This window comes from Psychrobacillus sp. AK 1817 (assembly GCF_008807035.1).
In the GTDB taxonomy this organism is placed as follows: Bacteria; Bacillota; Bacilli; order Bacillales_A; family Planococcaceae; genus Psychrobacillus; species Psychrobacillus faecigallinarum.
Map to the genome: position 1 here is coordinate 2,479,873 of NZ_CP031739.1, position 57,671 is coordinate 2,537,543.

Annotated in this window: 61 protein-coding genes (2 of these 61 only partly in view); 50 read left to right on the forward strand and 11 right to left on the reverse strand. The window is 36.0% G+C overall.

The features are described 5' to 3' along the window. Nucleotides 1-481, reverse strand: partial view of a chromosomal replication initiator protein DnaA gene (dnaA, locus tag D0S48_RS12310; RefSeq protein WP_370455696.1) — the 5' portion only. The gene continues 869 nt to the left of window position 1, outside the view; 481 of the gene's 1,350 nt are visible here — the first part of the coding sequence; it begins with the start codon at nt 479-481; its stop codon lies off the left edge, out of view. Between the two features lie 561 nt (nt 482-1,042). Here dnaA and rpmH point away from each other — a divergent pair. From rpmH to D0S48_RS12365, 11 genes are all read left to right on the forward strand, one after another. Then, on the forward strand, nt 1,043-1,177 hold the full coding sequence (gene rpmH, locus D0S48_RS12315; RefSeq protein WP_144540295.1) for a 50S ribosomal protein L34: 135 nt from the start codon (nt 1,043-1,045) through the stop codon (nt 1,175-1,177). A gap of 70 nt (nt 1,178-1,247) precedes the next feature. Further along, entirely contained in the window at nt 1,248-1,592 is a 345-nt protein-coding gene (gene rnpA / locus D0S48_RS12320; RefSeq protein ID WP_144540293.1) for a ribonuclease P protein component, read from the forward strand. Nucleotides 1,593-1,658: 66 nt separating this feature from the next. Then, a complete protein-coding gene (gene yidC, locus D0S48_RS12325; protein WP_144540291.1) occupies nt 1,659-2,435 on the forward strand; it encodes a membrane protein insertase YidC in 777 nt (258 codons plus the stop codon). Continuing rightward, nucleotides 2,432-3,190, forward strand: coding sequence for an RNA-binding cell elongation regulator Jag/EloR (gene jag / locus D0S48_RS12330; protein WP_144540289.1), 759 nt, complete (start codon nt 2,432-2,434; stop codon nt 3,188-3,190). The genes yidC and jag overlap by 4 nt, the downstream gene beginning before the upstream one ends. Before the next feature lie 430 nt (nt 3,191-3,620). Then, entirely contained in the window at nt 3,621-5,006 is a 1,386-nt protein-coding gene (mnmE, locus tag D0S48_RS12335) for a tRNA uridine-5-carboxymethylaminomethyl(34) synthesis GTPase MnmE (protein ID WP_144540287.1), read from the forward strand. A 22-nt stretch (nt 5,007-5,028) separates the two neighbouring features. Continuing rightward, nucleotides 5,029-6,918, forward strand: coding sequence for a tRNA uridine-5-carboxymethylaminomethyl(34) synthesis enzyme MnmG (gene mnmG, locus D0S48_RS12340; RefSeq protein WP_151111901.1), 1,890 nt, complete (start codon nt 5,029-5,031; stop codon nt 6,916-6,918). A 23-nt stretch (nt 6,919-6,941) separates the two neighbouring features. Then, nucleotides 6,942-7,658 carry a 16S rRNA (guanine(527)-N(7))-methyltransferase RsmG gene (gene rsmG, locus D0S48_RS12345; protein ID WP_151111902.1) on the forward strand — a complete coding sequence of 239 codons (717 nt, stop codon included), beginning with the start codon at nt 6,942-6,944 and terminating at the stop codon, nt 7,656-7,658. Between the two features lie 87 nt (nt 7,659-7,745). Next, nucleotides 7,746-8,618, forward strand: coding sequence for a nucleoid occlusion protein (gene noc / locus D0S48_RS12350; RefSeq protein ID WP_144540281.1), 873 nt, complete (start codon nt 7,746-7,748; stop codon nt 8,616-8,618). Nucleotides 8,619-8,766: 148 nt separating this feature from the next. After that, nucleotides 8,767-9,528, forward strand: coding sequence for a ParA family protein (locus tag D0S48_RS12355; RefSeq protein ID WP_144540333.1), 762 nt, complete (start codon nt 8,767-8,769; stop codon nt 9,526-9,528). Beyond that, nucleotides 9,521-10,363, forward strand: coding sequence for a ParB/RepB/Spo0J family partition protein (locus D0S48_RS12360; RefSeq protein ID WP_151111904.1), 843 nt, complete (start codon nt 9,521-9,523; stop codon nt 10,361-10,363). The genes D0S48_RS12355 and D0S48_RS12360 overlap by 8 nt, the downstream gene beginning before the upstream one ends. A gap of 65 nt (nt 10,364-10,428) precedes the next feature. Next, nucleotides 10,429-11,127: a DUF554 domain-containing protein gene (locus tag D0S48_RS12365; protein ID WP_144540277.1), complete on the forward strand. Its 699-nt coding sequence runs from the start codon at nt 10,429-10,431 to the stop codon at nt 11,125-11,127. On the opposite strand, the gene yyaC is transcribed toward D0S48_RS12365, so the two are convergent. Beyond that, nucleotides 11,089-11,682 (reverse strand): spore protease YyaC, encoded by a 594-nt coding sequence (yyaC, locus tag D0S48_RS12370; RefSeq protein WP_144540275.1) that lies wholly within the window; start codon nt 11,680-11,682, stop codon nt 11,089-11,091. The two genes, D0S48_RS12365 and yyaC, sit on opposite strands and share 39 nt — an antisense overlap. A 79-nt stretch (nt 11,683-11,761) precedes the next feature. Between yyaC and D0S48_RS12375 the strand changes: the two genes are divergently transcribed. The 3 genes from D0S48_RS12375 (at nt 11,762) to ychF (ending at nt 14,012) form a co-directional block, all read left to right on the forward strand. Then, nucleotides 11,762-12,616: a mechanosensitive ion channel family protein gene (locus D0S48_RS12375; protein ID WP_144540273.1), complete on the forward strand. Its 855-nt coding sequence runs from the start codon at nt 11,762-11,764 to the stop codon at nt 12,614-12,616. 9 nt (nt 12,617-12,625) lie between these two features. Beyond that, nucleotides 12,626-12,826 (forward strand): DUF951 domain-containing protein, encoded by a 201-nt coding sequence (locus D0S48_RS12380; RefSeq protein ID WP_144540271.1) that lies wholly within the window; start codon nt 12,626-12,628, stop codon nt 12,824-12,826. A gap of 85 nt (nt 12,827-12,911) precedes the next feature. Beyond that, nucleotides 12,912-14,012 carry a redox-regulated ATPase YchF gene (gene ychF, locus D0S48_RS12385; protein ID WP_144540269.1) on the forward strand — a complete coding sequence of 367 codons (1,101 nt, stop codon included), beginning with the start codon at nt 12,912-12,914 and terminating at the stop codon, nt 14,010-14,012. Nucleotides 14,013-14,066: 54 nt separating this feature from the next. On the opposite strand, the gene D0S48_RS12390 is transcribed toward ychF, so the two are convergent. Then, nucleotides 14,067-14,624, reverse strand: coding sequence for a DUF3267 domain-containing protein (locus D0S48_RS12390; protein ID WP_225216057.1), 558 nt, complete (start codon nt 14,622-14,624; stop codon nt 14,067-14,069). A 168-nt stretch (nt 14,625-14,792) separates the two neighbouring features. Here D0S48_RS12390 and rpsF point away from each other — a divergent pair, with 168 nt between their 5' ends. The 19 genes from rpsF (at nt 14,793) to D0S48_RS12485 (ending at nt 34,365) form a co-directional block, all read left to right on the forward strand. Further along, complete coding sequence (gene rpsF, locus D0S48_RS12395) at nt 14,793-15,083, forward strand: 30S ribosomal protein S6 (RefSeq protein ID WP_144540267.1); 291 nt, start codon at nt 14,793-14,795, stop codon at nt 15,081-15,083. Nucleotides 15,084-15,124: 41 nt separating this feature from the next. Beyond that, nucleotides 15,125-15,625 (forward strand): single-stranded DNA-binding protein, encoded by a 501-nt coding sequence (gene ssb / locus D0S48_RS12400; protein ID WP_144540265.1) that lies wholly within the window; start codon nt 15,125-15,127, stop codon nt 15,623-15,625. Between the two features lie 46 nt (nt 15,626-15,671). After that, the gene (gene rpsR, locus D0S48_RS12405) at nt 15,672-15,908 is read left to right on the forward strand and encodes a 30S ribosomal protein S18 (RefSeq protein ID WP_142540806.1); all 237 of its coding nucleotides are present in this window, start codon (nt 15,672-15,674) and stop codon (nt 15,906-15,908) included. Nucleotides 15,909-16,262: 354 nt separating this feature from the next. Next, nucleotides 16,263-17,204: a YybS family protein gene (locus tag D0S48_RS12410; protein ID WP_144540263.1), complete on the forward strand. Its 942-nt coding sequence runs from the start codon at nt 16,263-16,265 to the stop codon at nt 17,202-17,204. 12 nt (nt 17,205-17,216) lie between these two features. After that, the gene (locus tag D0S48_RS12415; protein WP_151111906.1) at nt 17,217-19,193 is read left to right on the forward strand and encodes a DHH family phosphoesterase; all 1,977 of its coding nucleotides are present in this window, start codon (nt 17,217-17,219) and stop codon (nt 19,191-19,193) included. Beyond that, nucleotides 19,190-19,639 carry a 50S ribosomal protein L9 gene (gene rplI / locus D0S48_RS12420; RefSeq protein ID WP_144540261.1) on the forward strand — a complete coding sequence of 150 codons (450 nt, stop codon included), beginning with the start codon at nt 19,190-19,192 and terminating at the stop codon, nt 19,637-19,639. The genes D0S48_RS12415 and rplI overlap by 4 nt, the downstream gene beginning before the upstream one ends. Nucleotides 19,640-19,651: 12 nt before the next feature. After that, nucleotides 19,652-21,007 carry a replicative DNA helicase gene (gene dnaB / locus D0S48_RS12425; RefSeq protein ID WP_144540259.1) on the forward strand — a complete coding sequence of 452 codons (1,356 nt, stop codon included), beginning with the start codon at nt 19,652-19,654 and terminating at the stop codon, nt 21,005-21,007. 138 nt (nt 21,008-21,145) lie between these two features. Continuing rightward, on the forward strand, nt 21,146-22,432 hold the full coding sequence (locus tag D0S48_RS12430) for an adenylosuccinate synthase (protein ID WP_151111908.1): 1,287 nt from the start codon (nt 21,146-21,148) through the stop codon (nt 22,430-22,432). A gap of 345 nt (nt 22,433-22,777) precedes the next feature. Further along, nucleotides 22,778-24,253, forward strand: coding sequence for a M23 family metallopeptidase (locus D0S48_RS12435; protein ID WP_151111910.1), 1,476 nt, complete (start codon nt 22,778-22,780; stop codon nt 24,251-24,253). Between the two features lie 385 nt (nt 24,254-24,638). Further along, nucleotides 24,639-25,343, forward strand: coding sequence for a response regulator YycF (gene yycF, locus D0S48_RS12440; protein WP_144540253.1), 705 nt, complete (start codon nt 24,639-24,641; stop codon nt 25,341-25,343). 4 nt (nt 25,344-25,347) lie between these two features. Continuing rightward, nucleotides 25,348-27,165 (forward strand): cell wall metabolism sensor histidine kinase WalK, encoded by a 1,818-nt coding sequence (walK, locus tag D0S48_RS12445; RefSeq protein ID WP_144540251.1) that lies wholly within the window; start codon nt 25,348-25,350, stop codon nt 27,163-27,165. Beyond that, nucleotides 27,162-28,514, forward strand: a complete 1,353-nt coding sequence (locus D0S48_RS12450) for a YycH family regulatory protein (RefSeq protein ID WP_186318237.1) — start codon at nt 27,162-27,164, stop codon at nt 28,512-28,514. Before walK ends, D0S48_RS12450 begins: the two co-directional genes overlap by 4 nt. Further along, nucleotides 28,492-29,307, forward strand: a complete 816-nt coding sequence (locus D0S48_RS12455; RefSeq protein WP_370455698.1) for a two-component system regulatory protein YycI — start codon at nt 28,492-28,494, stop codon at nt 29,305-29,307. The genes D0S48_RS12450 and D0S48_RS12455 overlap by 23 nt, the downstream gene beginning before the upstream one ends. Nucleotides 29,308-29,319: 12 nt before the next feature. Next, on the forward strand, nt 29,320-30,108 hold the full coding sequence (locus D0S48_RS12460) for an MBL fold metallo-hydrolase (protein ID WP_144540245.1): 789 nt from the start codon (nt 29,320-29,322) through the stop codon (nt 30,106-30,108). A 494-nt stretch (nt 30,109-30,602) separates the two neighbouring features. Continuing rightward, nucleotides 30,603-31,823 (forward strand): S1C family serine protease, encoded by a 1,221-nt coding sequence (locus D0S48_RS12465; protein ID WP_151111912.1) that lies wholly within the window; start codon nt 30,603-30,605, stop codon nt 31,821-31,823. Nucleotides 31,824-31,990: 167 nt separating this feature from the next. Continuing rightward, nucleotides 31,991-32,176 carry a CxxH/CxxC protein gene (locus D0S48_RS12470; RefSeq protein WP_151111914.1) on the forward strand — a complete coding sequence of 62 codons (186 nt, stop codon included), beginning with the start codon at nt 31,991-31,993 and terminating at the stop codon, nt 32,174-32,176. 69 nt (nt 32,177-32,245) lie between these two features. Next, nucleotides 32,246-32,725 (forward strand): 23S rRNA (pseudouridine(1915)-N(3))-methyltransferase RlmH, encoded by a 480-nt coding sequence (gene rlmH / locus D0S48_RS12475; RefSeq protein ID WP_144540239.1) that lies wholly within the window; start codon nt 32,246-32,248, stop codon nt 32,723-32,725. Nucleotides 32,726-33,024: 299 nt separating this feature from the next. Next, nucleotides 33,025-33,873 carry an MBL fold metallo-hydrolase gene (locus D0S48_RS12480; RefSeq protein WP_151111916.1) on the forward strand — a complete coding sequence of 283 codons (849 nt, stop codon included), beginning with the start codon at nt 33,025-33,027 and terminating at the stop codon, nt 33,871-33,873. A gap of 159 nt (nt 33,874-34,032) precedes the next feature. Next, entirely contained in the window at nt 34,033-34,365 is a 333-nt protein-coding gene (locus D0S48_RS12485; protein ID WP_151111917.1) for a nitrite reductase, read from the forward strand. A gap of 150 nt (nt 34,366-34,515) precedes the next feature. Here the strand turns inward: D0S48_RS12485 and D0S48_RS12490 are convergent, their stop codons facing one another. Then, nucleotides 34,516-35,250, reverse strand: coding sequence for a glucose 1-dehydrogenase (locus tag D0S48_RS12490; protein ID WP_151111919.1), 735 nt, complete (start codon nt 35,248-35,250; stop codon nt 34,516-34,518). A gap of 112 nt (nt 35,251-35,362) precedes the next feature. Next, the gene (locus tag D0S48_RS12495; protein WP_151111921.1) at nt 35,363-35,992 is read right to left on the reverse strand and encodes a TetR/AcrR family transcriptional regulator; all 630 of its coding nucleotides are present in this window, start codon (nt 35,990-35,992) and stop codon (nt 35,363-35,365) included. Nucleotides 35,993-36,199: 207 nt separating this feature from the next. On the opposite strand from D0S48_RS12495, the gene D0S48_RS12500 reads away from it, so the two are divergent. The 4 genes from D0S48_RS12500 (at nt 36,200) to D0S48_RS12515 (ending at nt 39,077) form a co-directional block, all read left to right on the forward strand. After that, entirely contained in the window at nt 36,200-36,640 is a 441-nt protein-coding gene (locus D0S48_RS12500) for a cell wall hydrolase (RefSeq protein ID WP_151111923.1), read from the forward strand. A gap of 286 nt (nt 36,641-36,926) precedes the next feature. Further along, nucleotides 36,927-37,418, forward strand: coding sequence for an RNA polymerase sigma factor (locus D0S48_RS12505; RefSeq protein WP_151111925.1), 492 nt, complete (start codon nt 36,927-36,929; stop codon nt 37,416-37,418). Further along, nucleotides 37,405-38,061, forward strand: a complete 657-nt coding sequence (locus D0S48_RS12510) for a zf-HC2 domain-containing protein (protein ID WP_151111927.1) — start codon at nt 37,405-37,407, stop codon at nt 38,059-38,061. The genes D0S48_RS12505 and D0S48_RS12510 overlap by 14 nt, the downstream gene beginning before the upstream one ends. A gap of 245 nt (nt 38,062-38,306) precedes the next feature. After that, nucleotides 38,307-39,077, forward strand: a complete 771-nt coding sequence (locus tag D0S48_RS12515) for an isocitrate lyase/PEP mutase family protein (protein ID WP_151111929.1) — start codon at nt 38,307-38,309, stop codon at nt 39,075-39,077. 131 nt (nt 39,078-39,208) lie between these two features. On the opposite strand, the gene D0S48_RS12520 is transcribed toward D0S48_RS12515, so the two are convergent. After that, entirely contained in the window at nt 39,209-39,637 is a 429-nt protein-coding gene (locus D0S48_RS12520) for a MarR family winged helix-turn-helix transcriptional regulator (RefSeq protein WP_151111931.1), read from the reverse strand. A 121-nt stretch (nt 39,638-39,758) separates the two neighbouring features. On the opposite strand from D0S48_RS12520, the gene D0S48_RS12525 reads away from it, so the two are divergent. Beyond that, nucleotides 39,759-40,346, forward strand: coding sequence for an NAD(P)H-dependent oxidoreductase (locus tag D0S48_RS12525; protein ID WP_151111934.1), 588 nt, complete (start codon nt 39,759-39,761; stop codon nt 40,344-40,346). Between the two features lie 116 nt (nt 40,347-40,462). On the opposite strand, the gene D0S48_RS12530 is transcribed toward D0S48_RS12525, so the two are convergent. Beyond that, entirely contained in the window at nt 40,463-40,657 is a 195-nt protein-coding gene (locus D0S48_RS12530) for a hypothetical protein (RefSeq protein ID WP_191697347.1), read from the reverse strand. Nucleotides 40,658-41,095: 438 nt separating this feature from the next. Further along, complete coding sequence (locus D0S48_RS12540; protein WP_151111938.1) at nt 41,096-41,635, reverse strand: ECF transporter S component; 540 nt, start codon at nt 41,633-41,635, stop codon at nt 41,096-41,098. A 267-nt stretch (nt 41,636-41,902) separates the two neighbouring features. On the opposite strand from D0S48_RS12540, the gene D0S48_RS12545 reads away from it, so the two are divergent. From D0S48_RS12545 to D0S48_RS12560, 4 genes are all read left to right on the forward strand, one after another. Next, nucleotides 41,903-42,709 carry an SDR family NAD(P)-dependent oxidoreductase gene (locus D0S48_RS12545; protein WP_151111940.1) on the forward strand — a complete coding sequence of 269 codons (807 nt, stop codon included), beginning with the start codon at nt 41,903-41,905 and terminating at the stop codon, nt 42,707-42,709. 886 nt (nt 42,710-43,595) lie between these two features. Further along, entirely contained in the window at nt 43,596-44,093 is a 498-nt protein-coding gene (locus tag D0S48_RS12550; protein ID WP_151111942.1) for an RNA polymerase sigma factor SigV, read from the forward strand. Beyond that, nucleotides 44,093-44,965, forward strand: a complete 873-nt coding sequence (locus tag D0S48_RS12555) for an anti-sigma-V factor RsiV (RefSeq protein ID WP_342578710.1) — start codon at nt 44,093-44,095, stop codon at nt 44,963-44,965. The genes D0S48_RS12550 and D0S48_RS12555 overlap by 1 nt, the downstream gene beginning before the upstream one ends. Before the next feature lie 145 nt (nt 44,966-45,110). Beyond that, nucleotides 45,111-46,670 (forward strand): polysaccharide deacetylase family protein, encoded by a 1,560-nt coding sequence (locus D0S48_RS12560; RefSeq protein WP_151111946.1) that lies wholly within the window; start codon nt 45,111-45,113, stop codon nt 46,668-46,670. Nucleotides 46,671-46,799: 129 nt separating this feature from the next. Here D0S48_RS12560 and D0S48_RS12565 read toward each other — a convergent pair whose 3' ends face one another. Beyond that, entirely contained in the window at nt 46,800-47,390 is a 591-nt protein-coding gene (locus D0S48_RS12565) for a hypothetical protein (RefSeq protein ID WP_151113811.1), read from the reverse strand. Nucleotides 47,391-47,598: 208 nt separating this feature from the next. After that, entirely contained in the window at nt 47,599-48,798 is a 1,200-nt protein-coding gene (locus tag D0S48_RS12570; RefSeq protein ID WP_151111948.1) for a hypothetical protein, read from the reverse strand. A 185-nt stretch (nt 48,799-48,983) separates the two neighbouring features. Between D0S48_RS12570 and ahpC the strand changes: the two genes are divergently transcribed. The 3 genes from ahpC (at nt 48,984) to D0S48_RS12585 (ending at nt 53,395) form a co-directional block, all read left to right on the forward strand. Further along, complete coding sequence (gene ahpC, locus D0S48_RS12575; RefSeq protein WP_144540167.1) at nt 48,984-49,547, forward strand: alkyl hydroperoxide reductase subunit C; 564 nt, start codon at nt 48,984-48,986, stop codon at nt 49,545-49,547. 263 nt (nt 49,548-49,810) lie between these two features. Next, nucleotides 49,811-51,373 (forward strand): alkyl hydroperoxide reductase subunit F, encoded by a 1,563-nt coding sequence (gene ahpF, locus D0S48_RS12580; RefSeq protein WP_151111950.1) that lies wholly within the window; start codon nt 49,811-49,813, stop codon nt 51,371-51,373. A gap of 462 nt (nt 51,374-51,835) precedes the next feature. Next, nucleotides 51,836-53,395: a malate:quinone oxidoreductase gene (locus tag D0S48_RS12585; RefSeq protein WP_144540163.1), complete on the forward strand. Its 1,560-nt coding sequence runs from the start codon at nt 51,836-51,838 to the stop codon at nt 53,393-53,395. 139 nt (nt 53,396-53,534) lie between these two features. Here D0S48_RS12585 and D0S48_RS12590 read toward each other — a convergent pair whose 3' ends face one another. Then, complete coding sequence (locus D0S48_RS12590; protein WP_151111952.1) at nt 53,535-54,950, reverse strand: glycoside hydrolase family 18 protein; 1,416 nt, start codon at nt 54,948-54,950, stop codon at nt 53,535-53,537. A gap of 388 nt (nt 54,951-55,338) precedes the next feature. Here D0S48_RS12590 and D0S48_RS12595 point away from each other — a divergent pair, with 388 nt between their 5' ends. The 5 genes from D0S48_RS12595 to splB form a co-directional block, all read left to right on the forward strand. Then, nucleotides 55,339-55,563 (forward strand): DUF2829 domain-containing protein, encoded by a 225-nt coding sequence (locus tag D0S48_RS12595; RefSeq protein ID WP_151111954.1) that lies wholly within the window; start codon nt 55,339-55,341, stop codon nt 55,561-55,563. A 51-nt stretch (nt 55,564-55,614) separates the two neighbouring features. Beyond that, nucleotides 55,615-56,370, forward strand: coding sequence for a 3-oxoacyl-ACP reductase (locus tag D0S48_RS12600; protein ID WP_151111956.1), 756 nt, complete (start codon nt 55,615-55,617; stop codon nt 56,368-56,370). Nucleotides 56,371-56,502: 132 nt separating this feature from the next. Next, nucleotides 56,503-57,012: a QueT transporter family protein gene (locus D0S48_RS12605; protein WP_225321616.1), complete on the forward strand. Its 510-nt coding sequence runs from the start codon at nt 56,503-56,505 to the stop codon at nt 57,010-57,012. A gap of 108 nt (nt 57,013-57,120) precedes the next feature. Beyond that, nucleotides 57,121-57,342, forward strand: coding sequence for a transcriptional regulator SplA domain-containing protein (locus D0S48_RS12610; protein ID WP_144540155.1), 222 nt, complete (start codon nt 57,121-57,123; stop codon nt 57,340-57,342). 14 nt (nt 57,343-57,356) lie between these two features. Next, nucleotides 57,357-57,671 carry the beginning of a spore photoproduct lyase gene (gene splB / locus D0S48_RS12615; protein ID WP_151111958.1) on the forward strand. It continues 714 nt past the right edge of the window, so 315 of the gene's 1,029 nt are visible here — the first part of the coding sequence; its start codon is at nt 57,357-57,359; its stop codon lies beyond the right edge, outside the window.

The following is a 57,671-nucleotide window of genomic DNA, read 5'->3' on the forward strand; positions in this document are numbered from 1 at the left end:
GGGTTTTTCCTAATCCTACCCCTCCATATATAAAAAGAGGATTATATGCTTTTGCTGGTGCCTCTGCGACTGCCAAAGAAGCTGCATGGGCAAAACGGTTGCCGGAACCAATGACAAAGGTATCAAAGGTGTTCTTGGAGTTAAGCATCCCAGGTGAAAAGTCAGGTTGATTGTCTGGAGGTACCGGTGTTTTTGGCTTTGGTACATCAAAATCTTCAAAGTCTTGTCCTTTTGGAACTACAAAAGAAATAAGTAGTTCATTGCCAGTCAACTCTGTAAGAATACCAGCAATTAGGTGAACATAATGATTCTCTAGCCAATCCCTTGCAAAGGAATTTGGCGCAGCTATGGTCACAGTCTCTCCTTTGTAAGAAAGCATCTTAGTAGATTTTAACCACGTTTCAAAGCTTGGTTTGGATGTTTTCTTTTCAACTTCAGAGAGAACCTTAGCCCAAAGTTCTTCTAAGTGTTCCAATAACATAAACTCCTTTTCTATAGATTAATAAGAGATAATTTCTCTCTTACTTATTTACGAGCATTATTTTTTCCAATAAAGAAAATGAATAATTTTACTTTATATTTATATGTATAATTTAGGTTATATACACAAATCCACGGCCTGTGGATAAACTTTATAAACGTATGGGGAAAAACTTGTCCACAGATTACTAACAGTTGTGGATAATAAAAAATCGCATATTTCGTTTGAAAAAGTAAAACACAGATATCGTATCAAAAAAACGTAGTGATTACAAGATATTTTAAAGTTATCCACAATATTAAAATAATTAACAGTGAGAGTTGTCCACAGTATAGGAGTATGTTAAAAACATGTTCATAAGCTATGTGGATAATTTTTCTGTCGAAAATTGTTATTCACAGGAGTTTGGGAAAAAGCTATAAAGAATGTGGATAAGAATAAGAGAGAGGTTAGACTTGCGGTGTCTAAATAAATATTGACAAATATAGTATAGTTTTTATATAATATCGGAGACTGTCTAAGGAACATTTTAAAGATGATCACTCAGGAGGTGTCATATAGATGAAACGTACATTCCAACCAAATAGCCGTAAAAGAGCAAAAAATCACGGTTTCCGCGCACGTATGAGTACTAAGAACGGTCGCCGCGTAATAGCAGCACGTCGTGCAAAAGGAAGAAAAGTATTATCAGCATAATCATAAGTCCACTGACCAATTCAGTGGTCTTTTTTTTCTTTCAAAACGATTAGTTGGAGCAGGTGAATGGATGAATAAGAAACAACGTATTAAAAAAAATGCTGAATTCCAGCAAATTTTTAAAAAAGGCAAATCATTTGCGAACAGACAATTTGTTGTTTATAAGCTAGAAAACGAACATGACTTTTTTCGTATAGGGTTATCTGTCAGTAAAAAAGTTGGTAACGCCGTAGTTCGTAATCGTATTAAACGGTATATTCGCCAATCTTTTTTAGAGCTGAATGATTCAGTAGATACAAGCAAAGACTATATTATTATCGCCCGAAACTCGGCGGCCACATTAGATTTTCATGAAACGAAAAAGAGTCTGGAGCATGTTTTGAAAGTAGCAAAGGTTATAAAAAAGAAAAGCTAATGAAGTCTTTTCATTGAAGTGTTAAGATAGTGAAAGATAGAATGTATATTAATAGGGGGAAGAAGGTTGAAAAGAAAATTACCTTTACTATTATTATTAATAGTAATGACTGCTTTACTAGCGGGTTGTACGGAATTCAATGAGCCGATCTATAATACTTCGGAAGGCTTCTGGAATGAATACATCGTTTGGCCATTAGTGTCAGCCATAACGTTTTTTAAAGGAATTTTAGGAACGTATGGTTTGGGGATTATTGCTGTTACGATTATTATTCGATTAGTAATCTTACCATTAATGATCAAGCAAACAAAAAACTCTAAAGCAATGCAAGAGATACAGCCAGAGATGCTTAAGCTGAAAGAAAAATACAGTTCAAAAGATGCTGTAACACAACAAAAGTTCCAACAGGAAATGATGGCTTTATACAAAGATAGAAAGATTAACCCTGCTGCAGGATGTCTACCAGTCTTTATACAAATGCCAATCTTAATCGGTTTCTACCACGCAATTAGCCGAATGAATAATACTCCTGAGATTAATTTGGGAGATTTCTTGGGCTTTGCTTTAGCAGAACCGAGTATTATTCTTGCAGTATTAGCTGGTATTATGCAATTAATAGTGTTAAGAACTGGTCCAGCGATGGACAACCCTCAAATGAAGATCATGATGTATATAATGCCATTTATGATTATGGGATTTGGTATCGTATTACCAGCCGCATTAACATTGTATTGGGTAATCGGTAATATTATTTCTATAATCCAAAATTTATTCATTTATAAACCTTGGAACAAAGAAAAGAAAGTACCTGTTAAAGCAAAAACGGGAGGGGCCAAAAAATGAAGCAGATTACACAGACTGCACCTACGAAAGAGGAAGCTATAAACGTTGCACTAAAAAAACTTGAAGTATCGAGAGAAGATGTGTCAATTACCGTAGTGGAAGAAGGTAAAAAGGGCTTTTTAGGATTTGGAGCAAAGCCTGCAGTTGTTGAAGTAACTGTTTTAATAAAAGAAGAGCCTTCTAAGGAAGTTATTATTGAGGAACATGTAAAAGAGTCAATAACTGAAAAGACATTTCCGGATGAATCCTCTGTAAAAGAAGACATAAAGGAAATGATAGAATCCAGTGAGACACCAAGTAACGAAGAAGCGGTAGCAGAAACTATCCAATATATCAAAACTATCGCTAAGGAAATGGAAATAGAGGATTTAGTCATTACAGAAAAAAGAGAAGGCAAATTTATTTATCTCCACTTAAATAGTGAGAAAGCAGCATTGTTAATAGGGAAACGAGGTCAAACATTAAATGCTTTAGAAAAACTATCCCAATTAGTTGCTAACAAATTTTCTCAATCATTTATCCTTATAAAGCTAGATGTTGGTAATTACCGTGAAAGAAGACAAGAATCTTTAGAACAATTAGCTGAGCGTATGGCAGATAAAGCAGTACGTACAGGGCAACCAGTTGAATTTGAGCCTATGTCCTCATCGGAGAGAAAGATTATTCATAATGCTTTATCTTCGAGAGTAGATATAGAAACTTACTCAGTGGGAACTGAGCCAAACAGATATTTAGTTATAGAATCAATAAAATAAGCAAAACGGGTTTTAGCTTAATTACAAGCTGAAATCCGTTTTCTTCTTTTGAGTGCACGCTTTGTTCTTAAATACAACTCGGCAAAAGCTCTATACTATAAAGTCAAACTTTTATTTAAAGCGTAAAGGAAACCATTATGGAGGGATGTTTTATTGGATTTCATAGAGCGTCTATAATTTTTGTTAAAAATGTATACAGTGAAGCGTAAACTCAAGCGTGTTGGGCAAAATATATTTTTAATAAGAAAAATAATATAATTTCCTGGAGTTAGCAAATAATTACTTGGAAGCGTGCTATTTTTGTTCACATAATTAAAAGTAACTATGCTTCTGATTTAGGCTAAAATATGTTATTGTTATATGTTAGATAGTCATGTTCGTTTTAGTTATTCACATGTGGATAACTAAATGTGCAAGGAGGTGTACGTTGATGGAATTTGATACAATAGCTGCAATTTCTACTCCATTAGGAGAAGGAGCAATAGCTATAGTTAGACTTAGTGGGACAGAGGCGATTTCAATAGCAAATAAGGTTTTCCGTTCGCCAAATGGAAAAAACTTAGCAGAGCAGCCCTCACATACCATTCATTATGGACACTTAGTCGATCCAAAGACCAATGATGTAGTAGAAGAAGTCATGATCTCTCTTATGAAAGGTCCAAAGACGTTTACGAGAGAAGACGTAGTAGAGATAAATTGTCACGGTGGACTAGTTACAGTTAATAGAGTCCTCCAGTTAATACTTATAAATGGTGCACGGCTTGCGGAACCTGGTGAGTTTACAAAACGTGCTTTTTTAAATGGACGAATAGATCTGTCACAAGCTGAAGCAGTAATGGATTTAATAAGGGCGAAAACGGACAAAGCGATGAATGTGGCTTTGGGTCAAATGGACGGTCGTTTATCAAGGCTTATTAAGACATTAAGACAAGCCCTCCTTGAGACTTTAGCTCAAGTTGAGGTGAACATTGATTATCCAGAATATGACGATGTTGAAGAGATGACGCTTCCTATGATGATTGAAAAAGGAACCTGGGTGAAGGAAGAGATTGAAAAGCTATTAATTACTTCTTCCCAAGGGAAAATCCTAAGAGAAGGTCTTTCCACTGCTATTGTTGGAAGACCGAATGTAGGAAAATCATCTCTTTTAAATAGTTTAATTCAAGAAAATAAGGCAATTGTTACAGAAATAGCAGGAACTACAAGAGATATTATAGAAGAATATGTAAATGTACGTGGAGTCCCTTTGAAGTTGGTTGACACAGCGGGTATTCGAGAAACAGAGGATATAGTGGAACGGATTGGTGTAGAAAAATCACGCCAAGTTTTGAAAGAAGCGGATTTAATATTGCTTGTTTTAAATAACGCTGAACATCTATCCGACGAGGATAAAAGAATATTCGAGACTATTAAAGGAATGGATTATATTGTCATTATTAATAAGACAGATCTTCCTAACAAACTAAATTATGATGAAGTGAAGCAACTGGCAGGTGACAAGCGAGTAGTAACTACTTCTTTATTAAAAGAAGAGGGAATTGATGAGCTAGAAGAGTCAATATCCTCCTTGTTCTTTGAAGGAAATATTGAAGTATCGGACATCACCTATGTATCTAACGCTCGCCATATTGCTTTGTTGAATTTAGCTAAATCCACGATTACCGATGCTATAGAAGCAGCACATAATCATGTGCCGGTAGACATGATACAAATAGATGTCACTAGAACATGGGAAATATTAGGAGAGATAATTGGGGATACAGTTGAAGAAAGTTTGATTGACCAATTATTTGCTCAATTTTGTTTAGGAAAATAAAAAACGAGAGGAAGTTACGAACATGCCAAACTTTGAAGCAGGCAAGTTCGATGTGATTGTTGTTGGAGCAGGGCATGCCGGTGTTGAAGCCGCTTTAGCCGCTGCCAAAATGGGTGCAAAAACGCTTGTTTTAACAATAAATCTTGATATGATTGCATTTATGCCATGTAATCCATCCATCGGAGGCCCTGCAAAAGGAATTGTTGTGCGTGAAATTGACGCATTAGGCGGCGCCATGGGTAAAGTGATAGATAGAACTCACATTCAAATGAGAATGTTGAATACAGGAAAGGGGCCAGCTGTTCGTGCACTTAGAGCACAAGCAGATAAGGTTCTATACCAAAATGAGATGAAAAGATTGCTTGAGGAACAAGATAATCTTACAGTCCATCAAGCAGTTGTCGAAGAGCTTCTAGTAGAAGATGAAAAAATTGTTGGTCTAATTACACAAGTTGGAGCAGTTTATCGTTCTGAAACTGTTGTAATTACTACGGGGACGTTTTTACGCGGTGAAATTATTATTGGGGATCTTAAATATTCTAGCGGACCAAATAACCAACAGCCGTCCATTAAACTAGCAGATAGCATTCGTGATTTAGGCTTTGATCTAGTACGTTTTAAAACGGGAACTCCACCGCGTGTAAATAGTAAAACAATAGATTATAGTAAAACAGAGATTCAGCCAGGAGATGATGTTCCTAGAGCATTCAGCTTTGAAACTACTGAATTTATTATGGATCAATTACCATGTTGGTTAACTTATACGAGCTCAGAAACACATCAAATTATTAACGATAACTTACATTTGTCTCCAATGTATTCTGGTATGATTAAAGGAACAGGTCCAAGATACTGTCCTTCCATTGAAGATAAAATTGTAAGATTTAATGATAAACCACGTCATCAAATTTTCCTTGAGCCTGAGGGACGAAACACGAGAGAAGTTTATGTGCAAGGTCTTTCAACAAGTCTTCCAGAGCACGTGCAGCGTAGACTTTTGGCTTCAATCCCAGGGTTAGAACATGCAGAAATGATGCGCGCAGGTTATGCAATTGAATATGATGCAATGGTACCAACGCAGCTATGGCCTACATTAGAAACGAAAAAAGTGAAAAACTTATATACAGCTGGACAAATTAATGGAACTTCCGGATATGAAGAAGCAGCAGCGCAAGGTTTAATGGCAGGAATTAACGCTGCGCTTAGAGTATTTAATAAGGAAGAGAGAGTACTTAGCCGCTCGGATGCCTATATTGGAGTTCTTATAGATGATTTAGTTACAAAAGGTACTAATGAGCCTTATCGTTTATTGACTTCAAGAGCGGAATATCGCTTATTGTTACGCCATGACAATGCAGATTTAAGATTGTTAGAAATTGGATATAATATTGGCTTAGTGCCAGAAGAGCGGTATAATAAATTCTTAGAGAAAAAGAAAAGAATTGAAGAAGAACTTAAACGTTTACGTTCGATTATTATAAAACCAAATGAGGATACTCAAGAGGTTATTCGTAATGCTGGTGGAAGTGAGCTAAAAGATGGTATTCGAGCTTCCGATTTACTAAAAAGAACAGAAATGAATTATGACTTAGTTGCACAGCTTGTTCCCCTAGAAGTAGAGCTTAACGAAGAAGAAAAGGAACAAATTGAAATACAAGTTAAATACGAAGGTTATATAGAAAAATCTCTTCAACAAGTAGAAAAGCTTAAAAAAATGGAGAATAAAAAAATCCCTGATCAAATTGATTACAATGCAATCTCCGGACTAGCAACTGAAGCAAAACAAAAGTTAATGCAAGTTAGACCACTATCAATTGCACAAGCATCTCGTATTTCAGGAGTAAACCCAGCGGATATTTCTATTCTACTTATTTACATTGAGCAAGGTAAAATAGCTAAAATTACTGGATAGTCTTAAACAATGAGGAGAACAACATGAACGAAGAACAATTTAAAAAAGCCCTCTCTGAAAAGGGATTTGAGCTAACGGAAGTACAGTTAGGACAATTTAGAAAATACTTTGAATTACTTGTGGAATGGAACGAGAAAATGAATTTAACAGCTATTACAGATGAACCATCTGTATATTTAAAACATTTTTTTGATTCTATAAGTGCTTCTTTTTATGAGGATTTTAATGGTTCCTTTACTGTATGTGATGTTGGAGCAGGGGCAGGGTTTCCAAGTATTCCATTGAAAATTTGTTTTCCAAATCTTAAAGTGACAATTGTTGATTCCTTAAATAAGAGAATTCAATTTTTAACTCATTTAAGCAAGGAATTAAATTTAAAGGATGTACATTTTGTTCATGCTCGTGCTGAGGAATTTGGACAAAATAAGGATTATAGAGAGCAATATGATCTTGTTACTGCTAGAGCGGTAGCAAGACTCTCTGTACTTTCAGAGCTATGTATTCCACTTGTAAAAGTTGGAGGAAAATTTATAGCAATGAAAGCTGCAAGTGCATTAGATGAATTAAATGATGCACAAAGAGCTATTAATATATTAGGCTCTGAAAAAAGTGCGGAGTATTCTTTTCTATTACCGATAGAAAATAGTGAGAGAACGTTATATGTCTTTTCTAAAATTAAAAGCACACCGAAAAGATACCCTCGAAAACCAGGTATACCAAATAAGACTCCTATTATTTAATGAGGAACGTTCCACGTGAAACATTATTAAATTATTTTCTTTATCGAGAACATAAGTAAAGAGTATCTAAAAGGTGGTGCTAGTTAGATGAAAAGTCCTTTCTCACGTTTTTTCGGAGGTTCTGAAAAGCAAGGACAAGATCCAGTCGTTGAGGCTACGCAGACTAATAACGAAGAAGTAGTACATGTAGCCATAGAGAAGATAGTTCCTAATAGGTTTCAACCTAGGACTGTTTTTGATGATGCAAAAATAGAAGAGCTGGCACGTACAATTCATACACACGGAGTAATTCAACCTATTGTCATTCGAAAAATGGAAGATAATAAGTATGAAATAATAGCAGGTGAACGCCGTTTCCGTGCGATGTCCAAGTTGAAATGGACAGAGGTACCTGCCATTGTACGTAATTTAAGTGATAAAGAGACAGCATCTATTGCATTGATTGAAAACCTTCAAAGAGAAGAACTGACTGCAATAGAAGAAGCTGTGGCATATCAGAAACTATTAAAGCTACATGAGTTAACGCAAGAGGCGCTAGCTCAAAGGTTAGGCAAGGGTCAATCTACCGTTGCCAATAAATTGCGCTTGCTAAAATTACCTAAAGAGATCCAACAAGCAATAATGGATAAAAGGTTATCTGAAAGACATGCTAGGTCCCTCATGCAAGTGAAGGATGAAGAAGTACAAATCAAGTTAATGAACGAATCTATTGAACAGCAATGGAACGTGAAGCAACTAGAAGAAAAAGTGAATGAAATTGTTAATCCTCCTGTAAAAGAGGAAAAGAATGCTTCAAAGCCTAAAAGAAAAGCGATTAGTAAAGACGTGCGTATTGCTTTAAATACAATTAAGCAATCACTTAGTATGGTGACTAAAAGCGGAATCAATTTAAAAACAGAAGAAGAAGACACGGAAGATTTTTATCAAATTACAGTAAGAATTCCTAAGAAGAAATCATAAATAGAAATTATACTATATTTATTTTTATATTAAACTCTCACTATTTTGTGAGAGTTTTTCTTTTAATACAATAATAACATTCATTTTTCTGTAAAATTTGATAGAATGGTAGAGAGTTGTTTTTATTTTTATGAAAGTAGGTGCAAGAGTGGGAAGAATTATTGCAATAGCCAACCAAAAAGGTGGTGTAGGTAAGACTACTACATCAGTGAACCTCAGTGCCTGCCTTGCATACTTGGGCAAGAAGGTTTTGTTGGTGGACATTGATCCTCAAGGAAATGCTTCTAGTGGAGTTGGAGTTAATAAAGGCGATGTAAATCAATGTATTTATGATGTGTTAATAGATGATGTAAGTGTGAAAGATACTATTTTAGAAACGAAAGTAGAGAATTTACATATAGTTCCTGCTACCATTTCTTTAGCTGGTGCAGAAATAGAACTAGTATCTACCATTTCCAGAGAAGTACGATTAAAAAAAGCGCTTCAGGAAGTACAAGCTGACTATGATTTTATTATTATAGATTGTCCTCCTTCACTTGGTCTATTAACAATTAATTCGCTTACTGCTGCTGATGCTATTATTATTCCAGTACAGTGTGAATTTTACGCATTAGAAGGATTAAGTCAGTTATTAAGTACCATTAGATTGGTTCAAAAACATTTAAACAAAACTCTAGCAATTGATGGAGTATTATTAACAATGTTTGATGCAAGAACTAATTTAGGTATACAAGTTATTGAAGAAGTTAAAAAATATTTTCAAGATAAAGTTTATAAATCTATTATTCCAAGAAATGTTCGTTTAAGTGAAGCGCCAAGTCATGGGGAGCCAATTATTATTTATGATCCAAAGTCAAGAGGGGCAGAAGTGTATTTAGAACTTGCGAAGGAAGTGATTCGTCATGGCTAAAGGGCTAGGAAAGGGAATTAACGCTCTTTTTCCCGGAGAAGATACTAAACCAGAAGAAAAGGTAGAGCAGATCACTATAGCTGATATTAGACCGAACCCATATCAACCTAGAAAAATATTTGATGATGAAGCATTAATAGAGTTATCTGAATCTATTAAAGAACATGGTGTCCTGCAACCTATTATAGTTAGAAAAAAGGGTTCTAAGTTTGAGATAGTGGTTGGTGAACGTAGATTTAGAGCCTCAAAGAAAGTTCATTTAGAAGAAATTCCGGCTGTTATTAGAGACTTTAACGATCAACAAATGATGGAGCTTGCGATTCTAGAAAACCTACAAAGAGAAGATTTGACTCCGATAGAAGAAGCAGAGGCTTATCAAAATCTAATGGAAAACCTAGGATTAACCCAAGAACAATTAGCCTTTAGACTAGGGAAAAGTAGACCGCACATCGCAAATCATATTCGTTTACTTTCTTTACCTGAAATAGTTAGAAATGCGGTTTCCGAAGGTAAGCTTTCCATGGGACATGGTAAAGCATTATTAGGTTTAAAAAAGAAAAAAAATATACCTTTAATTATGCAAAAGACTATTAAAGAGAATCTCAATGTAAGGCAGCTAGAAGCGTTAGTCCAAAGATTAAATGAAAATGTTCCACGTGAAACAAAAAAGGTAGAAAAGGATATTTTTACTTTGGAAAAGGAATCTGAACTAAGAGATTTTTTTGGAACAGCAGTAAAGATTACGAAGAATGAAGAAAAAGAAAAGGGTAAAATAGAAATTGAATTTTACTCTAAAGATGATTTAGAAAGAATTTTGAAACTGCTTGAGGATTAAAAATGACCTATTTCTGGGGCAACCTGGAGATAGGTTATATTTTTAGGATGAAAAGAGGATAAGTAATGGTATTATTCGGGGCATTGATCAATGCATTACTAATTATAATTGGTTCACTAATTGGTCGACTTTTAAAGGGAATTCCAGAAAATATGAAACAGACCGTTATGTATGCTATTGGTATAGTTGTTATAGTAATGGGTGTTCAAATGGGATTGGAAAGTAGTAATTTCGTCATTATCATTATCTGTATCGTCCTTGGAGCAGTAGTTGGAGAATGGATTGACATAGATAAGTGGATTAACAGGCTCGGCCAAATGATAGAACTAAAATTTGGTTCTAAAAAACAGGATGGAAGTATTGCCCAAGGATTTGTTACAAGTACTTTAATCTTTGTTATCGGAGCTATGGGAGTTTTAGGCGCTTTAAATAGTGGTCTGCAAAATGATCATGATTTGTTAGTAAGTAAAGGAATCATAGATGGTTTTACCGCAGTTATTCTTTCTGCAACTTTAGGAATAGGAGTTATACTGTCATCAATTCCCGTTGTAGTATATCAAGGAGCAATCGCGTTGTTAGCTACTCAAATAACAAGATTAGTACCAGAAGCTGCACTTGAAATGTTTCTTCAGGAAATGACAGCTGCTGGTGGAATTATGATTATAGGAATTGGGACGAATTTATTAGGACTGACTAAAATTAGAGTCGCAAATCTATTGCCTTGTTTAGTTTTTGTTGGTATTGTAGTTGCTATTATTTTTTAAATTATATCTATGCCAAGCAAGGAGGAGGGAACGAGAAATTACTTTTCCCATCTCAAAAGTAAGGTTTAGACGTGTGCTTTGCAATACATTATATTCCATGAAACCACCTATGTTAACAATTGCTTTAATAGAAATTTCTCCAATGGGAGGTAAGTCTTTTTTTACAGCTTTACCTGGATAAAGAGGTCCGGGGTGGATAATTATTTCACCGATGTTATTCGCATTTCCTAAGCAGGCATCAATTGCAACGATAAAAGGCTTATCCGGTGAGTTATAAAGGGTATTGGTAGTTTCCTCTAAATTCAATGCATGAAGGGGATTATCCAATGTCCCTACAATTTCAAAAGGAAAAGAAACGAGCTGAGTTAAAAAAGACCCGGTCATTGGCCCCAAGGCATCTCCAGTAGAGCGATCTGTACCAATACAACAAAAAACAAGATTTGTATGATCAAAAGGAATATATTCTAAAAAGTAATTGCTTAATCGCCAAATAACGCCAGTTTCTTTATAATAGATAGTGGAGACTTGAGGGATCGAGTTGAGTTGAGAAGTCATATATATATAAACTCGCTTTCTTTTTTTAAATTAGTATATGCCTTGAAGAAAATATTTATTCAATGAGGTGGAGATTACAATGACTGCAATGTATCAACGAGTAGAAGCATACATACTAGATGAGAAAAATTGGATAGATTTAGGGCTAATATGTATTAAAATATTTTTTATTCTAATTCTTGCAACAGTCGTTATTAGAATTGGTAAAACGGTTATTAATAGAGTTTTTACAGTAAGACAAAGAAGCCCTTTAAGATATTCAGAAAGAAGACAAAATACACTAATAAAATTATTAGAAAATATTTTAACTTATGCAGTATATTTCACAGCAATTCTAGCAATTTTATCTACTTTTCATATTGATGTAAGGGGGTTAATTGCAGGAGCGGGAGTGATAGGCTTAGCGATAGGATTTGGCGCACAAAGCTTAGTAAAGGATGTTATTACTGGTTTTTTCATTGTATTTGAGGATCAGTTTGCCGTAGGAGATGAGGTACAAATCGGAACCTCCAGAGGTATAGTAGAAGAAATAGGTTTAAGGACAACTAAAGTCAAAAGCCCAATTGGGGAGCTTTTTATCATACCGAATGGGACAATATCTAACGTAGTTAACTATTCCGTTTTCAATACCATTGTTCTGATTGATATAAAGGTATCTTATGAATCAGATATTCAGGCAGTAGAGAAAATGTTGAGGGGTTTTTTGGGAAGTTTAAATACTAAGTATGAAGAGCTTGTGAAAGTTCCAGAGATATTAGGGGTGCAGGAAATATCATCAGATGATTTAGTGCTTAGAATTGGAGTAGAGACCATCCCAATAATGCAGGATGACATTGCAAGAAAAATTAGAAGAGACCTTAAGGAATTTTTAGAGCAATCTGGTGTAGATATTCCATATCCAATTGTCGTACGCAATGCAAAAAATGATGAGTAGGTGAGGTTAATGGAGAGAAAACAATTTCAATTGAATGACATTGTGGAGATGAAGAAACAACATCCATGTGGAACTAATCGCTGGAAGGTCATTCGATTAGGTGCAGACATTCGTATAAAATGTGAAGGATGCCAGCATAGCGTTATGATTCCGCGTGTAGAGTTTGAAAAGAAAATGAAAAAAGTGCTAGTTAAAGCAGAAGCAGAGTAAAGATAGACTTTTACCTTTAAAATAACTATAATAGACAGGTTAAAAGGAATCCGGTTAGTAAGAAAATTGAAGGGTTGTGACATATATGGCATTAACAGCAGGGATTGTCGGTTTACCAAATGTAGGGAAATCTACATTATTTAATGCAATAACAAAAGCAGGGGCTTTAGCTGCAAATTATCCGTTTGCGACAATTGATCCAAATGTGGGGATCGTTGAAGTACCAGATGCTCGTTTAGATAAATTAACAGAGTTAGTAGTTCCAAAGAAAACAGTACCGACTGCATTTGAATTTACAGATATTGCAGGTATTGTAGCAGGGGCTAGTAAAGGAGAAGGACTTGGAAACAAGTTTTTAGCACATATCCGTGAAGTAGATGCAATTTGTCAAGTTGTTCGTTGTTTTCAAGACGACAATATTACGCATGTTGCGGGCAAAGTAGATCCAATCTCTGACATAGAGGTTATTAATTTGGAATTAATCTTAGCGGATTTAGAAAGTGTGGATAAACGCTTATCTCGAGTAGCTAAGATGGCGAAACAAAAAGATAAAGAAGCAATGGTTGAAGAGCCAATTTTAACTCGTTTAAAAGAAGCATTTGAAGAAGGTAAGTCTGGTCGCTCAGTAGATTTTTCAGAGGATGAGTTGCGAGTTGTAAAAGGCCTTCACTTATTAACGATAAAACCAATGCTTTATGTAGCAAATGTATCTGAGGATGACATTATGGAATCAGAAGATAATGAGTATGTACAAAAAGTACGTGCATTTGCAGCAGAAGAGGGAGCTCAAGTTATCGTAGTATGTGCGAAAATTGAGGAAGAGATGGCAGCTTTAGAGGACGATGAGAAACAAATGTTCTTAGAAGAGCTAGGTATTCAAGAGTCTGGTTTAGATCAGCTTATTAAAGCTTCTTATTCTTTACTTGGACTGGCTACTTACTTTACAGCAGGAGTCCAAGAGGTACGTGCTTGGACATTCCGTAAGGGTATGAAGGCACCACAATGTGCTGGAGTAATTCACTCTGACTTTGAAAAAGGCTTCATTCGTGCAGAAACAGTTGCATACGATGATTTGGTTGACGCTGGTTCAATGTCCGCTGCTAAAGAAGCAGGGAAGGTTCGTTTAGAGGGTAAAGAGTATATTGTACAAGATGGGGACGTAATGTTATTCCGTTTCAACGTTTAAGTTGTATTGTATAAGCTTAATAGCAACTAAATTCTAAAGTAAAAACCGGTCTGCTTATGCGGACCGGTTTTCTTCTATAACGTATAGGATTGGTAGAGCAGGATCATCTTTAATAAGAATATCATTAGGATATTTTCTCAATTTTCTATACATAGCAAAGTCGCCAGCAGCACCGGCTACTAACCATGCACCTAAAAGCACAAGGAGAGGAGATTCAATACCATAACCAAATAACATAGGGATAATTCCTGTTGTCCAAAAGGGAAGTAAGAGAGCTTTTTTCATCGATTTATTAGGAATGGGAATAGAGGTAGTTGCATAGGCAACCCCTAATTTAAGATTGACACCATAATCCATCTTGTTCCAGGGTACCTTTCCAAAGGCCCAAAACCCGATTAAATGGAATGCTTCATGTAACACAATTAACAGGAGATATCCTATAAGAAATAAGAAGATTCCTAAGAGACTAAAATTAATCTCAAATTCTTTATAAACTAAAATATATATTATTAAGCCTAATAAGGAAAAGACTATGGTCATCCATAAACTTTGCCAAGCTACCTTTTTAATATCAATCTCTATTATTGTTAGAATAGAATCTTTTTTCTCCAATACAATTCCCCCTTTTATACAAATATACATTAATAAATAAAATAAGAACAATCTCTCCTTGAAAAAAATAACAGCTTGTGGTACAATAAGTTGATGTGAGTAATATCATTACTTGCTCCTTGTCGGCTGGTGACAGTTCGACCAAAGACCATAGGGAGGTGTAAATAGATGAGAAAGTACGAATTAATGTACATTATCCAACCAGCAATCGAAGAAGATGCAAAGAAGGCTTTAGTTGAGCGTTTCAATGAAATCTTAACTTCAAATGGTGCTGAGATCATCGAAGCTAAAGAGTGGGGTAAACGCCGCTTAGCTTACGAAATCAATGACTTACGTGAAGGTTTCTACCAAATCGTTAAAGTAAACGCTGATTCTAGAGCAATCGATGAATACATTCGTTTAGCTAACATCAATGAAGACATTATCCGTCACATTGCTGTTCGTATCGACGATAAATAAGAAAATCGACTATCATGCTGAACGAGGGAGGTTATTAACTGATGATTAACCGTGTCGTATTAGTTGGAAGACTAACAAAAGATCCGGAACTTCGATATACGCCAAGTGGTGTTGCAATGGCTAGATTTACACTTGCTGTAAATCGTACATTCTCTAACCAACAAGGCGAAAGAGAAGCTGATTTTATCAACTGTGTCGTTTGGAGAAAACAAGCGGAAAACACAGCCAATTTCTTGAAAAAAGGAAGCTTGGCAGGTGTAGAAGGGCGTATTCAAACGGGTAGTTATGAAGGACAAGATGGGAAACGTGTTTATACGACAGACGTTGTCGCAGACAGCGTTCAGTTCTTAGAACCACGCGGTAGCTCTGGTGATCGTGGCCAAGGTGGACAATCATATGGCGGCGGACAACAACAGAACTCTTATCCGACATATCAGCAAAACCAACCAATGAATCAGCAAAACTATACACGTGTAGATGAAGATCCATTTGGAAATAGTAGTGGTCCGATTGAAGTATCTGATGACGACCTACCATTCTAAAATCTTATTGCACGTTTTACTTTAATCGAAAAGGAGGCAACCTATTATGGCACCACGTCGCGGAGGCAAAAGACGCCGTAAAGTTTGTTACTTCACTGCTAACAACATCACACACATCGATTATAAAGATGTAGATTTGTTGAAAAAATTCGTGTCAGAACGTGGGAAAATTCTTCCACGTCGTGTGACAGGAACTAGCGCGAAGTACCAACGTAAGTTAACACGAGCTATCAAAGTATCTCGTATCATGGCTTTACTTCCATTCTCTTCTGAAGAGAGATAAGTATATAAATCGAAGACCGGGAAACCGGTCTTTTTTTGTTCTCTTTTTTAAAGGATAGGAACTATCATTTAACCTTTTGGATTTAATAATTTATTGTCTATACCCTATTAATGTATTGTTACTGGTTTTAACACCTTGAGACAAATTTAGCGGAACAGATTAAACAATTGTGAACAATGGGTGATGGCTTAAGGAAAGCAACCATACGTGATTCATAAACTATAAGAGAATAGGTATGTAGTATAAGAAACTATCTTTATATGGAGTCACATAGGCTTTTCATATCATGTAATTTTAGTTGTACTTGAAAATCTGTTACAATGGATAGATGATTATAATAAAGGAAGGTCGATCATGCAAAAGAATCAGTCAAGCTATTTAACGTTTGGATCTTTAATGATTGCACTATTTGCTATTCTCATAGCAATGTCTGTGTATGTTCCGATTCTAACAATTATCACATCCTTAATAGCACCCTTACCGTTAGCTTGGTATAGTGCAAAATTTGAAAGAAAAGAATCGCTACTTGTTATGGTTGTAGCAATATTTATATCTTTTATTATTGGAGGTATAGTAGGTTTAACACTTGGATTAGTTGTAGGGCCAGTTGGTTTTATAATAGGAGATTCTTTACGAAAAAAGCAGTCCAAGCTATACATGCTAATGGCTGCAGGAATATTCGTACTACTCATGACTGCTGTGCAATACATAATTTCTATTTTAGTTTTAAATATGAATCTGATAGAGCAATTTTTAGAGGGTACTAAAATATACTACGAGCAAGCGGGAAAAATACTGGAGACAGCTGGCCAAAAACCAAAGAACTACGATGAGATGGTTAAACAAATTATAATAGCATTCGAAGCAATGTTGCCAACGCTCTTTATTTTAATGGCGTTTTTCCAGGCATTTGTTTATGTATCTATTCTTTTACCCATCCTAAAGAAGTTAAAAGTACCAGTTCCAAAATTTCCTAAATATATGTATTTTAAATTACCAAAAGCAGTGTTGTGGTATTATTTAGTTGTAGCAATCATCTCCTTAGTCACTACATTTGAGGTAGGGACCTTTAGCTATATGCTAATCATAAATGCGACCTTCCTTTTAAGAGCATTACTGTTGTTACAAGGGATTTCGATTATTCAATATTATTTTCATGTACAGGGTTGGCCAAAGTGGAGTGCTATTTTAGCCACTTTTTTAGCAATTCCCCTAAATTCATTTGTAATAATCCTAGGTGTTTTAGATTTAGGATTTAATTTGCGAGCATATTTAAAAGACAGATTTAAGAAATAAGGAGCTGATCCAGTGGCGTCTTTTTTTAGAAAACGACCAATACGATATCCACTAATATTGTTTATGCTTCTCAGTGGAGTTGCATCTTATTTGCTTCTGTCTAACAACCTTTTAGTTGGATTACTATTTGCTCTCTTGGTTGTGGGAGTTTTTATATACGCTTGGGTAATTGAAAAGCGTGTTTATGAAGAGACAGAAAGGCATATAGAGACTCTTTCTTACCGTATGAAAAAGGTAGGGGAAGAGGCATTGCTTGAAATGCCAATAGGAATTATTTTGATAAATGACCAGCATATAATCGAATGGGCAAATCCCTATATGACTCAAAAGTTACCATTTGATACGATTATAGGGGAGGAGTTACTTTCCATATCTTCTGACTTTCAGCAGCTACTCAAGCAGGATGATTCAAAGGAAATGGTCATTTCTCTAGATGAACATGACTATAAGGTATTTTACAAGGCAGAGGAAAAGCTTCTATATTTCTTTGATATCACTGAGCAAGTTGAAATGGAATCACTTTACTATGGAGATCGAACTGTGATTGGTGTATTATTTATCGATAATTATGATGAGATATCGCAAGGCATGGACGATCAAACAAGAGGCCAATTAAACAGTATTGTTACTTCTACTGTAAATAATTGGGGAGCTAAACATGGGATATACGTTAAAAGAATATCGTCTGATCGTTTTTTAGCAGTTTTCAATGAATCCATTTTGTTGGAAGTGGAAAAAAGCAAATTCTCCATTTTGGATGATATCAGGGAAACTACCTCTAAGTTTGGATTCTCTTTAACACTTAGCGTTGGGGTGGGTGCAGGATCTACCTCTCTTGTAGAATTAGGAGAGCTTGCACAATCGAGTCTAGATTTAGTGCTTGGCCGTGGAGGTGACCAGGTTGCTATTAAGCACCCTAATGGAAAAGTGAAGTTCTATGGAGGCAAAACTAATCCAGTAGAGAAACGTACACGTGTTAGAGCAAGGGTGATCTCACATGCAATGAGAGATTTGATACAGGACAGCGATCAGGTACTCGTAATGGGTCATAAGTTCCCGGATATGGATGCGATTGGCTCAGCCGTAGGTGTAAGAAAGATGGTTGAGATGAACAAGATAGATGGCTACGTCGTGATTGATTTTAACGAGTTGGATAAAAGTGTACTTCGTCTAATGGACGAAATTAAAGAAAAACCTGATTTATATAAACGTTTTATTAGCCCTGAAGAGGCTATCAATAAAATGACTGAAAAGACTTTATTAGTTGTAGTAGATACCCATAAACCAAGTATGGTTATTGATGAAAAATTACTTCAAAAAGCTGAAAAAGTTGTAGTAATCGATCATCATCGTCGTGGAGAAGAGTTTATAACGAATACCATGCTTGTCTATATGGAGCCATATGCATCATCTACTTCAGAGTTGGTCACTGAGCTAATCGAATACCAACCGAAAAACGAAAAAATCACTATGCTAGAGGCTACATCTATGCTAGCAGGTATAATTGTTGATACGAAAAGTTTCACGCTTCGTACAGGGGCTAGAACGTTTGAGGCGGCCTCTTATCTTAGAACCCATGGAGCAGATACCATTTTGGTCCAACGCCTCTTAAAAGAGGATTTAGACACGTATATCGAACGCTCCAAAATTGTGCAGAACGTTGAATTCTTTAGAGAAGGAATTGCTATAGCACATGGAGATGAAGACACTAACTATAGCCAAGTGCTGCTTGCCCAGACTGCAGATATACTTTTAGCAATGAATAACGTATCAGCTTCCTTTGTAATAGGTCATAGAAGTGATTCTTCCGTAGCAATAAGTGCAAGGTCACTTGGTGAAGTAAATGTTCAAATAGTGATGGAAAAATTAAATGGTGGAGGGCATCTAACTAATGCCGCTACCCAACTAACAGATATAACAGTTCCAGAGGCTATTAATCAATTAAAACTAGCTATAATGGAAACAATCGAAGGAGGAAACGCAGAATGAAAGTAGTATTTTTAAAAGATGTTAAAGGTAAAGGTAAAAAAGGCGAGATTAAGAATGTAGCAGATGGTTATGCACACAATTTTTTGATCAAAAATAAACTTGCTGTGGAAGCAAATACAGCTGCAATTAGCGCTTTGGAGGGACAAAAGAAAAAGTCTGAAAAAGAAGCAGCAGAAGAATTAGCCGAAGCAAAAAAATTAAAAGAAAAGTTAGAACAGCTAACAGTTGAACTAAAAGCAAAATCAGGTAATGATGGCAGACTATTTGGTTCTGTTACTACTAAACAGGTTGCTGCACAATTAGATAAAGTTCATGGGATTAAAATAGATAAACGTAAAATGGAATTAGATGATGCAATTCGTGCTTTAGGATACACAAATGTACCTGTTAAGTTACACCACGAGGTAGTAGCAACATTAAAGGTGCATGTATCTGAAGAAGCGTAAGGAGAGAATTTTATGAGCGATCCATTATTGGACCGTGTCCCCCCACATAATCAAGAAGCTGAACAATCGGTCCTTGGAGCAATATTTTTAGAACCACAAGCTTTAATAACTGCAGCAGAGATCGTTATGCCAGAAGATTTTTATCGGGTAGCTCATCAAAAAATATTCCAAACGATGCTTCGCCTGAGTGATCAAGGGAAAGCAATTGATGTAGTAACGGTCACAGAAGAATTATCTTCTAAGAAGGAACTTGAAGATGTAGGAGGCATTTCCTACATCAGTGAAATAGCAAATGCTGTTCCTACTGCCGCTAATATAGGCCACTATGCAAAAATTGTGGAGGAAAAGTCAATTCTTCGCCGTCTTATACGAGTGGCTACGACCATAGTAGAAGATGGGTTTACGCGAGAAGACGAGGTAGAGGCGCTTTTATCCGAAGCAGAAAGAAAAATGATGGAGGTTGCCAATCGAAAGAATGCTGGTGACTTTAAACATATTAAAGATGTATTGGTAGAAACCTATGACAATATTGAAAAACTGCATACTAGAAAAGGTGACGTAACTGGTATTCCTACTGGTTTCCGTGATTTAGATCGTATTACGGCAGGGTTTCAACGTAACGATCTTATCATTGTAGCGGCACGTCCTTCTGTAGGAAAAACAGCTTTCGCGTTGAATGTAGCCCAAAACGTGGCTACGAAAACTGACGAGAACGTTGCAATCTTTAGTTTGGAGATGGGTGCTGAACAGCTTGTAATGCGTATGCTTTGTGCAGAGGGCAATATTGATGCTCAGGTGCTTAGAACAGGGGCCCTTACTACAGAGGATTGGCGCAAACTTACGATGGCGATGGGTAGTCTATCAAATGCTGGGATCTATATAGATGATACACCTGGTATAAGAGTAAATGAAATAAGAGCAAAGTGTAGACGACTGAAGCAGGAATCAGGTTTGGGAATGATTTTAATTGATTATTTGCAGCTTATTCAAGGAAGTGGCGGAAGCCAGGCGAATCGTCAACAAGAGGTTTCTGAAATCTCTCGTTCCTTAAAGGGTCTTGCTCGTGAGCTAAAAGTTCCTGTTATTGCCTTGTCTCAGCTGTCCCGTGGTGTAGAGCAACGACAAGATAAGAGACCAATGATGTCCGATTTACGTGAATCTGGATCGATTGAGCAAGATGCGGATATCGTTTCTTTCTTATATCGTGAGGATTATTACGATAAGGAAACAGAAAACCAGAACATGATTGAGATTATAATTGCTAAACAACGTAATGGTCCAACTGGAACCGTCACTTTAGCATTCGTGAAGGAATTCAATAAATTTGTTAATATTGATTGGAGCCAACACCAAGCTCCACCAGCATAAAGCAAACACGAACGAATTGATGAAGTAATTGTCAATTCGTTCGTGTTTTTTCGTTAAATTGGTTGACTATGGTAAAGATGATTGGTACAATAACACTGATTTTTAAACAGGACATGATGTCTGACGGAGGTGTTGGCAATGCCATCAGTAGTTGTAGTAGGAACCCAATGGGGAGACGAAGGAAAAGGCAAAATTACTGACTTTTTATCGGAACACTCAGAAGTAATCGCACGTTACCAAGGTGGAAATAATGCAGGTCATACAATTATTTTCGGAGGAGAGACTTATAAGTTACATTTAATTCCTTCCGGTATTTTTTATAAGGATAAAATCTCGGTGATCGGGAATGGAATGGTAGTCGATCCACGAGCGTTGGTAAAAGAATTAAAAGGATTGCATGATCGAGGAGTAACTACTGAAAATTTACGTATTTCTAATCGTGCCCATGTGATACTTCCTTATCATATAAAACAAGATGAAGTAGAGGAAGCACGTAGAGGTGCTAACAAAATAGGTACAACTGGTAAAGGTATTGGCCCTGCATATATGGACAAAGCTGCCAGAGTAGGGATTCGTATAGCAGACCTTCTGGACTATGGAGTGTTTAAAGAAAAGCTAGAACGTAATTTAGAAGAAAAAAATAGAATGTTTGAGAAATTCTATGAAACAAAAGGCTTTACTGTAGAAGAAATATTAGAAGAGTTTTATAGCTATGGACAAGAGATTGAAAAGTATGTAACCGATACTTCCAAAGTATTGAATGATGCACTCGACGAAGGCAGACGAGTACTTTTTGAAGGAGCACAAGGAGTCATGCTTGATATTGATCAAGGAACTTATCCTTTTGTTACTTCTTCTAATCCTGTTGCTGGTGGAGTAACAATTGGAGCAGGTGTGGGGCCAACAAAAATTTCTCATGTGGTAGGAGTTTGTAAAGCTTATACATCTCGTGTAGGAGATGGACCGTTCCCCACAGAGCTTTTTGATGAAGTGGGCAACCAAATAAGAGAAGTAGGAAAAGAATATGGAACGACAACAGGAAGACCACGCCGTATCGGTTGGTTTGACACAGTTGTAATCCGCCATGCTCAAAGGGTAAGTGGTTTAACGGATTTAACGGTAAATTCAATTGATGTACTAACCGGATTAGAAACCGTGAAAATCTGCACAGCCTATAAATTTAAGGATGAGCTTATTACGGAATATCCAGCAAATTTACGAATTCTTTCGGAATGCGAGCCAGTCTATGAGGAAATGCCAGGCTGGAATGAGGATATTACAAAATGTAAGACACTTGATGAACTTCCAGAAACAGCAAGACATTACCTAGAACGCATTTCTCAGTTAACAGGAGTTCCTATTTCTATCTTCTCTGTAGGACCAGATCGCACACAAACGAATATTATTTCTAGTGTTTGGAAATAAGTTTCTAAAAAAAACCGTCAAAAAGAAAATTTTGACGGTTTTTTTGTTGATTTTTGTAAGAATTTTTATTTATAAATCTATTAATGTGACAAATATAACAAAGATTCCAGTAGTATTATGTATGAGAAAGAAATTAATGGAGAAAAAGTAAAGAATATTAGAAAAAGAAACTAGAAAAAAGATTAATATTACCAATATAAAAGAAAAAATAGAAAATAATGGGTGTTAAAATACAATTTCTTTACAAGATTAAATATTGCTACACTTCCCTATTTCAAATATGTTAAATTAAAATAGTGTAAAAATGGAATAAAGGTTTTTAAATAGTTTGGAAGGAGCTTTATCATGTTTTGGAATAGAAAGAATGAGGAGCAGAAGAATAAATCACTTGCTGTTCTTTCAAACAGAAAATCAAATGTGGTTAAAAAAGCTACTATAACGGTTTTACTAACATCATCACTAACCTTTAATATGGCATTTGCCAATGAAGGAAACGACAAAGCACTAAAAGAAATTTATCATATATACTCAGAAGGTCAGTACATAGGAGCACTTTCCGATAAAAAAGAAATGGAAAATTTATTGGAACAAAAAGTTCAAGAGAGTAGCTCACAGTATGGCGCTCTTCCTTTAAAAGCAGGATCTAACTTGAAGGTAGTAGCCGAACAAGTATTTACTCCCTCGACGGATGACGAAACAACACTTCAAAAACTCAACGAGATAGTTAAAGTAGAAGCAACAGCATTTGCTTTGTCAGTCAATGACGAGATGGCGGTCTACGTCAAAGACATTGAAGCCTACCATGAAGCGATAAAAAAATTAAAGCTGCAGTTTATCACGGAAGAAGAGTTAGCTATACTGGAAGCTAAAAAAAGTGTTAGTGAAAATTTACCCGAATTACAAGTAAATGAAACACGAATCGCAGATATAATTTTAAAACAGGAAGTCTCAGGTGTAACTGCTAATGTAGCACCAGAAAAGATTGTTTCTGCTGATGAAGCTGTGAAGTTGCTTTTAGAAGGCACACTAGAACAGGAATCGTATAAAGTTCAATCTGGTGATGTGTTAGGTACTATCGCTAATAAACACAATTTAACCTCAGCAGAACTTTTAGCTATTAACCCTGAACTTACAGATTCAAGTGTATTACAGATTGGTCAAGAGATTAATGTCACAGTATTAAAGCCACTTATAAATATAGAAGTAGTTTATGAGAAAAAAGTAGAGGAAGTAATTCCTCATACAAAACAAGTCAAAGAAACAGATGAAATGTATAAAGGCGATACAAAGGTAAAGCAAGAGGGTTCCGATGGGAAAAGAGTAGCTACTTATTTGGTTCGTGAGGAAAACGGTGTACAAGTTGACCAGTCCGTTACGGAAGAAACTGTACTCGAACAACCAAAAGACAGTATCGTACTTAAAGGTACAAAGGTTATCCCTTCTCGAGGGTCAGGAGAATTTGCGTGGCCAGCCGAAGGGGGATACATTTCTAGCAAAATGGGATATCGTTGGGGTCGAAAGCATGAAGGTATAGACATTGCTCGTCCTAATGGATTTAACATAAAGGCTGCTGATAACGGAATTGTGGAAGCAGCTGGCTGGGATGGAACGTACGGAAATCGTGTAATTATTAATCATCAAAATGGCTACAAAACAACCTATGCACATCTTTCCTCTATTAGCGTGAGCGTTGGAGATGTGTTGCCACAAGGTTCAAAACTTGGCGTAATGGGAAGTACAGGACGCTCTACTGGAACTCACTTGCACTTTGAAGTGGAGAAGAATGGAGTAACGATTGATCCATTATCTATGTTAAACTAAATAATAAGTTAGAGACAGTCGCTAGCCGGCTGTCTTTTTATATATGATATCCTTCTAGATTTGTGCCAAGGGTAAATGAGGAATAACATTGGGCGCTGGGAGGCAATCCTTCACATTTTCTCTTTACTTCTTAGGAAAGGCACATAGACACTTACATTTCTCTATCTGGCTTTGCTAGACGGTAGTTAGAAGGAAATTTATTTCATAAAAATTTCCTGGGAAATATTTCGACAAAGCTCGACTTCTCATATACTACATCCTTCCTAGGATCTTTTCTTTAAGGATGCATGGAGAGAAAAAGAATGATAGAGTAATGATATATTAATTGTTTAAAATAATGTATTTGATTAAAATATAGCAGAAAAGGGCGAAAGGGGTTTAACAAGTGAGTAAGAAGATTTTAGTAGTAGATGATGAAAAACCAATTGCAGACATACTTCAATTTAATTTAAAAAAAGAAGGCTATCAGGTTTTCTGTGCGTATGATGGGGACGAGGCTTTGAAAAAAGTAGACGAGATTCAACCTGATCTTATGCTTTTAGACATAATGTTACCTAATAGGGATGGAATGGAAGTTTGTAGAGAAATTCGCAAACGCTTTAGCTTTCCTATTATTATGCTAACTGCGAAAGATTCAGAGATAGATAAGGTATTAGGGTTAGAGCTAGGGGCGGATGATTATGTGACAAAGCCATTTAGCACAAGGGAGTTAATAGCCCGAGTAAAAGCTAATATGAGAAGACATCAAACCATTCAAGAAGATAATGAAGTAGTGACTAATGATATTACTATTGGTCCTCTAACTATTCAACCGGATGCTTATTTGGTATTGAAACGAGATGAAACAATTGAATTGACTCATCGTGAATTTGAACTCTTACATTATCTTTCCAAGCATATAGGACAAGTAATGACAAGAGAGCATTTATTACAGACGGTGTGGGGATATGACTATTTTGGAGATGTTCGTACAGTCGACGTTACAATCAGACGGCTACGCGAAAAAATCGAAGATAATCCGAGTCACCCAAATTGGATTGTGACTAGACGAGGTGTTGGTTACTATTTAAGAAGCCCTGAACAGGAGTAAAACGATGCATAAGGTTGGTTACTTTAAATCAGTTCATGTTAAAGTAGTGATGATTTATGTATTATTAATCATTATTGCTATGCAAATCATCGGCTTATATTTTGTTAAAGAGTTAGAGGAGAGACTTAAAGAGAACTTTGAAGAATCCGTTAAAGATCGAGTAGGGATATTAGAATTTAGTGCGCGCGAGGAAATTATTAAAATACGGGCAGAAGAAGACCAAACACTAGAACAAAGTTTACGTTCTATCCTGTCTGGTCTTAATTCGGATGACCTAAAAGAGGTTCGGATTATTGATGCTAAATATCAAATAAGAGCCACCTCAGATTCAAACAATCAATCGATAGTTGGTCAAAAGTCCATGGACGAGCTAGTTCATAAATCCATTAGTGCGGAGGATACGTTTGATAGTATCGTCCTAGATTCCAACAAACGTATTTGGATATTAGTTACACCGATAATTCATAATGGTTCAGTGGTTGGAACTGTTTATATTGAATCGAATATTGAAAATGTATTTAGTCAAATGAACGAAATCAATCAAATCCTAGCAGTAGGTACCGCGGTGGCACTCGTGATTACGATAGTACTAGGGATTTTAATAGCACAAACGATTACAAGACCTATATCTGAGATGAGAAAACAAGCCCAAGCGATGTCAAAGGGTAATTTCTCTCGAAAGGTAAGAGTTTACGGAAATGATGAAATTGGTCAATTAGCGCATGCTTTTAATCATTTAACCAATAGGCTACAGGAAGCCCAGTCGACTACAGAGGCAGAACGTAGAAAGCTTGCCTCTGTTCTAACAAACATGACAGATGGGGTAATAGCTACCGATCGAAAAGGAAGAGTCATTTTGATAAATGATCCTGCAGTAAGGCTATTACGCATACCAAGAGAGATGGTTTTGAATAGACCCATTATTTCGGTGCTTGGCATTGATAGCGTTCACTCCTTTGAGGATTTAATCCATTCTAAGGAATCGATGAATTTAGATTTTAGTACACAGGACCGTCCATTTATACTCCGTGCTAATTTTTCAGTTATCCAAAAGGAGACTGGGTTTGTGAACGGTTTGATAGCCGTTTTACATGATAATACAGAGCAAGAAAAGATAGATATGGAAAGAAGAGAGTTTGTAGCAAATGTATCACACGAGCTTCGAACCCCTTTAACTACTATGAGCAGTTATTTGGAGGCTCTAGCAGATGGAGCATGGAAGGATGACGAGATAGCACCATCGTTTTTGAAGGTCACTCAAACAGAGACACAGAGAATGATTCGTTTGGTGAATGACTTACTTCAATTATCTAAGATGGATAGTCGGGACTATGATCTTAACAAAGAAATTGTTAACTTTAACAAGTTTTTTAATAGGATTATTGATCGATTTGAGCTGTCTAAATCTCAGAACGTTACATTTCAACGTATGCTGCCGGAAGTTCCTTACTACGTAGATATCGACACAGATAAACTGACTCAAGTAATTGATAATATTATTTCTAATGCCCTAAAATACTCCCCTGACGGAGGAAATATTCGATTTGGTATTATAGTTAAAAATGATTTACTACAAGTTATGGTTTCAGATGATGGCATGGGTATACCATCAGAAAATGTAAATCGAATTTTTGATCGATTTTATCGGGTAGACCGAGCACGAGCACGCTCTATGGGAGGGACAGGCCTTGGTCTCGCAATTGCCCGGGAAATGATAGAAGCCCATGGCGGAAAGATTTGGGCCGAAAGTGAAGAGGGCCATGGGACAACTATATTCTTTACATTAGAGATACTGTTAGACGAGGAAGGTGAGTGGGATTGAAGTATATAGAACCAGTAAAATCGATTATTTTACTCATACTCATCCTGCTAAGTCTTACACTTACCTTTACAATTTGGACTTATTCACCTAACTATCCAGAAACAGATACTCCAGTAGTTGATATTTCAATTGCAGAGAAAAAGAAAATGGAAGAGGTAGTAAGACCATATCGTCTACTAATCAGTCAGCCTGATAATCTGAAAGGCTCTAATTCTCTCGTAGATATCAATAGCGTTATTAATTCTATGAAAAACTGGGAAATTGGAACGGTTAAGCTCTTTAGTAACAATACCAATGTTCAGCAGGTGAACGAGTTAATAAATCAACCATATGCAAGTACCTTATTCTTTCAAGCGGATGTCCCTATTGAGTCATATGGTTCCATTTTAAAATTTGTCGATCCTATTTTTCCTAATACCTCCTTCAACCGTTTAGTTATAGATTGGAACTCTTCCGACGCTGAAGGTACGGAGGGTGAAAAGAATTCAAGTCAGGGCTTAACCCTATACTTTATCAGTACTACTCAAAACAAAATTTACTCAGCAGATGTGTCAAAGGAAGATATCAATAGTTTTTCTGAACATATGATTAAAACCGCAAATGCGATGCAGGTGTACACTGAAATAGCTAGAGGTGGTAAATATTCTATATTTACTACTGGTAATCCAGAAAAGATTGTTCAGTATTCTTATCTGATAGAAGATATTGATATTAATAGATTTAAGGATGCCCTTTTTAACATACCAAGTCTGGTCGTACGCCGAAGTAATCCAGTAGGATCTGGCGAACAGTATACGGATGATAATGCTTTAATGACGGTAGACCCTATGTCAATGCGATTGAATTATGTACTTCCTTCTGCAGAAGGTCAATTCCTCGGTAAGTCGTCAGAGCTTCTATATAATAGCTTGAGTTTTGTGAATGAGCATGACGGCTGGACAGATGATTTTCGTTTTAGTAGGATGAATAAGGAATCCAATCAAGTAAATTTTCAGCTTTATTTTGAGGGATTACCTGTTTTCAGTCATATTATGTCCACAGAAATTATGCAATCTTGGGGAAGTAATCGAGTATATCGATATAATAGACCGTATTTTACATTAAATGATCAGCCGTTCTCCTCTAAAGATATAGAGTTGCTTTCGGGACGAGAAGCATATGAGTTATTAAGCTTAGTTCCAAATCAACAAGTTTCTATGATAGAAGAAATGGTACAAGGTTATTATCTCTCTAGGGACGCAGACCAGCCTTTGTTTACACTTGTGCCATCCTGGTATTACTTAGTGAATGGTGTATGGATAAGACTATCTCCAGAAGATTTAGGAGGTGGTACCTTTGGATTGGAGTAAAACAAAGACTATTTTTATCATAGTGTTTTCCATATTAAACGTCTTTTTGTTTACATTATATTTGAACCGATATACTGAGGGTCAGAACATAGAAGTTTTAAGCTCAACAACTGTAGAGGAACGTTTGGCAATAGACAATATTAATGTTTCCAAAGCTTCTAGTGTTATGGTGGAAGATGCCTATTATGTTTCTGGTAGTGTGCATAAATTTGAATCACAGGAAATAGAAGAACTAGAAAATCAAACGATTGAGTTTAAGCCGGAATCCCAAATTGTCGGTACGTTTATTGAACCACTTCCAATTACCGAGGAGAACAAGCTTGAAAAACTTGTGCAAGACAATATAATAAAGGGTTCATCATATGGATTATGGAAAATAGATGAGGAAAATCGAAATGCTACTTTTTTTCAAAAGGTAAACGACCGTCTTGTGTATTATAATCAAAAGGCAAGATTGGTAGTCTATTGGAATGAGGAAAATGAGCTTGTAAGATATGAACAAACCATGTTAGATAATCTGGAAGATTATAGTGAGTCCAAAAACCTTTTACCTACCATTCAAGCAATGTCCAATTTATATTCCAAAGGCTTGTTAGTTGCAAACTCAACAGTAACTGATATTAGCTTAGGGTATTCTACATTGGTACAACAAGCTGATACGCAAGTATTTGCACCAACGTGGCGAATACTAGTTGAGCGTGAGGATGGAAAAATTGATGAGCATTTTGTAAATGCGGTAGAAGGAAGAATTATTGAAATACCAACAGAAGAAGATTCATCAGCAGTAAAATAAGGAGTTTTGATGATGAAGTTTAGTGTACTAGCTAGTGGAAGCAGCGGAAATGCAGTCTATGTCGAAAATGAGCAACATTCCTTTTTAGTAGATGTAGGGCTAAGCGGTAAGAAAATGGATGAGCTCTTTAGAGGAATCGGAAGAGATATAAAAAATCTTTCTGGAATTTTCATCACCCATGAGCATAGCGACCATATTAAGGGACTCGGAGTAGTTGCCAGAAAATATGGCGTGCCGATTTATGCCAATGAAAAAACATGGGGAGCAATGGATTCACTTGTTGGAAAAGTGCCATTAGAGCAGCGTTTTCAATTTGATATGGAAACTGTGAAGTCATTTGGCTCCATGGATATCCAATCCTTTGCCGTTTCCCATGATGCTGCAGATCCAATGTTTTATATATTCCATGAAAATGGGCGAAAGCTTGTTTTAATAACCGATACAGGGTATGTGAGTGATCGCATGAAGGGACATATTAAAGGAGCAGATGCTTTTGTCTTTGAAAGCAATCATGATGTCAGTATGCTACAGATGGGCCGTTATCCATGGTCAGTCAAACGCCGAATTTTAAGCGACGTGGGTCACGTGTCTAACGAGGATGCTGCAGTTGCTATGAGTGAGGTAATTGATATTAAACCAACTAATGTGTACCTATCTCACTTAAGTAAAGACAACAACATGAAGGATCTGGCAAGAATGAGTGTGACCCAGACCTTGCAATCCTGCGGTATTATTGCCGGTGAGTTCGTTCACTTACATGATACAGATGCCAATCAGCCAACTGAATTAGTTTTAGTATAACTACAAGTTCCAAGAGCCTATAAGCTTTTGGAGCTTTTTTATATGGAATTCCTATTATTATTATTGTTTTCCACTTTAGATGGAAGCGTTCCGATTTGGCAAGCTATAAGTCATCGCCGACTGCCAGACCGAATGTTATTTATAAAATTACCAATAGCAATTCTCTCCTTTTTGGTAGGATCAGACGTCAAGGTTTGGTTTCGTCTCGCAAACTTCTGGGCTCTCTGCAAGGTTCTGCGTCATCTCTGCAACATTGTATTTCTTTTGCGCAATGCTTGGAGTCGTCTCTGCAAGGTTTATGCTCATCTCCGCAAGGATTCCCGCAGTTTCCGCAACGTCCGCCACCCTCTTTAAGGTTTATTAACAAACCATTCTCTATTTGCTATTGCTATTTGTGTTTTTTATATAACTTTTAGTTAATTTTCATTTAATTTTAATGTTTAATGGGTAAATTAAAAACACAAACATATTGTTTAATGAAAGGGAGAGTGCAAATGGGTTACTATAATTCATATGGTCCTGAACAAGAACCACCAAAAGTAAGAAATAAAGCAAAGAAAAAAGGGGTTGCAGGATATTTCTTCAGTGGTTTGGCAGGTGTATTAGTCGGAGCACTTCTTGTTTGGTTTATAACCCCTTCCGTCGTAAACAATTTACCAGCACAAACAGAAAGTGAAACGGCAACAAATAAGGCAGCTAAAACAGAACAACTAAGTGTTGATATAACGACAGATGTAACAGGAGCCGTCGAAAAAGCCTCGGATGCAGTTGTCGGTATCTCCAATATCCAATCGGCAAGAAATTTTTGGAGTCAAAATTCCTCCGAACAGGAGGCAGGTACTGGATCAGGAGTTATCTATAAAAAAGAAGGCGGAAAAGCATATATTGTAACTAATCACCATGTAATAGCGGGAGCCGAAGCTTTGGAGGTAACTTTAAAGGATGGAGTTAAGGCTGAAGCTAAGCTAGTAGGTAGCGATATGTGGACAGATCTTGCAGTTCTAGAAATAGACGATAAAGGTATTGAAACAGTACTTGAATTCGGAGATTCAGATACGTTGAAACAAGGAGAGACTGTTATTGCTATAGGTAATCCCCTTGGTTTAGACTTCTATGGATCAGTTACAACTGGAGTAGTTTCTGGTACTGACCGTGCAATACCGGTAGATATTAATGAAGATGGTGTTGAAGACTGGCAAGCAGAAGTTCTACAAACAGATGCTGCGATAAATCCCGGAAACAGTGGAGGAGCATTAATCAACTTAGCTGGCCAGCTGATAGGAATTAACTCTATGAAAATCTCCGAATCGACCATAGAAGGAATCGGCTTAGCAATTCCGGTGAATTCAGCTTTACCAATCATTGAGGACTTAGAGAGAAATGGAAAAGTTATAAGACCGTCTATGGGTATTACATTAATGGATTTAACAAATGTTCCCGCATTCCATCAACGCGATACTTTAAAATTGCCAGCAGAAGTAACTACCGGAGTTGTAGTAGACGAAGTGTATGAAGGAACTCCAGCTGCTAATGCGGGGATGAAAACATATGATGTTATCGTAGAGATGGATGGGGAGAAAGTCGAGAACTCGATTGACTTGAGAAAGCATCTATACAACGAAACAGAAATTGGAGATAATTTAAAGGTTAAGGTTTATAGACAAGGTGAAATAGTAGAATTAACTTTAACATTAAAAGATTCCACTGACTTATAAAGATGTGGATAACTAAAATTTATTAACAAAAGTTTTACACAACGAGTAGTGAAAGAAAAGCTTGTCTTTCCTACTCGTTTTTTCTTTGTTAAAATAGACTGTGGATAACAATGGATGAATTGTGTATAACTATGTTGAATAATTTAAATGAGAAGAGGAGATAAATAGTGAGAATATTCAGTTGCGAAACCCATATAAATCAAGCTTTAGACATGTTTGTAGCAGAGGAAAAAACATTTCCAATGATGGAGAAATTAAACGACGAAGAAATGTTATCCACAAGTTGTACCTATTGTAACATTTCTGCAATATATCTTGTGGCTCATGAAAATGATAACACAAGATGTAGATAACTATTGTGGATATGTGGATAAGTATTGTTAATAACTTGTTTGTAAATGAAATGTAAAGGTGGATAACCTGTGAATATACAAATTATATCTGTAGGGAAATTGAAAGAAAAATATTTGAAAATGGGAATAGAAGAGTATACAAAAAGACTTGGAAGCTACGCTAAAATGGAGTTAATAGAAGTAGCAGATGAGAAAGCTCCTGAAAATCTAAGCGATGCAGATATGGAAATCGTTAAGAAAAAAGAAGGAGACCGTATCCTAGCAAAAATCGGAGCAGACACATACGTGATAGCCCTAGCAATCGAAGGAAAAATGAAATCCTCCGAGCAGCTAGCTACAGATATCGAGTCATTGATGACCTATGGAAAAAGCAAAATAGCCTTTGTAATAGGTGGGTCACTAGGTTTGCATGAGGAAGTAATGAAGCGCAGTGACGAAAAGCTCTCCTTCTCCAAAATGACCCTGCCACACCAGCTCATGAAGCTTGTATTGGTGGAGCAGATTTATCGAGCTTTTAGGATAATGAAGGGTGAACCGTACCACAAATAGCTTCGGTTTTATTGGTAGGGAGATCAGGTTAAGCGACCAATCTAGGTGAATAATGAATAGATGGACAAGTTCCGCTTATTTTACTTTCGCTAGTTTCTTAATTAAGAAACAGATATCCTATTGAAAATAATTGAGGTGGACAGGTAATTCTGTTTTTATCTCAAAAAAGTCTAAGAAAACCTTATTTAGGTGCGTCTCACGGTGGAACGTATCACAAGTGGGAGTGTTTTTCGTAAGATTCATATGAGCAAATAACGGTCATTTGACTTAAAACATAAAAAAGAAAGGGGGCGACCTTTATTCACTCTATACATAAAATAGGTAAAAGTTTTTGGTATATCACTCCTACATCGTTGACCGACCGTCCGATTCTAGGAATGGTGATTGGCACTAAAAAGATATTAATGATTGATGCAGGTAACTCGGAAGATCATGTAAATTATTTTCTGAAAGAACTTAAAAAAAGGGAAATCCCCAATCCAGATATAGTTGTACTAACACATTGGCATTGGGATCATATTCTTGGTCTTTCCGCATTAACTGATACAGTTTCAATTGCCTCTAAAGAGACTGAAAGAGAAATGGAGAACCTTATTCCATTTTCATGGTCAGATGAAGCCATTGATGCACGAGTAAAAGAAGGCGTAGAAATTGAATTTTGTGCCAAAGCAATTAAGGAAGAATACACGAATCATCGTGATATTATGATTACTTTGCCAGATATTACGATTGAAAGAAGGGCAGAAATAAATCTTGGTGGAGTGACTTGTATCGTACAACATGTTGGAGGGGACCATGCTGCAGATTCTGTCATTGTGTATATTAAAGAAGAGAAGATTCTCTTCCTTGGGGACTGCATTTATCCAAAAATGTATGCCGAAAAAGTACACTATACAATTAATGAAACCTTACGATTATTAGATGAATTAGAATCATTTGATGCAGAAACATATATACCTTCGCATCAACAACCAATTTCAAAAGAGACATTTGATATGGAAGTTGCTAAGCTTAGAACCATTGCGAAATATACAGATATTTGTAATGGTGTTAAACTGAAAATAATGAAGGAATATGAAAACTACGTAAAAAGGGAACTTACCGAAGATGAAATGGAGACAATCTCCAATTTTGCAAATGGTTATTAAATTATCGCTGCGTTATCGATGAATTTAAAACTGCACTTAATAATATTACAGAGAACCTTATCATAAATAAGGTCGGTTATGAAAAGACCAACTAAAACAAATATGTTTTAGTTGTTTTTTTTTATATAATGAAATAAAAAGAATTGCAGGGCCAATATTATGAAAAAATTTTTTTATTGGATAGGTTTAGTAATCATTAACTTACTGGGAATTATACTGAGTTTACTTACATCAACAGGTTTAATTAGCTCCTCCAATAGTAGTTTAAATACAAATAAAATCGATAAAAATATTGAAAAGCTTAGAGAATTAAAATGGTTTAATGATTTATATGTAGATGAAAGGCATCATAAAAGCTTTTTTGTGAGTTTGAAAGTAAGAAAATATCTGCAAAGTAATATTCTAATTTCTCGTCTGAAAAATAATCAAAAAGAACAGAAAAAATTTATTCAGCTATTGGAAGATGTAGCAAAAATACGAAAGAAAAATTAAGTTTAAGAAACCGCCATTAGCCACATTACGGAGAACCGTACCATAAATAAGTGTGGATATTAATTAAATAAAAAAATAAGGTCGATTTTCTAAGTTAATAGAAAATCGACCTTTTTACAAATCTTATATGGATGGTTTCATGTACTACTCTTATTGTGCAGTTAATCCGCCATCGATAACGAATTCAGAACCTGTAGAGTAGCTAGACTCATCAGAAGCTAAGAATAGTACCATATTCGATACTTCTTCTGGTTGTGCTACGCGTTTTAATGGAATATGTTTAGCGAATTCTTCAACAGCTGCTTTTGTATCTTCTTGTACAACCATTGGTGTAGCGATAACGCCTGGGTGCACAGAGTTTACGCGAATGCCCATTGGCGCTAAGTTGATTGCCGCTGCTTTCGTCATACCACGAACTGCGAATTTTGTATCAGTATAACCTACAGCACCAGCAACTAAGCCATTCATTGAAGAAATGTTGACGATTGAACCGCCACCAGCTTTCATCATTGAAGCGGCTACTGTTTTCATACCTAAGAATACTGACACTTGGTTAATGTCTACGATACGACGGTATTCTTCTACTGTAATATCAAGCATGTTTTTCGCCATCGTAATACCGGCATTGTTTACTAATACGTTTACTGGACCGAAAGCTTCTTCCGCTTTAGCAATAACTGTTGCCCAATCTTCTTCAGATGTTACGTTTTGTTTAACGAAAAGGGCATTTTCCCCTAATTCAGCTGCGAATGCATTTCCTTTTTCCTCATTTAAATCTGTTAAAACAACTTTTGCACCGTGTTCGACAAATAATTTTGCATGTGCTGCACCCATACCTTGTGCTGCACCTGTAATAATTGCGATTTTACCTGATAAACGACTCATGTAAATGGCCCCCTAAAATAGATTCATATAAAGTGATAGTCGACTATCATCTTTTATACTTACTAGTAAACAACTTTCTTGTTCGAAAGTCAATTCATATGTCCGTTACTTATTATGGTCGAATATAGCGTAAAAATACATCCTTCATCATCAACAGCTGCTTGTCCGCAGAAAGTAGCGTTGAAAGATTCGTATCATGCTTTGTTAGGCTTGATTTATAAGTAAATATGCTAAAATTTTGCACCATTGTCATGACAAAAACATCCAAATCAATACCTGGTCTTAACGAGCCGTCCTGCTTACCCTGCTCACTTATTGTTAATAAAACACGGGCTAAGTTGCTTCGTGCTGATAAATATTCAGCATATTGCTCCGGGGATTCTTCAGCTGTTTTTTCATACAAATCAAAGGAGTCGAAATACTTCGCTAAACGTAGTTGTGGGTCCTTCATTATGCCCATATAATACTCTAAAATTTGTTCGATTTTTTCATATGCCGTTATACTCTGCTCGATAATCTGCCCAATATCCGTGGCCATTTCATCTGTGATCGCATTCGTTGCCGCAATCATTAAATACTCTTTTTTAGGAAAATAGCGGAATAAAGTTGCAATCCCAATGCCAGATGCTGTCGCGACATCTTGCATTTGTACTGTTTGTACGCCTTGCTCCAAAAATAAATCCTTTGCAATCTGGATTATATTTTGCCGGCGTTGTTGTTTTTGTTGTTCTCGTTTACTCAATTTTCGTCACTCCAACTGTTCTACATCTACATGCATTAATTGTAACATGTTTAGAGGTATCAACTTGTATTCAATTCAAATGGGGCGTCACGATACTTGTTATTTATTTTTATGAAGTTATTCATTAAAATAATGGGGTTGTTGGATAAAGGGTATAGAATGACATCAATTCAGGCATTTTTTCATACAATATTTAGGGGTGAAAAAATGGCAAGAGTTAAATACCGAGATAAAGACATTGACCTAATGGCAAGGATGATGAGAGCAGAAGCCGAGGGTGAAGGAAAACAAGGGATGTTATATGTTGGAAATGTAATTGTAAATCGAACTAAAGCAGATTGTTTAGACTTTCAAGATGTAAGAACTATTGAGCAAGTCATTTTTCAGGTACAAGGAGGAAATTATTCTTTTGAAGCTGTTCAAAAAGGTAATTTATTCTATGAAAGAGCGAGAACTGCTGAAAAAAGGTTAGCAAAACAAACTTTGGACTATTGGAGAGAACACCCAGCAAAATATGCACTTTGGTATTTTAATCCCTACGCTCCGTGTCCTCCGACATGGTATGGTCAGCCTTTTTCTGGTCAGTATAAAAATCATTGTTATTATGAACCGGCAGCTGGAACATGTGAAAGTGTTTATATGGGATAGGTTATTTAAGGGGCTTTATTAAATCTGGAGTTTTAGTAAATCCTGTTTAATGCTAGCTTAGCATCCTAGAAATAGATTCGAGAATAATATTTCCAGTTCCATATAAAAACATCACTTAGATACATCACAGTAAATGAAGTTAAAATGATAAGTACTTCAACAACCTCATATATTATTAATCATTAGTTAGGCATATTCAGATAAAATGAATATGTCTATTTTTTTTTTGCAAAATCTTGTAACGTTTTAATATTTCGCTAGTTATTTAGTTAAAGGAGGGGAGACATTGGACTTTGAGGAAATTTATCAAGCATATTTTCATGACGTTTATTTGTATACGAGATCACTGGCGATAGATGAAAATATAGCAGAAGAAATTACACAGGAAACATTTTTTAAGGCACTCAAGTCCATGCACCAATTTGATGGCAAAAAAGATATACGAGCCTGGCTTTTTACAATCGCTAAAAATACATATTTTACTCATTACAATAAAAAGCAACGCGAAGTCAATCAGGTGGATGCATCAGTGCTAGATGATGTTCGAGTCGTAGAGTATTTAGTGAATGAAGAACAAGCATTTGAAATTCATCATTTTTTGCACACAATGGAAGAGCCTTATAAAGAAGTCTTCTCCCTTCGTACGTTTGGTGAACTGTCATTTGAGAAAATAGGTCAGTTGTTTGGAAAAAGTGATGGCTGGGCCAGAGTAACGTTTTACCGTGCGAAAAAGAAAATATTAGCGTATATGGAGGCGAAACGAGATGAAGGAAGTTAAATGTACAATTATTCAAGATTTGTTACCGCTTTATGTAGATGACGTCGTAAGTGAAGATACAAAAGAGCTGGTAGAACAACACTTACAAACTTGTCAAGCTTGCCAAAAGGAGTACGAGCAAATGACGGAAACATTGTATGTACCGATCGAAAATAAAGTGACATTGTTCGAAAAACTTAATAAAAAATGGAATCGAAAAAAAATGATGCTTATTGGTGGATCGGTTTTAATGACTACATTATTGTGTTTTACTGTATTCTCATACGTGTTTCACTATCAAAAACTTATTCCTTATTCAAAGGATTTATTTGTGATTGAAGAGAAAGAAGATGGGACACTTGTTTCTAATTATTTTGGGGAAAGTCACGCGGGGACTTATATGACGCACCCGATGAAAGTTGAAATAGATGGAGAAACAAAATATATCAGCCTAATCAGTTATGTTGAAACAATGGCTAATTCACCTACGAGCAATTTTTTCCGAGAGGATAAAAGAATAGGTCCTGAGCAATCTACGTTACCGGATAGTAAAACTGTAGATGCTGTATATTACGGGGACTTCGATTTGGAAAAAGTAATCATTACAAAAGAGCAATCACGGAAAGAACTTTTGCAAGAGATGACGTTAATTTGGGAGAGATAGAGGGAGTTAGCTAACAAAGGTTTTAATATTGCCGGTTGTTTTAATATAAATAATAATAAGGTACAAACAAGGTAATAGATGAAAGTATTTAAATTAAAGTTTATAGAGAACATGGACTTTACTAAGGAGAAGCAACTATAGCTTCTCCTTTTTTGTAGATAAGAGACCATAAGAGCAAGATAGAGGACGAAATCAACGTCAGTTACTTGTTAAGATTAGTCCGACAAACATTAGGGAGATTTAAAATGAACATGATTCAAGAATTCAAAGAGCTGCATTTTTCAAACGAATTATTATTTCTAGGCAATGCCTGGGATATATTTTCAGCCTTAACACTTGAAAAAACAGGATTCAAAGCTATAGGTACAACAAGTTGGGGTATTGCAAACTCATTAGGATTTTCAGATGGAGAATTGATTAATTTTGATAGACATTTAGAAATAATCAAAAACATAGTAGAAAATGTGAAAATTCCTGTCTCTGCAGATATTGAGGCAGGGTATAGTGAAGACATTAACGTGATTGTCGATAATGTCTTAAGGACGGCAGATGTTGGAGTAGCGGGAATCAATATTGAAGATTCATTAAAAATGTCAAATGGATTAAGAGAGATTTCAGGGCACTGTAACCTTTTAGAGAATATAAGGATAACATTAGACCAAAATGGATTTAAAGATTTTTATATTAACGCAAGAACTGACACGTATTTCCAAAAGGAAACCCCTTTAATAGAAACAATAGAACGGGCAAAGGCTTATGTGGAGAGTGGTGCTAGTGGAATTTTTGTTCCAGGTATGAAAGAAGATGATGATATTAAAGAAATTATCATAAACATAGATGCACCACTAAATGTATTATCTTTACCAGGGCTAACCAATTGTAATCAGCTTAGAGAATTAGGCGTGAGAAGATTTAGTTTTGGAAATGCCTTGTCGGATAAAGTGAATGCTCATTTAGAAAAGAACGTAGAGAAATTACTGACATTTCGGGATACTAGCCATTTGTATGAGAACTAATAAATACAATTGTTATAAGGGTAGCAAACTAAATGAGCAATAAAATCATCAAATATTAAAAATTAAAACTATCACAAGTAAAGGTTCCATCGATTTTAATCGATGGAACCTTTATTGTGTACATAACTCAACTAATAAAATAGTTTTTCCTGAAGAACATCAAGGGCGTGTTCAATTTCCTTTAAATCCTCTTTAGTAGAATTTTGTATTCGAGCTAGAAACCGGGATTCTATGTTTTCAAAGGCTTCTCTCATTATGTCTTCTCCCACGCTTGAAAGACGTACATATTGTTTACGTCGATCCTCGTTGTCATTTATCTTTTCAATTAGATTTTTTTCACTCAATTTTTTTAGCTCACGACTTGTATTCGGCATAGAGACATGAAGACAATCACTAATTTCACTTGGCGTCACTGGTTGACTAACCGTGATATATTCCAAAATGTTGTATTGTACAGGTGTAATAAGATCTGACTTAGCGTTTTGTGTTAATTCATGTGTCACTCGATGAACTGAAGTTGTAAATAATACTAGCTTATTAAAAAGGGTTGTTTTGTCCATATCGCTCACCTCTTAGAAAACAACATAACAAAAAAGTTATCATATTACAATTATCATTTGACAACTAAAATTAACGAGTGTTATTATTTACTTATCAAATGATAAGTAAAAGGGGTGCAAGATGAAAGCGTTAGTAATTTATACTTATCCTAATCATACAAGCTTAAATTATGCGTTTTTACAAAAGGTCATTAAAGGCTGTCAAGAAAATCTAAATATAAAGGAGTTACAAGTACTAGATTTGTATAAAGAGAATTTTAATCCAGTTCTTGTGTTCAATGAGTATAAACGAAGACGAGATATGCACGTAGATAGTTCTATTCAAAAGTATAGAGAACAAATTACATGGGCTGATAAGATAATTTTTGTTTATCCAATTTGGTGGGGAAGACCCCCAGCAATGCTTATAGGATACATAGACCAATTATTTGCTTCCAATTTTGCTTATAGGGATAAGAAAGGTCTTTTCCCGGAAGGATTATTAAAAGGAAAATCGGTTGTATGTGTATCTACCATGAAGGGCCCTACACATTATCCATTAATCTGGTTGAACAACTCGCATAAAATATTGATGAAAAAAGCTTTATTTAATTTTGTAGGAATAAAAAAAGTAAAGTTTTTTGAATTTGGTAATATGGAAAGTCCGACAGGGAATCAAGAAAAAAAGTTGGAGAAAGTTTACCAATATTTTAAGAGAGTAGGATATTAAAAAGATATCTTATATAATTACAATCGAAATCTTCAATTTCCACAAATTCAAATGCACCTAATTTATAAGAAAGCAGGAATGTTATTTACATTCCTGCTTAAAGTATCTTTTTAATACTATTTATGTTTTCCTAATGCAAGGTCATTAATAGAGTGTTTACTCAAGATTTCTTTTATTTTCTGTTGTGATTCTAGCACTATTTCTAAGATAAATTGGTCCATATCATCAATTTCTTTTGCTACTTGTCTGCTATTGTTCTCCGTCTCAAGTTCAATTATAATAACGATTGCTGTTGGGCTTTTTGGTTTCATCTCTTCCTCTATAGGAACGTTGGCACCAGCCCTAACATCGAGTTTATTTGGCAACAAAGAATATAGCCAAATTTATTCAAATGCTTCTTTGGGATTAGCTATCTCTTAGGTAGTTGCATTACCGGCATATGGTTATATATTCGATTTTACTGGAAGCTACGATGTAGTTTTATATTCAATCATCATTATGTTAATAGTTAATATTATATGCGTAATAGCTGCTTTTAGAGGGAAGAAGAAGCTAGAGCAAGCTGGCTTTTGGAAGTAATCCTTAATAGTTAGGCACGAGTGATGGCTAATAAGCCTATCACTTGTGCTTTTTTATTTTTCAAATTAAGTGTAAATCTCCAGAAGGAGTCCACGTCTAATGCTACAACCAACGAGACAGTGTCCAAAGCTAAGATGATGGCTTATCGCTCATCCCGCGGAACGCGTCAGCTATAGCTTATTCAAAACAGAGACTCTTTTCAATAAAATACAAACTGGAATGGCTACAAGAATACCAACTACATTTTGAACTATGTTCCCTGGAATTGAAGCCAGTGGTATAACCCAGCTACCAAATAAGACCCTTTCGCAAATATAATAAACCCCTAACATAACTGGTATTGAAGTAAAAATGGCTAGTAAATTGAAAGTAATACTATTACCTTTACGACCGAGCGACCATGCTATTTTCCCAACGATATATCCTTGCAAACCACGTGCTACCACTGTGAAGGGTGCCCACAAAGTCCAACCAGATATTAAGTCAAACAAACCCATACCTATAGCTCCAGCAAGTGCCCCTTTTTTAGGGCCGAATAAGATGGATGCGATAAATAGCATAGCTGTTCCAAGATGAACTAACCCACCATTAGCTGCGATGGGTAGTTTAATATTTAATGTAAGAGTTGCAACAAATACGAGTGCGATTAACATTGCGGATAAGATTAAATCAAAAGTATTTGTTTTTGAATAGCTTGTTGTTTTTTGCATAGTTCTAAACCGTCCTTTTTTTAGAGGTATTATAAATAATTGCAGAGATTGCCTTTAAAAAAGTTTTCCTATTTCAAGCTAAACTTAGCAAATGATTGATCTTTTTAAAAGTATCAATTTTGCAAAAAACGTAGTGGTCAGTTTGGTAAGTAATTATAGAAATAGTTGTTTATACATGTCTTAAACCACTCTAAGTGGAAAAGAATGCAGTTGATGATATAGTTGATAAAATAGACGGTTATCCGCAATAAAAAGGAGTGTTAGTTCATGGAAAGAGTAAAGAATAAAGTGGCTATAGTAACAGGAGGAGCATCAGGTATTGGATTATCTGCAGCAGCATTATTGGCAAAAGAGGGAGCAAAAGTAGTCATTGCTGATTTCAATGTGGAAGGCGCAAAGCAGGCAGCTGAAAATATAAAGAAACATGGTGGGGAGGCTGTAGGTATATTCCTTGATGCAGGAGATGAAAATTCCATAAAGGAAGCTATCGAATATACAGTTCAACATTTTGGTACAGTATCCATACTATTTAACAATGTTGGATTAACTAATCTTCAGAAGGATCTAGATGTTGTAAATCTGGATTTAGATGAGTGGGACCGACTGATGAATGTCAATATTAAGAGTGTGTTGCTTGGTAGTAGATTTGCTATCCCGCATATGGTGGAAGCTGGTGGTGGTTCGATTATCAATACAGCATCTATGGCTGGATTTACAGGAGATGCTGTACGTTCTGCATACGGGGCATCGAAAGCGGCTGTTGTCAATCTCACGAAATATATTGCTGCACAATATGGTAAAGATAAAATCCGCTGTAATGCAATAGCACCAGGATTGATTTTAACACCTGCAGCTGAGAATAATATGAGCGCTGAGGTATTGGATATTTTCGCTAAGTATAATGCTTTGCCATATCATGGTGAGCCCGACGATATAGGACATACAGTAGTGTTCCTAGCTTCCGATGAGTCTAAGTTTATAACGGGGCAGACAATTCAAGTAGAAGGCGGACATTATATAGCAAATCCAAGTGTTCCAGATTTTAAGGACTTAATGAAAAAGGCACAAAAATAAATTTTCCGTGTTCAAATTATGTAAGATGAGTTTAGCTCATAATGATTTTCTCTATTCAAATGTATGTGTAGTAACTACACATACATTTGAATAGAAGTCATTATGGGCTTTTTTGTTTCATTAGATTATTTTCTACCTTCCAATTGGCGAGTTTATCTTTGGATTCTATTTCTGTTATTCAAATAAAACATCCAGTTCATCTTTATTGGGAGTATTTTTTATAAAGAATGAATTTCGTTTTCTTAACCTGAGATAAAAAAGTTTTAAACACTAAATAATGGTTGGTTTTAATTTCATTAATAACACAGTACCAACTAAACACGAACCTCTCATATTTATTGATTGTAGCGACAGGCGGCGACTCCGGCGGGATGAGTGAGACAGATAAGCCAACACAAGCGAGGCCCAAGCCACGGTGATGGCTTATCGCTCACCCCGTGGAATGCGTCCGCCTAGAGTGGAAATCAATTGAATTATATTTTTAGAAAAACAAGTATAAATCATTGTTCCTATCTTAATTGTTAGTGTTTTCCCTGAAAATTTCCTCTTCCGTTAATGGGAGCGACAGGCGACTCCGGCGGGATGAGTGAGACAGATAAGCCAACACAAGCGAGGCGTAAGCCACGGTGGTGGCTTATCGCTCCCCCCGCGGAACGCGTCCGCCTAGAGTGGAAATCAATTAAATTATATTCTTAGAAAACTTGTATATCTCATTATTTCCTCTTCTTTTGAACGCATAAAAAGAAATTATGAAATTGATTCATTTAATTCTTTACTCGGAGAAAACTATTTAGTAAAGAAAATAATTATATGTTCAACTTTTTAGGCTCTGTATCCGTCTATCTTATGTATACACTAACAAATACTGAAAAAGGAGCTCTTAGAGATGAAGCATCAACATGTTGAACAAGTATTTGTGACTTTCATCCGGGCAAATAAAGAGAGATTTTATTTGCTTGCATATAGCTATATGAAAAATGAACAAGATGCACTAGATATAGTACAAGATAGCATTCAAAAAGCATTGCAGTCTCTACACACATTAAAAGACGAACAGCAACTGAAAAGTTGGTTTTATAAAATTGTCGTAAGAACAGCTATTGACTTCCTACGAAAAAACAAGCGCATACAAGTTATGAATGACGAACAATTAGAGTTTCTAACGCCACACCAAAATGATACATACGAAAATATGGATTTGAATGAGGCACTGGAAAGTTTACCTTCTACTTTAAGAGAGGTCATTGTTCTTCGCTACTTTGAGGATTTAAAAATAGAGGATGTTGCGTACATATTGGATGTAAATATCAATACTGTTAAATCGAGAATCTACAAAGCATTGAAGCTACTTAAAATCGAATTGACGGAAGAGGAGTTGACATGATGGACAAGTTGAAAAAGTTAGAAGAAAAATACAAAAATATACCTATCCCAGAAAATTTGGATGCTGTAGTAGAAGCCAGTTTGAAGAAGAATCGTAAGAGACAAATGCCGAAATGGTTTCTGGGTATGACGGCTGCAGCTGCTCTATTTATAGCAAGCCTTAATATGAGTCCTACCATGGCTAAGGCATTAGGAGAGTTGCCGGTACTTGGAGATGTTGTTCATGTACTGACCTTTGTCCATTATGAAAAGCAAGAGGATACGTATTCAGCTAATATTGACGTTCCGCTAATCTCAGGAAACTCAGATGCGATTAATGCCCTTAACGAAAAATACGCAAAAGAAGGAAAGGCGCTATATGAGCAATTTGAAAAGGAGATGGAAGGGATGCAACAGGTTGAGGGAGGACACTTAGGAGTAGACAGTGGTTACATTGTAGCAACAGATACAGAAAAATTATTATCGATTGGACGTTATGTAGTCAATACCGTAGGATCATCTTCTACAGTGATGCAGTACGATACAATCGATAAGCAAAAAGAAATTGTACTGACTCTTCCAAGCTTATTTAAAGATGATAGTTATATCTCAATAATTAGTGAATATATTACTGAGAAAATGCAAGAAGAGATGCTAGCAACGAATCAGGAAAAAGTGTATTGGGTAAAGGGTGCAGGTTTAGCAGATGAAGATTTAGTAGATACCTTTACTTCCATCCGTCCGGAACAAAATTTTTATATTACTGCTAAGAACAAGCTCGTAATAGTCTTTGACAAGTATGAGGTGGCACCTGGCTATATGGGTGTCATTGAATTCGAAATTCCTACGGAGCTAATAAAAGATACTCGCATGAATGATGAATACATCCAGTAAATAGCTTACTAACACAGATCATAAAATGTTAGAAGAGGAGATGTAGGCTAGATGCAAACATCTCCTCTCTTTTGTACGAATAGCTACACTTTACGACTATAAAGACGATAATAATAATTCAATTGTATAAATAGGGTGGTTTAACATGAGTAAGACAAGAAGGAAAACATATGAAGAGGAAGGAAGGGGACCGTCAACTTCGTACTCTCACAGAAAAAATGAACAGGTCAAAGTTAAAAGAAAAATTAGAAAAAAACCAGTATTTGTTTTTTTATTATTATTACTTTTTCTTGTTTTACTTTTTACTATAGAAATGTCGGATACTTCTTTTTCATCTAATGAAGCAGTGAAAGCACAAGTGAGTACACAAGAAACTGAATATGAAGGTATTCAAATTAAAACGGAAACAGTTGAAAATGAAGTATATGAATATACGGTTAAATATCTGTCTACAGATAACGATGCGGATACGTTTATAGAAAAGTTTGTCCAAGAGAAAAGAGATACGTTTATAGAAGCAGCTATCGCTAAAGAAAACAAAGATAAAAATTTTATTAAGGATATATTTAAGAAAGATACGAATAAAAAAGTACCTACTTTAAACATAGATTTATCTATAAAATATGTCTCTAAAGAGTTATTATCAGTGATTATTCATGCCGATGTTGTTGGAGAAAACGGGAAAAAAGAAACAATCTCATTAAATATAGACCGAAATACAGGAGAGGCCCTAAGCCTACAAAATATAATGGTTAATGAAGGTTCTATCCAATACTTAAAAGAAAGCCTGGAAAGAGTACTTCAAAAAAATGAGGATCAAAATTATACACAAGAAGAAGTAACCCTAGTTAAAGAAATGTCTGCTAATGAAGAAAACTACAAAGTTTTTTACTTTACAGATCGAGGATTCCAAATTGAGTTTAGTGAAGAGGTATTGGATGACAGTATTTTAGAACCTTTTCATGTATCCATACCATATAGTCTATTAACGGGAATTGTTCAAGATTCATTTTTACGTTCCATTTATTCTGATGCTTTTAATGGTTCGACTACGGTGGAAAGAAGTACCCAATCTATCAAACCTTTAGATCCGAACAAAAAATACATAGCATTAACATTTGATGATGGTCCAAATAAATCAAGCACATCTGCTATTTTAGACATATTAAACAAACACAAGATTAAAGCTACTTTTTTTGTATTAGGTAATAGAGTAGAAAAGTATCCTGATATTATTAAGAGAGAGTATGAAGAAGGACATGAAATTGGTATCCATACATGGAGCCATCCTATTTTGACAAAGCTATCGATTAAAGAAATAGAAAAAGAGATTTTAAGTACTTCCAATGAACTTATTAAAATAACAGGAGAAGCTCCTAGTCTGGTTCGCCCACCATATGGAGCATATAATCAGGATGTGAAGGCTGCAGTTAATAATCCTCTCGTTTTATGGTCAGTAGATACACTTGATTGGAAAACAAAAAATCCAGCTAGTATTTTGCAAATGGTTAAAAAGTCTACTTGCGATGGAAGTATTATTTTAATGCATGATATTTATGAAACGACAGCAGCTTCTTTAGAGGGTGTCATAAACTACTTAACGAAACAGGGTTATGAGTTTGTAACCGTCAGCGAATTATTGAATTTAAATGCGCCTGGTATCCATTATGCTGGAAAGGTTTATACGAATAGAGATTCACTTTAATGAGGTTTTATAAAAAACTAGCCGATCTAAGATTAAATCTTAAATCGGCTTTTTTTAATGGAGTATCTATCTTTCTTATTCCTCTCGGACATTACATCTGGCTCGTGAGAATTATCATTATATTATAGATTAGCGATTATGCTTTTCCTCATCTCGTTCTTTTTTTATTTCCTCCATTTGCTCCATCTGTTCATGATACTCTTCCTCTACATCTGAAGTAGCTGGAAGGAAGGACTCATCGTTAAAATCGACTCTTTTTCCGTAACGAATCATTTCATAGATAATCATTCCGTTATTCGGCTTACCGTTGATAGTCGTCATGGGTACTACATCGAATACCACATAATAAAAAGCATAGAAAACAAAGCGATCCCAAAAAGTTTTGTATTCCTCTGCCCATCCGTTGGCAATTAAAAAATTAATGAGGAGGGCTATAAACAAATTAATCAATATTGGCCCTGAATAAATACAAATGTAAGCAAACTTACTTTTACGCTTTAAGTCATCGTATGAAAACCAGCTATACAGATGATAATACTTGCGTATATCAATCATTCCAAGTTTAATAAGCCTGGGCCCAGAACCAATTGTTAGCCTTGGCTTAACAACGCCAAATAACCAGCTGACGATTAAATAGCCAGACTCTCGCAGAAATACTACGACAGGTAAGATAATAAATGCTGAAATAATCAATGACAAGAGATCTGATAGTCCAAACATAAAAGTATCACTTCCTAACGAATAGCTCGTAAGTCTTATAGATACCCCGAATAAATCATTTAAATCCTCCAAACAGGTGGTTGCAAAAACATACCCAACGAGGAAAACATATCCATAACTGAAGGGTACTACAAATTACTAGGTTAAAGCTATTGAGATGGGATAAATTCTGCAAAGAAGAAATGAGCAATATTTCTAAGCCCTTATATTATTGAAATCCTGTTTCAACGAAATAAACTGCTCCTGTCCATGCATCAATATAATGAATATGTCCTTTAGTCGGAGAACTTGGATAATCAATCAAGTAAACGAAGGAATATACAATTGAATCTATGTGTTGCCGTTCAAGTGCTAAATCTACATCTACTAATCGTTGAGCGATGGCATTAGCCTCTTTATAGCTAATGGATGGTTTTCTTAAATTTTTGAATTTTTCATAAGGGATGAGAGAATGATTTATTGACTGAATATTGCTTGTTTCTGTATTAACAATTACTTCGGTTGCTAGAAAGTCTAAAGAGATATTATTATTCATATACACAAAACGATACGATTTAAATAAGTCATTTTCTATTTCAATTCCTAGAGCCTTATGTAAATTGGGTGTTTTTTCTAAGTAAAATCGGTTATATTCATCTCCAACAATTGTTCTTAAAGCGATACATGCCTTTTCCAAAGGATTACCAGCCACAGCTTTCTCCTCTTCATCACTAAAAATCTCCCAACTCTTCATATCCTCCGTTTCATAGACATCAAGTGTTGCATTACGTCCCGCTATTAAAAATACTTTCAAATCTGCCACTGCTTCTACGGTTGGCAATGGTTCAAAGCAAGCGCCTTCCATTTCGGGCATATCAGTCATATAACGGACTTTACCGTCTGTTTCTACTCCAACTAGATTAAAGTCAGGAGCATATACATAATGCCAGCCAATATCTGGGCGTATAGTCAACGTCATTAATTGTTGTTGCTGAATAATTACTTTCGCTTGGTCCTTTGAAATGAGTTTTTCTGGATATGCAAAGTGCACTTGTTCATTTGAAAAAGATACTTCTTCTAATGTCCCGTTTTTTCCAATCGTTAAATTCATTCCAGTTGAATGGACTGGAATATTATATCTCGGCTCTCTCAAAGTAAGAAGCACCATGTAATGAGAGTCGAAGTCTATTATTTCGTCTAAAACTAAATGTTCTCTATCAAATACTTTTTGTACATAGCTCAGGAAATGTTGTTTTTCTTCAGAGGTTGAAAAAGGATGAGACTTCGGATCAAAAAATGTAACATTGGAGATAAATCCATCCAATAAAATAGTTTCTGCTAAAGGCTCCTCTTTCTCTGTATAATAATAAATTATGTCGTCTTCTTGTACTTCTTTAACAATCGTTTTATTTATAAAATCTTGTATCATTATTTGACCTACTTTCACGTGTATTCCTTACATTTCAGCTTTTTAAAAACATTTTAAATTCATTAGTTACCCTTACAGGTTGACTGAAGCACAAATGTATATGATAATTCTACATATTGAATTGTAATTATTCTAAAATAATTATGATGCTAAAGCACCAATAAGAGACAACAGGAGGAATTATTATGGCATTAATAGGTAAAGAAATTCAAGAATTCTCTGCAAAAGCATTTCAAAAGGGAGAATTCATCGACGTAACTTCAGAAAACTTCAAAGGACAATGGAGTGTAGTATGCTTCTATCCAGCAGACTTTACATTTGTTTGCCCAACTGAATTAGAGGACTTACAAAATGAATATGCTACATTAAAACAATTAGGGGTAGAAGTTTACTCAGTATCAACTGATACTCATTTTACACATAAAGCATGGCATGATTCTTCTGCAGCAATCGGTAAAATTGAATATATCATGATTGGTGATCCAACACATAAAATCTCTAGAGCATTCGACGTATTAAACGAAGAAGATGGTTTAGCAGAACGTGGTACGTTCATTATTGATCCAGATGGTATCGTACAAGCTTACGAAGTAAATGCTGGTGGTATCGGTCGTGACGCTTCGACATTAGTAAACAAAATTAAAGCAGCTCAATATGTTCGCAATAATCCAGGAGAAGTTTGCCCAGCTAAATGGCAAGAAGGCTCTGAAACTCTAACTCCAAGCTTAGACTTAGTAGGTAAAATCTAAGATTTAGTAATTTATAAGATAATCATATAGGCGACAAAAACAATCTTATCTTTATGGTTGATTTTTGTCGCTCTATTTTTAGTAAGAAGGAAATAGACAAATGCTCTCTGTCTAAAATATGAGATGAAAAGAGAGGTGGCAGGTCTGCTATGCCTGGAGAGTAAGTGATTTAGATATGTTTTGAGTTAGATGCACTGCTAAATACTGATAGAACGCAGTTACCCTTAACCTATCAAAATCACTCGTATAGCAGCAAAGAATAGATGGTATTAGACAATCAAATTAAAGCACAACTACAACAATATTTAGCGTTGCTTGAAGGCGATCTTGTATTAAAGGTTAGTGTAGGTGATGATAAAGTATCTCAAGATACATTAGAGCTAGTAACAGAATTAGAAAAGATGTCATCACGCATTTCAGTCGAGCATGTGCAATTAGAGCGCACGCCAAGTTTTAGTATAAACAAAGCTGGTGAGGAGTCAGGAGTTGTTTTTGCTGGCTTACCTTTAGGACATGAATTTACTTCATTAGTTTTGGCTTTACTTCAAGTAAGTGGCCGTGCTCCGAAAGTTGATGATGCAGTTATCAAGCGTATTCAAGCAATTAAAGATCCAATGCACTTTGAAACTTTCGTGAGCTTAACTTGCCATAATTGTCCGAATGTAGTTCAAGCTTTTAATATTATGGCTGTGATAAACCCGAATATCTCCCATGTAATGGTTGAAGGGGGCGCATTTCAAGACGAAGTAAAAGCTAAAGATATTATGGCTGTTCCATCAGTTTTCTTAAATGGTGAAAATTTTGCAAACGGTCGTATGGAAATTGAAGACATATTAAATAAATTAGGAAATAGATCAGATGGATCTGAATTTAATGATGTAGAACCATTTGATGTTCTTGTTGTTGGTGGTGGTCCTGCGGGTGCAAGCGCAGCTATTTATGCAGCACGTAAAGGAATTCGAACGGGAATTGTGGCAGAGCGCTTTGGTGGCCAAGTAAATGACACATTATCAATTGAAAATATCATTGGTACAAAAGCAACAGAAGGTCCTCAATTCGTTTCAAGCTTAGAAGGGCATGTAGCAGATTATCCAATTGAAGTGATGAAATCTCAACGCGTATCCAGCATAGTACGTAAAGAGCAGGTGGAAGTAGTGCTTGAAAATGGTGCAGTGTTAAAAGGAAAAACTGTTATCCTTTCAACAGGAGCCAGATACCGCCAATTAAATGTACCAGGGGAAGAAGCGTTCAAAAATAAAGGGGTAGCATACTGCCCACACTGTGATGGTCCAATCTTCAAAGGAAAAAATGTTGCCGTTGTAGGTGGCGGTAATTCGGGTGTTGAAGCAGCTATAGACTTAGCAGGAATAGTTAATCATGTAACAGTGCTTCAGCATAATGATGAGCTTAAAGCGGATCAAGTCCTACAGGAGCGTTTACATAGCTTATCTAATGTAACTGTACTAACAAATGCTTCCACACAGAAAATTACAGGTACGGATAAAGTAAACGGTCTTACGTACTTAGATCGTGTAACAGGAGAAGTACATCACATTGAATTAGAAGGCGTATTTGTTCAAATCGGTCTATTACCAAATACCGAGTTTTTACAAGGTACAATTGATTTAAACGCACATGGAGAAATAATTATAGACAAGCATGGAGCAACAAGCATGCCAGGAGTATTTGCTGCTGGTGACTGTACAGACACAGCGTACAAACAAATCATCATCTCAATGGGAACTGGTGCAACAGCAGCGCTAGGAGCATTTGATTATATGATTCGTAACATAGCTCCCTCAAATTCTGAACTTGTTAAAGTTTAATACAATTATTTATGAATAAAATATATGTCAGGAAGTAATATGAATTACTTTTTAAAATACCCTTTCCAATTCGAGAGGGTATTTTAATGCATATCAAGCAACCTCCTCAACCACGTGTAAGCAAAGGTGATGGCTTATCGCTTACCTGGAAGAAAGTTTTCGCCTAGAGCGGAAATCAAGTACATTATACTCTAAGAAAAGCATGTATATATCATTGTTTCTTTCTTTATTGTTCGTTTTCTTTTCGTAAAAACAGGAATGATGAAATTGATTCAATCAGAATTAATTCACAATTTCTACATACTTTAAAAAAAGGGACAATTATATTATAATAGAATAGATATTCTGAACTTATAAACAAATTTCAAGCAAAGTCATGGTTATATAGAGTCAGAAACGTTGTTAACTTAACCATTTGTTTTGGTAGCGTTAACATTGTTTCTGCAAATATAAAGTATAGGGATGGTAAAAGTGAGCAACACAGAAACTAAAACAGATGTTATCTTAATTGGTGCCGGTATTATGAGTGCGACCTTAGGGACACTTTTAAAAGAATTAGTACCGGAGTGGGATATAAAAGTATTTGAGAAGCTCGATAGTGCAGGAGAAGAAAGCTCAAATGAATGGAATAACGCTGGTACAGGACATGCAGCTCTATGTGAGCTTAACTACACTTCTGTAAAGCCAGACGGTTCTATCGATATCACAAAAGCAATCAATGTAAACGAACAGTTCCAAGTTTCTATGCAATTTTGGTCACATCTTGTAAAAAGTAAGTTAATCCAGAACCCACAGGATTTTATAATGCCTTTACCTCATATGAGTATGGTTCAGGGGAAAGAAAACGTTGAATTTTTAAAGAAACGTTTTGAAGCGATGACACAGAACCCATTGTTTGAGGGAATGGAATTCTCTGACGACTCGGAACAATTGAAAGAATGGATTCCACTAATCATGGAAAACCGTGCGGCCAATGAAGCAATTGCTGCAACTAAAATTGACTCTGGGACAGATGTTAACTTTGGCGCTTTAACACGTATGCTATTTGAACACTTAAAGAGCAAAAATGTAAAAGTGAATTACCAGCATAGTGTAGAAAATTTGAATCGTACGCCAGACGGTAAGTGGGAAGTGAAAGTGAAGAACAACGCTGAGGGGAAAATCGAGTCTCATACTGCAAAATTCGTTTTTGTCGGCGGTGGCGGAGGAAGTCTGCATCTTCTACAAAAATCAGGTATTCCAGAAGGAAAACATATTGGCGGTTTCCCGGTTAGCGGGATCTTCATGGTATGTAACAATCCAGACGTAGTAGCGAAGCATCATGCAAAGGTATACGGTAAGGCTGCAGTTGGAGCTCCACCAATGTCTGTGCCGCATTTAGATACTCGCTTTATTGACAATAAAAAATCACTACTATTTGGACCGTTCGCTGGTTTCTCACCAAAGTTCCTAAAAACAGGATCTATGCTGGATTTAGTTACTTCTGTTAAACCACATAACCTATTTACAATGCTAGCTGCGGGTGCAAAAGAAATGTCTTTAACAAAATATTTAGTCCAACAAGTAATGTTATCAAAAGAACAACGTTTGGAAGAGCTACGTATATTTATCCCAGATGCTAAAGCAGAGGATTGGGATTTAGTTGTAGCAGGTCAACGTGTACAAGTTATCAAGGATACGGAAGCAGGCGGAAAAGGAACTCTTCAATTTGGTACAGAGGTTATCACAGCTGAGGATGGTTCTATTGCCGCATTATTAGGAGCTTCTCCAGGAGCTTCTACCGCTGTTCCAGTTATGTTGGATGTCCTTAAACGTTGCTTCCCAGAGCATATAAATGATTGGGAACCAAAGATTAAAGAAATGATTCCTTCTTATGGTCTGTCCTTAATGAATAATCCAGAACTACTTAAGGAAGTACATGCGGAAACAGCCGAAACGCTTAAACTTAAAGGTGAAGGAAAAACGATAGAGAACATCAAACCTTTGGAAGATGTAAAAGAAGCAATCGATGATATCATCTAAGCTTTTATCCATATAAATGTGCAAAAAACCTACCACTTATTTAAAGATGGTAGGTTTTTTGTTTTAGAATAAGGAAGTAAGTGTACTTCAAATGTTCGTCCAGTAAAAGCGACTTACCTCTTAGTCCAAGGTCCAGCGCTTATTCTTTTAATTTCTTTACTTCAAAGTTATCATCTAACAATACCCAATTTTGAGGGAAGGGATAGCCAAGCACCCAATAGCTAATACCTCTTAAACGGTATTGTTTGACCAAGTTAAATTTAGCTTGAGCGCTACGGGCATCCTCAAACCAAACCTCATGCTTTTGTCCTTGCTCATCGGTATAGGTAAAAAAAGGAGATTGAGCGATTGAATCATACTGAATTCTAACTTTATGTTCAGTAGCGATTCTAACAGCTTCCTGAGGGCTAAATGTCTCCGCAATTTGTCCTTGCGCGTGAGGTATTCGCCAATCTCGTGCATAAATTTGAAAGCCTAAAAATATTTTATCGGCTGGCATAACAGTCAAAGCGTACTCTACTACTTTTTTCATTTGATTGATAGGAGAAATTGCTTGAGGAGGTCCGCCGCGCCAACCCCATTCATACGTCATCAATATAACAAAGTCTGCAATTCTCCCATGTGCTTCATAATCATGTGCTTCATAAAGTAAACCTGACTGAGTGTCGCTGAATTTAGGAGCAACAGCTGTTGAAACAAAGTAACCTTTAGGATGTAGTGTGTCTACTGCTAGCTGGAGAAAGGCAGTATAAGCATCTCTATCCTCCGGTAACACATTTTCCAAGTCAATATTCAAACCTCGATAGCCTTTGTCCTCCATGATCTGAAGTATATTTGCCATTAATTTTGTTAATATGTCTGGGCTAGAGAAAATGACATGCATTAGATTAGTGCCAGCTTCTGTGGAAGAAAAATTGGTGATGACCATCATCGGTACAATATCATTGGAAACAGCTGCTTCTAATACAAGTTCATCCTTTAAGGGTTCTAAATCCCCATTCTCTGTTAACTTGTAAGCAAAGGGACTAATATAGGTCAGGAGAGATCTAAGACTGTTGACCGTCTGAACGGCATCTTCCTCTTTCTGATAGGTGTAGGCATTCACTTCAGTTATAGGCTTTGGTCTAGGAATAATCAATTGTGTTCCTGGGTAAAGGAGACCGGGAGTTTGGAGAGAGTTTTGACTGATTAGAGCTTGGATAGTAGTTCCGTAAAGGCTAGCAATCTGCCGTAGCGTTTCTCCGGGCTGTACCACATGAATAATAGGAGGAATAAAAATTCGCTCACCAGGATATAAGAGATTTGGGTTAGGCAGTCTGTTAGAAGAAAGAATAGATTGTTCAGAAACACCGTATTGTTGTGCAATCGACCATAAAGTTTCTCCATTTTGAACCGTATGGTAAATCCCATAGATAGGGATGACAAGAGATTGGCCGACTAGAAGATTATTTGGATCAGGCAATTGGTTAGCTTGTTGAAGGGCATTTACATCTATTTGATAACGACTAGCAATTCCCCAAAGCGTATCACCATTATTGACGACATATATGATCAATGGGCAGCTCCTTTTTTCTTAGGTTTAATAAAGTATATGTTTTGTTAGGCGAATATAAATGTGAAACTTATTATTTTTATCAAATCAATAGATTTCAAAATCAAAAACGACCGGAAAAGATAATAAAGAATTTAAAGAACAAAGTAAAAATGGATGCCTAATCTGACTAACTCATCCCGTACTGGCCACTACAATCGACTAATATACAAATTTCTGTGTTTTTGGTGCTTAAAGAATATTGACTAAAATAATCACATCTTCTACATACAAGATCTGTATAAAAATAAAGGAGATGAAAAGAGCAACTATTCCTTTAGTTGTTTGCCATTTTACAATCTAGTATAATTTTGGTTAGAAAATATATAGGGAAGATAAAGGGTGAATAACAATGATGTTTGAAGAGATATTACCACGTTTAAAATCTGGGGAAAAAGTAATTCGACAAGGCTGGGGTGGTGCGGAATTGTACGTAAAGCTAGTTGGACAAAGCAAGCATGATGGAGAAAATCTAAATCCTTACTTTTTGATTAATGTAGAAGGAGAAGGATATACAATGTTTACCCCAACCGTTTGTGACTTATTGGCTGAGGATTGGGTTATTGTAAGCAAATAAACTAAAAGTCCACGAGATATCGTGGACTTTTCATATTTAGGAGGAATCACATTGAAATTTGAGGAGTACATAGGGAAGACGGTTCTTATTACTGGAGCTGCTTCTGGTATAGGGAGAGCTCAAGCTATAGCATTTATCGAGTGTGGGGCCAACGTATTTGGTTTAGATGTTGATGGAGCCGGACTTAAATCATTAAAAGACCAGTATAAGTCTTGTTTTTCGTACTACATTGGAAATGTAAGCGATAAAAAGAGCGTGGAGGAAGCATTTGAGATAGCCCTCAAGACATTTAAACAAATAGATATTTTACTCAATACAGCTGGGGTTTTAGACAATTATTTAAAGACTCTAGAAACAGATGAAACACTTTGGGATAAGATCATGGACACCAATGTGAAAGGAACCTATTTGGTAACAAACACAGTTCTCCCTCAAATGATTGAAAGAAAATCAGGAGTCATTATCAATATGGCTTCTATTGCCGGATTAGTAGCAGGAGGTGGAGGAGCAGCTTATACAGCCTCTAAGCACGCCATTATAGGATACACAAAGCAATTGGATATAGATTACTGCCGTGAGGGCATAAGAGCAAATGCTATTGCTCCAGGGGCGATTCAGACCCCAATGAATAATGCTGATTTTGCAGGAGAAGGAGAAATAGCAAAATGGGTAGCCAATGAAACACCTGCAGGAAGGTGGGCACAGCCAAAAGAAGTGGCAAACCTAACTCTTTACCTTGCTAGTCATGCAGCAGATTATATTCATGGAGCAGTCGTACCCATTGATGGAGGATGGATTGCCAAATAGTTATATTAAATGGCAATAATTCCTGATATACTATCCGAGTAAGCAATTTTGCTTGCACTACGGCACTTGGAATCCTTTGGTCGTAGTTATTACTAAAATAGCAGTTTGCTATTTTATAAAGGAGAATGTAAATTGAATACTACTTTTTTGAAGGACTCAAGCCGTTCCTCGGTAAATGAGTTAACGAAGGCAGCTATGGTTGCAGCTTTATATGTTGCCGTAACAGTACTTTTAGCTGTTTTTAGCTTTGGAAACATCCAGCTACGTTTAGCTGAGATGTTTAATTATTTGGCGTTATACAATAAGCGCTATGTTGTGGCAATTACATTAGGTGTAGTCCTTGCTAATTTTATGTCCCCAACCTGGATGCTCGATGTGCCCATTGGTGGAATTGCAACTTTCCTTGTATTGATACTTTGTCGGAAGGTCACTAAGAGATTGACCAGTGAAATATGGAAAATAGCGATTACAGCTATTATCTTTGCGCTTTCCATGTTTACAGTTGCAGGGCAATTAGCTATTATGCTGGAATTTCCTTTTTGGTATACCTATTTAACAGTCGGGCTAAGTGAATTGTTCTCGATGACTGTTGGTGGAATTGCTATATATTTATTAAATAAGAGAATAGACTTGTCTAAATAACTAAACCATATTCGCTTTAAGCGAATGTGGTTTTTTCACTTTTATTTATTACATAAATTCTCTCAGGAAAACCAAGCTAGGTGGAAAAGCTAGGAGTGAGAGAAGCAGATGGAAGATTATACAGCAGGTGATATTGTTTATATTTTTTATCGTAACCCACATATTCAAAGCGTAGCTAACATTCAATCGGCGGCAGTAGTAAATAACCCAGAAAACCCTGACGAATTGGCTGTTTTTGTTTATGAAACGTATTACCCTTTAACGACTGACATGGCTATTTATGCAAGCGCCTATGAAGCGGAACAAGCATATCGTCATTATTTTCAATAAGACGGAGGTTGGACATGAGAAAACCATTTACACCCCAGCTTGTATATTTTGAGCCAAAGGCGCTTGAATATCCTCTAGGTAGAGAGCTGAAAGAGAAATTTGAAAAGCAGGGAAAAGAAATTCACTATACGACTTCCCACAACCAAATACGAAACCTTCCAGGCGATAATGATTTTCAAAAATATCGTATTGCTAAGTCTACACTAGTAGTTGGTATACGTAAGACATTGAAATTTGATTCCTCTAAGCCTTCAGCTGAATATGCAATTCCCTTCGCCACGGGATGCATGGGGCATTGTCATTATTGCTATTTACAGACGACGATGGGA

What these genes read in the sequence shown, in the direction of transcription:
- D0S48_RS12550 (WP_151111942.1), top strand. Translation starts at nt 43,596, where the DNA reads ATGAAGCATCAACATGTTGAACAAGTATTTGTGACTTTCATCCGGGCA.
- D0S48_RS12360 (WP_151111904.1), top strand. Translation starts at nt 9,521, where the DNA reads ATGGCTAAAGGGCTAGGAAAGGGAATTAACGCTCTTTTTCCCGGAGAA.
- D0S48_RS12435 (WP_151111910.1), top strand. Translation starts at nt 22,778, where the DNA reads ATGTTTTGGAATAGAAAGAATGAGGAGCAGAAGAATAAATCACTTGCT.
- rpmH (WP_144540295.1), top strand. Translation starts at nt 1,043, where the DNA reads ATGAAACGTACATTCCAACCAAATAGCCGTAAAAGAGCAAAAAATCAC.
- D0S48_RS12465 (WP_151111912.1), top strand. Translation starts at nt 30,603, where the DNA reads ATGGGTTACTATAATTCATATGGTCCTGAACAAGAACCACCAAAAGTA.
- D0S48_RS12595 (WP_151111954.1), top strand. Translation starts at nt 55,339, where the DNA reads ATGATGTTTGAAGAGATATTACCACGTTTAAAATCTGGGGAAAAAGTA.
- mnmE (WP_144540287.1), top strand. Translation starts at nt 3,621, where the DNA reads ATGGAATTTGATACAATAGCTGCAATTTCTACTCCATTAGGAGAAGGA.
- D0S48_RS12485 (WP_151111917.1), top strand. Translation starts at nt 34,033, where the DNA reads ATGAAAAAATTTTTTTATTGGATAGGTTTAGTAATCATTAACTTACTG.
- rplI (WP_144540261.1), top strand. Translation starts at nt 19,190, where the DNA reads ATGAAAGTAGTATTTTTAAAAGATGTTAAAGGTAAAGGTAAAAAAGGC.
- D0S48_RS12570 (WP_151111948.1), bottom strand. Translation starts at nt 48,798, where the DNA reads ATGATACAAGATTTTATAAATAAAACGATTGTTAAAGAAGTACAAGAA.
- yyaC (WP_144540275.1), bottom strand. Translation starts at nt 11,682, where the DNA reads ATGACTTCTCAACTCAACTCGATCCCTCAAGTCTCCACTATCTATTAT.
- D0S48_RS12460 (WP_144540245.1), top strand. Translation starts at nt 29,320, where the DNA reads ATGAAGTTTAGTGTACTAGCTAGTGGAAGCAGCGGAAATGCAGTCTAT.
- D0S48_RS12540 (WP_151111938.1), bottom strand. Translation starts at nt 41,635, where the DNA reads ATGCAAAAAACAACAAGCTATTCAAAAACAAATACTTTTGATTTAATC.
- D0S48_RS12520 (WP_151111931.1), bottom strand. Translation starts at nt 39,637, where the DNA reads ATGGACAAAACAACCCTTTTTAATAAGCTAGTATTATTTACAACTTCA.
- ssb (WP_144540265.1), top strand. Translation starts at nt 15,125, where the DNA reads ATGATTAACCGTGTCGTATTAGTTGGAAGACTAACAAAAGATCCGGAA.
- ahpF (WP_151111950.1), top strand. Translation starts at nt 49,811, where the DNA reads ATGGTATTAGACAATCAAATTAAAGCACAACTACAACAATATTTAGCG.
- ahpC (WP_144540167.1), top strand. Translation starts at nt 48,984, where the DNA reads ATGGCATTAATAGGTAAAGAAATTCAAGAATTCTCTGCAAAAGCATTT.
- D0S48_RS12380 (WP_144540271.1), top strand. Translation starts at nt 12,626, where the DNA reads ATGGAGAGAAAACAATTTCAATTGAATGACATTGTGGAGATGAAGAAA.
- D0S48_RS12555 (WP_342578710.1), top strand. Translation starts at nt 44,093, where the DNA reads ATGGACAAGTTGAAAAAGTTAGAAGAAAAATACAAAAATATACCTATC.
- dnaB (WP_144540259.1), top strand. Translation starts at nt 19,652, where the DNA reads ATGAGCGATCCATTATTGGACCGTGTCCCCCCACATAATCAAGAAGCT.
- rsmG (WP_151111902.1), top strand. Translation starts at nt 6,942, where the DNA reads ATGAACGAAGAACAATTTAAAAAAGCCCTCTCTGAAAAGGGATTTGAG.
- rnpA (WP_144540293.1), top strand. Translation starts at nt 1,248, where the DNA reads ATGAATAAGAAACAACGTATTAAAAAAAATGCTGAATTCCAGCAAATT.
- mnmG (WP_151111901.1), top strand. Translation starts at nt 5,029, where the DNA reads ATGCCAAACTTTGAAGCAGGCAAGTTCGATGTGATTGTTGTTGGAGCA.
- D0S48_RS12560 (WP_151111946.1), top strand. Translation starts at nt 45,111, where the DNA reads ATGAGTAAGACAAGAAGGAAAACATATGAAGAGGAAGGAAGGGGACCG.
- D0S48_RS12515 (WP_151111929.1), top strand. Translation starts at nt 38,307, where the DNA reads ATGAACATGATTCAAGAATTCAAAGAGCTGCATTTTTCAAACGAATTA.
- D0S48_RS12585 (WP_144540163.1), top strand. Translation starts at nt 51,836, where the DNA reads ATGGTAAAAGTGAGCAACACAGAAACTAAAACAGATGTTATCTTAATT.
- D0S48_RS12545 (WP_151111940.1), top strand. Translation starts at nt 41,903, where the DNA reads ATGGAAAGAGTAAAGAATAAAGTGGCTATAGTAACAGGAGGAGCATCA.
- noc (WP_144540281.1), top strand. Translation starts at nt 7,746, where the DNA reads ATGAAAAGTCCTTTCTCACGTTTTTTCGGAGGTTCTGAAAAGCAAGGA.
- D0S48_RS12410 (WP_144540263.1), top strand. Translation starts at nt 16,263, where the DNA reads ATGCAAAAGAATCAGTCAAGCTATTTAACGTTTGGATCTTTAATGATT.
- D0S48_RS12610 (WP_144540155.1), top strand. Translation starts at nt 57,121, where the DNA reads ATGGAAGATTATACAGCAGGTGATATTGTTTATATTTTTTATCGTAAC.
- D0S48_RS12510 (WP_151111927.1), top strand. Translation starts at nt 37,405, where the DNA reads ATGAAGGAAGTTAAATGTACAATTATTCAAGATTTGTTACCGCTTTAT.
- D0S48_RS12530 (WP_191697347.1), bottom strand. Translation starts at nt 40,657, where the DNA reads ATGAAACCAAAAAGCCCAACAGCAATCGTTATTATAATTGAACTTGAG.
- jag (WP_144540289.1), top strand. Translation starts at nt 2,432, where the DNA reads ATGAAGCAGATTACACAGACTGCACCTACGAAAGAGGAAGCTATAAAC.
- rpsF (WP_144540267.1), top strand. Translation starts at nt 14,793, where the DNA reads ATGAGAAAGTACGAATTAATGTACATTATCCAACCAGCAATCGAAGAA.
- D0S48_RS12500 (WP_151111923.1), top strand. Translation starts at nt 36,200, where the DNA reads ATGGCAAGAGTTAAATACCGAGATAAAGACATTGACCTAATGGCAAGG.
- D0S48_RS12525 (WP_151111934.1), top strand. Translation starts at nt 39,759, where the DNA reads ATGAAAGCGTTAGTAATTTATACTTATCCTAATCATACAAGCTTAAAT.
- D0S48_RS12490 (WP_151111919.1), bottom strand. Translation starts at nt 35,250, where the DNA reads ATGAGTCGTTTATCAGGTAAAATCGCAATTATTACAGGTGCAGCACAA.
- D0S48_RS12565 (WP_151113811.1), bottom strand. Translation starts at nt 47,390, where the DNA reads ATGTTTGGACTATCAGATCTCTTGTCATTGATTATTTCAGCATTTATT.
- rpsR (WP_142540806.1), top strand. Translation starts at nt 15,672, where the DNA reads ATGGCACCACGTCGCGGAGGCAAAAGACGCCGTAAAGTTTGTTACTTC.
- D0S48_RS12365 (WP_144540277.1), top strand. Translation starts at nt 10,429, where the DNA reads ATGGTATTATTCGGGGCATTGATCAATGCATTACTAATTATAATTGGT.
- ychF (WP_144540269.1), top strand. Translation starts at nt 12,912, where the DNA reads ATGGCATTAACAGCAGGGATTGTCGGTTTACCAAATGTAGGGAAATCT.
- walK (WP_144540251.1), top strand. Translation starts at nt 25,348, where the DNA reads ATGCATAAGGTTGGTTACTTTAAATCAGTTCATGTTAAAGTAGTGATG.
- D0S48_RS12375 (WP_144540273.1), top strand. Translation starts at nt 11,762, where the DNA reads ATGACTGCAATGTATCAACGAGTAGAAGCATACATACTAGATGAGAAA.
- D0S48_RS12430 (WP_151111908.1), top strand. Translation starts at nt 21,146, where the DNA reads ATGCCATCAGTAGTTGTAGTAGGAACCCAATGGGGAGACGAAGGAAAA.